The sequence below is a fragment of the Streptomyces sp. NPDC030798 genome, assembly GCF_055572275.1.
The window spans coordinates 696,766-754,140 of the sequence record NZ_JBVIDR010000002.1; the positions used below are offsets into that span (position 1 = coordinate 696,766).

At 69.5% G+C, this 57,375-nt stretch carries 49 protein-coding genes, 1 other RNA gene and 2 pseudogenes (2 of these 52 cut by a window edge); 27 read left to right on the forward strand and 25 right to left on the reverse strand.

What is annotated here, in order from left to right; genetic code table 11:
• Both ACZ404_RS07630 and ACZ404_RS07635 read left to right on the forward strand, forming a co-directional pair.
• A protein-coding gene (locus ACZ404_RS07630) for an aldehyde dehydrogenase (protein ID WP_468436908.1) crosses the window boundary here: on the forward strand, positions 1-1,163 show its 3' portion. 289 nt of this gene lie to the left of the window's left edge; the window shows 1,163 of its 1,452 coding nt (coding positions 290-1,452); the start codon falls outside the window, past its left edge; the stop codon is at positions 1,161-1,163.
• A 2-nt stretch (positions 1,164-1,165) separates the two neighbouring features.
• A complete protein-coding gene (locus tag ACZ404_RS07635) occupies positions 1,166-1,399 on the forward strand; it encodes a ferredoxin (RefSeq protein WP_468436909.1) in 234 nt (77 codons plus the stop codon).
• Between the two features lie 312 nt (positions 1,400-1,711).
• On the opposite strand, the gene ACZ404_RS07640 is transcribed toward ACZ404_RS07635, so the two are convergent.
• The 6 genes from ACZ404_RS07640 to ACZ404_RS07665 form a co-directional block, all read right to left on the reverse strand.
• Positions 1,712-2,158: a hypothetical protein gene (locus ACZ404_RS07640; RefSeq protein WP_468436911.1), complete on the reverse strand. Its 447-nt coding sequence runs from the start codon at positions 2,156-2,158 to the stop codon at positions 1,712-1,714.
• A gap of 10 nt (positions 2,159-2,168) precedes the next feature.
• Positions 2,169-2,582, reverse strand: coding sequence for a DUF4279 domain-containing protein (locus ACZ404_RS07645; protein ID WP_468436913.1), 414 nt, complete (start codon positions 2,580-2,582; stop codon positions 2,169-2,171).
• Positions 2,583-2,609: 27 nt separating this feature from the next.
• The gene (locus ACZ404_RS07650) at positions 2,610-4,286 is read right to left on the reverse strand and encodes a WXG100 family type VII secretion target (RefSeq protein ID WP_468436915.1); all 1,677 of its coding nucleotides are present in this window, start codon (positions 4,284-4,286) and stop codon (positions 2,610-2,612) included.
• The gene (locus ACZ404_RS07655) at positions 4,286-4,933 is read right to left on the reverse strand and encodes a hypothetical protein (protein ID WP_468436917.1); all 648 of its coding nucleotides are present in this window, start codon (positions 4,931-4,933) and stop codon (positions 4,286-4,288) included. Before ACZ404_RS07655 ends, ACZ404_RS07650 begins: the two co-directional genes overlap by 1 nt.
• Positions 4,930-5,508 carry a hypothetical protein gene (locus ACZ404_RS07660; RefSeq protein ID WP_468436919.1) on the reverse strand — a complete coding sequence of 193 codons (579 nt, stop codon included), beginning with the start codon at positions 5,506-5,508 and terminating at the stop codon, positions 4,930-4,932. Before ACZ404_RS07660 ends, ACZ404_RS07655 begins: the two co-directional genes overlap by 4 nt.
• A 70-nt stretch (positions 5,509-5,578) precedes the next feature.
• Positions 5,579-6,196, reverse strand: coding sequence for a TetR family transcriptional regulator (locus tag ACZ404_RS07665; RefSeq protein ID WP_468436921.1), 618 nt, complete (start codon positions 6,194-6,196; stop codon positions 5,579-5,581).
• A 219-nt stretch (positions 6,197-6,415) separates the two neighbouring features.
• Between ACZ404_RS07665 and ACZ404_RS07670 the strand changes: the two genes are divergently transcribed.
• Genes ACZ404_RS07670 through ACZ404_RS07680 form a run of 3 tightly spaced genes read left to right on the forward strand, consistent with a single transcriptional unit; the run spans position 6,416 to position 9,695 of the window.
• Positions 6,416-7,888 carry a glycosyltransferase family 4 protein gene (locus ACZ404_RS07670; RefSeq protein ID WP_468436923.1) on the forward strand — a complete coding sequence of 491 codons (1,473 nt, stop codon included), beginning with the start codon at positions 6,416-6,418 and terminating at the stop codon, positions 7,886-7,888.
• Positions 7,882-8,628, forward strand: coding sequence for a class I SAM-dependent methyltransferase (locus ACZ404_RS07675; RefSeq protein ID WP_468436925.1), 747 nt, complete (start codon positions 7,882-7,884; stop codon positions 8,626-8,628). Before ACZ404_RS07670 ends, ACZ404_RS07675 begins: the two co-directional genes overlap by 7 nt.
• Positions 8,625-9,695 (forward strand): prenyltransferase/squalene oxidase repeat-containing protein, encoded by a 1,071-nt coding sequence (locus tag ACZ404_RS07680; RefSeq protein WP_468436927.1) that lies wholly within the window; start codon positions 8,625-8,627, stop codon positions 9,693-9,695. Before ACZ404_RS07675 ends, ACZ404_RS07680 begins: the two co-directional genes overlap by 4 nt.
• 10 nt (positions 9,696-9,705) lie before the next feature.
• On the opposite strand, the gene ACZ404_RS07685 is transcribed toward ACZ404_RS07680, so the two are convergent.
• Positions 9,706-9,996, reverse strand: a complete 291-nt coding sequence (locus ACZ404_RS07685; RefSeq protein ID WP_468436929.1) for a hypothetical protein — start codon at positions 9,994-9,996, stop codon at positions 9,706-9,708.
• 164 nt (positions 9,997-10,160) lie between these two features.
• On the opposite strand from ACZ404_RS07685, the gene ACZ404_RS07690 reads away from it, so the two are divergent.
• On the forward strand, positions 10,161-10,730 hold the full coding sequence (locus ACZ404_RS07690; RefSeq protein ID WP_468436930.1) for a zinc-binding metallopeptidase family protein: 570 nt from the start codon (positions 10,161-10,163) through the stop codon (positions 10,728-10,730).
• A 7-nt stretch (positions 10,731-10,737) separates the two neighbouring features.
• On the opposite strand, the gene ACZ404_RS07695 is transcribed toward ACZ404_RS07690, so the two are convergent.
• The 5 genes from ACZ404_RS07695 to ACZ404_RS07715 all read right to left on the reverse strand — a co-directional run bounded on the left by ACZ404_RS07695 (position 10,738) and on the right by ACZ404_RS07715 (position 16,330).
• Positions 10,738-11,748: an LLM class F420-dependent oxidoreductase gene (locus ACZ404_RS07695; RefSeq protein WP_468436932.1), complete on the reverse strand. Its 1,011-nt coding sequence runs from the start codon at positions 11,746-11,748 to the stop codon at positions 10,738-10,740.
• 99 nt (positions 11,749-11,847) lie between these two features.
• Positions 11,848-12,678, reverse strand: a complete 831-nt coding sequence (locus tag ACZ404_RS07700) for a hypothetical protein (protein WP_468436934.1) — start codon at positions 12,676-12,678, stop codon at positions 11,848-11,850.
• Between the two features lie 82 nt (positions 12,679-12,760).
• Complete coding sequence (locus tag ACZ404_RS07705) at positions 12,761-13,738, reverse strand: N-acetylmuramoyl-L-alanine amidase (protein ID WP_468436936.1); 978 nt, start codon at positions 13,736-13,738, stop codon at positions 12,761-12,763.
• A gap of 110 nt (positions 13,739-13,848) precedes the next feature.
• Positions 13,849-14,496 carry a class I SAM-dependent methyltransferase gene (locus tag ACZ404_RS07710; protein WP_468436938.1) on the reverse strand — a complete coding sequence of 216 codons (648 nt, stop codon included), beginning with the start codon at positions 14,494-14,496 and terminating at the stop codon, positions 13,849-13,851.
• A 100-nt stretch (positions 14,497-14,596) separates the two neighbouring features.
• A complete protein-coding gene (locus ACZ404_RS07715) occupies positions 14,597-16,330 on the reverse strand; it encodes an MFS transporter (protein ID WP_468436940.1) in 1,734 nt (577 codons plus the stop codon).
• A gap of 230 nt (positions 16,331-16,560) precedes the next feature.
• On the opposite strand from ACZ404_RS07715, the pseudogene ACZ404_RS07720 reads away from it, so the two are divergent.
• From ACZ404_RS07720 to ACZ404_RS07730, 3 genes and pseudogenes are all read left to right on the forward strand, one after another.
• Positions 16,561-16,890: pseudogene (locus ACZ404_RS07720) on the forward strand (MFS transporter); the annotation flags it as partial.
• A gap of 81 nt (positions 16,891-16,971) precedes the next feature.
• A complete protein-coding gene (locus ACZ404_RS07725; RefSeq protein WP_468436942.1) occupies positions 16,972-17,511 on the forward strand; it encodes a SigE family RNA polymerase sigma factor in 540 nt (179 codons plus the stop codon).
• Positions 17,511-18,323, forward strand: a complete 813-nt coding sequence (locus ACZ404_RS07730) for a hypothetical protein (RefSeq protein ID WP_468436944.1) — start codon at positions 17,511-17,513, stop codon at positions 18,321-18,323. Before ACZ404_RS07725 ends, ACZ404_RS07730 begins: the two co-directional genes overlap by 1 nt.
• A 21-nt stretch (positions 18,324-18,344) precedes the next feature.
• Here ACZ404_RS07730 and ACZ404_RS07735 read toward each other — a convergent pair whose 3' ends face one another.
• Positions 18,345-18,956 carry a response regulator gene (locus ACZ404_RS07735; RefSeq protein ID WP_468436946.1) on the reverse strand — a complete coding sequence of 204 codons (612 nt, stop codon included), beginning with the start codon at positions 18,954-18,956 and terminating at the stop codon, positions 18,345-18,347.
• A 249-nt stretch (positions 18,957-19,205) separates the two neighbouring features.
• On the opposite strand from ACZ404_RS07735, the gene ACZ404_RS07740 reads away from it, so the two are divergent.
• Positions 19,206-20,774, forward strand: coding sequence for an alpha-L-arabinofuranosidase B (locus tag ACZ404_RS07740; RefSeq protein ID WP_468436948.1), 1,569 nt, complete (start codon positions 19,206-19,208; stop codon positions 20,772-20,774).
• Here ACZ404_RS07740 and ACZ404_RS07745 read toward each other — a convergent pair.
• Positions 20,752-22,029 carry a sensor histidine kinase gene (locus ACZ404_RS07745; RefSeq protein WP_468436950.1) on the reverse strand — a complete coding sequence of 426 codons (1,278 nt, stop codon included), beginning with the start codon at positions 22,027-22,029 and terminating at the stop codon, positions 20,752-20,754. The genes ACZ404_RS07740 and ACZ404_RS07745 overlap by 23 nt on opposite strands.
• A 315-nt stretch (positions 22,030-22,344) precedes the next feature.
• Here ACZ404_RS07745 and ACZ404_RS07750 point away from each other — a divergent pair, with 315 nt between their 5' ends.
• From ACZ404_RS07750 to ACZ404_RS07760, 3 genes are all read left to right on the forward strand, one after another.
• Positions 22,345-23,202 (forward strand): MaoC/PaaZ C-terminal domain-containing protein, encoded by an 858-nt coding sequence (locus ACZ404_RS07750; protein WP_468436952.1) that lies wholly within the window; start codon positions 22,345-22,347, stop codon positions 23,200-23,202.
• Between the two features lie 93 nt (positions 23,203-23,295).
• Positions 23,296-24,372, forward strand: coding sequence for a Zn-dependent alcohol dehydrogenase (locus ACZ404_RS07755; RefSeq protein WP_468436954.1), 1,077 nt, complete (start codon positions 23,296-23,298; stop codon positions 24,370-24,372).
• 11 nt (positions 24,373-24,383) lie between these two features.
• The gene (locus ACZ404_RS07760; protein WP_468436956.1) at positions 24,384-25,322 is read left to right on the forward strand and encodes a 3-oxoacyl-ACP reductase; all 939 of its coding nucleotides are present in this window, start codon (positions 24,384-24,386) and stop codon (positions 25,320-25,322) included.
• 54 nt (positions 25,323-25,376) lie between these two features.
• Here ACZ404_RS07760 and ACZ404_RS07765 read toward each other — a convergent pair whose 3' ends face one another.
• Complete coding sequence (locus tag ACZ404_RS07765; protein ID WP_468436958.1) at positions 25,377-25,535, reverse strand: hypothetical protein; 159 nt, start codon at positions 25,533-25,535, stop codon at positions 25,377-25,379.
• A 96-nt stretch (positions 25,536-25,631) separates the two neighbouring features.
• Complete coding sequence (locus tag ACZ404_RS07770; RefSeq protein ID WP_468436960.1) at positions 25,632-26,891, reverse strand: hypothetical protein; 1,260 nt, start codon at positions 26,889-26,891, stop codon at positions 25,632-25,634.
• Between the two features lie 187 nt (positions 26,892-27,078).
• Between ACZ404_RS07770 and ACZ404_RS07775 the strand changes: the two genes are divergently transcribed.
• From ACZ404_RS07775 to ACZ404_RS07785, 3 genes are all read left to right on the forward strand, one after another.
• Positions 27,079-27,915, forward strand: a complete 837-nt coding sequence (locus ACZ404_RS07775) for a Nif3-like dinuclear metal center hexameric protein (protein WP_468436962.1) — start codon at positions 27,079-27,081, stop codon at positions 27,913-27,915.
• 78 nt (positions 27,916-27,993) lie between these two features.
• The gene (locus tag ACZ404_RS07780; protein WP_468437192.1) at positions 27,994-28,677 is read left to right on the forward strand and encodes a zinc ribbon domain-containing protein; all 684 of its coding nucleotides are present in this window, start codon (positions 27,994-27,996) and stop codon (positions 28,675-28,677) included.
• A 12-nt stretch (positions 28,678-28,689) separates the two neighbouring features.
• A complete protein-coding gene (locus tag ACZ404_RS07785) occupies positions 28,690-30,054 on the forward strand; it encodes a bifunctional RNase H/acid phosphatase (protein WP_468436964.1) in 1,365 nt (454 codons plus the stop codon).
• Here ACZ404_RS07785 and eda read toward each other — a convergent pair.
• Together eda and yaaA are read right to left on the reverse strand one after the other, a co-directional pair.
• Positions 30,026-30,691, reverse strand: coding sequence for a bifunctional 4-hydroxy-2-oxoglutarate aldolase/2-dehydro-3-deoxy-phosphogluconate aldolase (eda, locus tag ACZ404_RS07790; RefSeq protein ID WP_468436966.1), 666 nt, complete (start codon positions 30,689-30,691; stop codon positions 30,026-30,028). The genes ACZ404_RS07785 and eda overlap by 29 nt on opposite strands.
• Positions 30,692-30,763: 72 nt before the next feature.
• Positions 30,764-31,546: a peroxide stress protein YaaA gene (gene yaaA, locus ACZ404_RS07795; protein ID WP_468436968.1), complete on the reverse strand. Its 783-nt coding sequence runs from the start codon at positions 31,544-31,546 to the stop codon at positions 30,764-30,766.
• A 72-nt stretch (positions 31,547-31,618) separates the two neighbouring features.
• Here yaaA and ACZ404_RS07800 point away from each other — a divergent pair, with 72 nt between their 5' ends.
• The 5 genes and pseudogenes from ACZ404_RS07800 (at position 31,619) to rnpB (ending at position 35,960) form a co-directional block, all read left to right on the forward strand.
• Complete coding sequence (locus ACZ404_RS07800; protein ID WP_468436970.1) at positions 31,619-33,052, forward strand: RNB domain-containing ribonuclease; 1,434 nt, start codon at positions 31,619-31,621, stop codon at positions 33,050-33,052.
• Between the two features lie 122 nt (positions 33,053-33,174).
• Positions 33,175-33,753, forward strand: coding sequence for a Uma2 family endonuclease (locus ACZ404_RS07805; protein ID WP_468436971.1), 579 nt, complete (start codon positions 33,175-33,177; stop codon positions 33,751-33,753).
• Positions 33,754-33,797: 44 nt separating this feature from the next.
• On the forward strand, positions 33,798-34,622 hold the full coding sequence (locus tag ACZ404_RS07810; RefSeq protein ID WP_468436973.1) for an AraC family transcriptional regulator: 825 nt from the start codon (positions 33,798-33,800) through the stop codon (positions 34,620-34,622).
• A gap of 52 nt (positions 34,623-34,674) precedes the next feature.
• Positions 34,675-35,439, forward strand: a pseudogene (locus ACZ404_RS07815) (DMT family transporter); the annotation flags it as partial.
• 118 nt (positions 35,440-35,557) lie between these two features.
• Positions 35,558-35,960: RNase P RNA component class A (gene rnpB, locus ACZ404_RS07820), an RNA gene on the forward strand.
• Positions 35,961-36,149: 189 nt separating this feature from the next.
• Here the strand turns inward: rnpB and ACZ404_RS07825 are convergent.
• Positions 36,150-37,463 carry a tyrosine-type recombinase/integrase gene (locus ACZ404_RS07825; protein ID WP_468436975.1) on the reverse strand — a complete coding sequence of 438 codons (1,314 nt, stop codon included), beginning with the start codon at positions 37,461-37,463 and terminating at the stop codon, positions 36,150-36,152.
• Positions 37,464-38,309: 846 nt separating this feature from the next.
• Here ACZ404_RS07825 and ACZ404_RS07830 point away from each other — a divergent pair.
• From ACZ404_RS07830 to ACZ404_RS07855, 6 genes are all read left to right on the forward strand, one after another.
• Positions 38,310-39,299 carry an ATP-dependent DNA ligase gene (locus ACZ404_RS07830; RefSeq protein ID WP_468437194.1) on the forward strand — a complete coding sequence of 330 codons (990 nt, stop codon included), beginning with the start codon at positions 38,310-38,312 and terminating at the stop codon, positions 39,297-39,299.
• 636 nt (positions 39,300-39,935) lie between these two features.
• A complete protein-coding gene (locus ACZ404_RS07835) occupies positions 39,936-41,915 on the forward strand; it encodes a type I restriction-modification system subunit M (protein WP_468436977.1) in 1,980 nt (659 codons plus the stop codon).
• Positions 41,912-43,183, forward strand: coding sequence for a restriction endonuclease subunit S (locus ACZ404_RS07840; RefSeq protein WP_468436979.1), 1,272 nt, complete (start codon positions 41,912-41,914; stop codon positions 43,181-43,183). The genes ACZ404_RS07835 and ACZ404_RS07840 overlap by 4 nt, the downstream gene beginning before the upstream one ends.
• Before the next feature lie 3 nt (positions 43,184-43,186).
• Complete coding sequence (locus ACZ404_RS07845) at positions 43,187-46,288, forward strand: type I restriction endonuclease subunit R (RefSeq protein ID WP_468436981.1); 3,102 nt, start codon at positions 43,187-43,189, stop codon at positions 46,286-46,288.
• A 231-nt stretch (positions 46,289-46,519) separates the two neighbouring features.
• Complete coding sequence (locus ACZ404_RS07850; protein ID WP_468436983.1) at positions 46,520-48,580, forward strand: zinc-ribbon domain-containing protein; 2,061 nt, start codon at positions 46,520-46,522, stop codon at positions 48,578-48,580.
• A gap of 199 nt (positions 48,581-48,779) precedes the next feature.
• Entirely contained in the window at positions 48,780-49,298 is a 519-nt protein-coding gene (locus tag ACZ404_RS07855; RefSeq protein ID WP_468436985.1) for a DNA glycosylase family protein, read from the forward strand.
• A 274-nt stretch (positions 49,299-49,572) separates the two neighbouring features.
• Here the strand turns inward: ACZ404_RS07855 and ACZ404_RS07860 are convergent, their stop codons facing one another.
• The 6 genes from ACZ404_RS07860 to fxlM form a co-directional block, all read right to left on the reverse strand.
• Positions 49,573-51,540, reverse strand: coding sequence for a DUF3732 domain-containing protein (locus tag ACZ404_RS07860; protein WP_468436987.1), 1,968 nt, complete (start codon positions 51,538-51,540; stop codon positions 49,573-49,575).
• 4 nt (positions 51,541-51,544) lie between these two features.
• Complete coding sequence (locus ACZ404_RS07865; RefSeq protein ID WP_385999590.1) at positions 51,545-52,030, reverse strand: three component ABC system middle component; 486 nt, start codon at positions 52,028-52,030, stop codon at positions 51,545-51,547.
• Between the two features lie 33 nt (positions 52,031-52,063).
• A complete protein-coding gene (locus tag ACZ404_RS07870; protein ID WP_468436989.1) occupies positions 52,064-53,251 on the reverse strand; it encodes an ABC-three component system protein in 1,188 nt (395 codons plus the stop codon).
• A 233-nt stretch (positions 53,252-53,484) separates the two neighbouring features.
• Positions 53,485-53,820, reverse strand: a complete 336-nt coding sequence (locus tag ACZ404_RS07875) for a MazG-like family protein (protein ID WP_468436991.1) — start codon at positions 53,818-53,820, stop codon at positions 53,485-53,487.
• Between the two features lie 46 nt (positions 53,821-53,866).
• On the reverse strand, positions 53,867-55,762 hold the full coding sequence (locus ACZ404_RS07880; RefSeq protein WP_468436993.1) for an ATP-binding cassette domain-containing protein: 1,896 nt from the start codon (positions 55,760-55,762) through the stop codon (positions 53,867-53,869).
• Positions 55,763-56,243: 481 nt separating this feature from the next.
• Positions 56,244-57,375, reverse strand: partial view of a methyltransferase, FxLD system gene (gene fxlM / locus ACZ404_RS07885; RefSeq protein ID WP_468436995.1) — the 3' portion only. 89 nt of this gene lie beyond the right edge of the window; only the last 1,132 of its 1,221 coding nucleotides appear in the window; its start codon lies off the right edge, out of view; it ends in the stop codon at positions 56,244-56,246.

Below are 57,375 nucleotides of genomic sequence, written 5' to 3' on the forward strand. Positions count from 1 at the left end.
ACGGCTCCCCGTACTCCTGGAGCGTCCTCGCGCAGGCGCTCGGCGCGATGATGGTGTGGGACGCGGCGATCCGGGTCGCGCGGGACTTCGTCCACGAGGAGCGCCGGGACGGGATGCTCGGCCCGATCCTGGTCCGGCGTGAACCGGTCGGCGTGGTCGCGGCGGTCGTGCCGTGGAACGTGCCGCAGTTCGTCGCCGCCGCCAAGCTGGCTCCGGCGCTGCTGACCGGCTGCACGGTCGTTCTCAAGCCGTCCCCGGAGTCGCCGCTGGACGCGTACCTGCTCGGCGAGATCGCCCGCGAGGCCGGCCTGCCGGACGGCGTGCTGTCGATCCTGCCCGCCGACCGGGAGGTCAGCGAGTACCTGGTGGGGCACCCCGGCGTCGACAAGGTCTCCTTCACCGGCTCGGTCGCCGCCGGCAAACGGGTCATGGAGGTGGCCGCCCGCAGTCTGACCCGGGTCACGCTGGAGCTGGGCGGCAAGTCGGCGGCGGTCGTCCTGCCGGACGCGGACGTCACGGCGGCCGTGTCGGGCATCGTCCCGGCGGCCTGGATGAACAACGGCCAGGCGTGCGTGGCCCAGACCCGCATCCTGGTCCCGCGCTCGCGCTACGACGAGTTCGCCGACGCCTTCGCGCAGGCGGCGAGCGCCCTCAAGGTCGGCGATCCGCTGGACCCGGCCACCCAGGTCGGCCCCCTGGTCGCCGAGCGCCAGCAGCGGCGCAACCTCGACTACATCCGCATCGGCCAGGAGGAGGGCGCCAAGATCCTCACCGGTGGCGGCCGCCCGGCGGGCCTGGACCGCGGCTGGTACGTCGAGCCGACCCTCTTCGGCGACGTCGACAACGCGATGCGGATCGCCCGGGAGGAGATCTTCGGCCCGGTGATCTGCCTGCTGCCCTACGGGGACGAACAGGAGGCCGTGAAGATCGCCAACGACTCCGAGTACGGCCTCTCCGGCAGCGTGTGGACGGCCGACGTCGAGCACGGCATCGAGGTCGCCCGCCAGGTCCGCACCGGCACCTACTCCGTCAACACCTTCAGCCTGGACATGCTCGGCCCGTTCGGCGGCTACAAGAGCTCGGGGCTGGGGCGGGAGTTCGGCCCCGAGGGCTACGGCGAGTACCTCGAGCACAAGATGATCCATCTGCCGGCGGGGTCGTAGCCATGGGCGACCGCTGGCACGTCGAGGTCGACCGCTCCCTGTGCATCGGCTCGGCCCAGTGCCTCCACCACGCCCCGGACGCCTTCCGCCTGGACACCGCCCGCCAGTCCCACCCGCTCGCCCCGGACACGGACGCGAGCGAGCAGATCCTGGAGGCGGCGGAGAGCTGCCCGGTGGAGGCCATCATGATCACCCTGGCGGACGGCGAGGAGCCGGTGTTCCCACCGGAGGACTAGACCGCGCGACCTGGGCGAAATTGTCCCTATTTGCGGGGTTCTGTCGCGCCCGAGAGAGCTATCCTGGAGGCAGCCTACGAGGCGAGTGAGGGAGTCCGACCGGAGTAGCCGACTTGGGCGAGACGCGCGAGCATCCGCCGAGGCCGACAGCGACGGTAGGGCTGAGAGGTCGGAAGGCAGCAGTCGGGCCGTACGGCGACCCCCATGACCTGATCCGGACCATACCGGCGAAGGGAACCCGTCTCGTAGGTCTTCACGTGTCCGGAACTCCGAGCGGCCCCCGGATCCCGGCGGGCGAGGACGACGACGGGTTCAGCCGAGCCAGGCGAGCGGGTCTTCCTCGTCCTCCCCGGAGGCCCGCACCGCCGTGAAGGTGACAGGGACTCCCAGCTCTGCGAGACCGGCGAGAACGTCGGGCGAGAGGTGGAGCCCCAATCCTGATGATTCGGCAATGCCTGCCAGATCGACCTTCACCGAATTTCCCGCCTCCTTCAGCGCGTCGAGCGCCGGCTTGCGGGGGCTGAGGAATCCGATAAGTTCCGCAGCCTGTTCATCGGGGCTTTTCGAGTGCCGCTCGTCAACGGTAAGAGTGGCCCAGCCAGGGCCGGAATAGACGCCCACGCCCTCGGATGAAGAGAACTCTTTACTGTCGGCGAGTTGCAACTCCGCAAGCAGGGAATCGCAATTCACTTCCTGGCCTGATACGACCAGGGACGTGCTCAAGTTACCCCACGGCTTCAACTTCGCTCCATGTTCCATGACTGTTCTTTCAGCGTTCGTTCATATTGGCCGCGACCCAGAGGGGGAAGCCCAGACGTGCGATTCGCTTGAGTTCCTCCGGCTGGAGGGTGAGGGAGCAGTCGTTCCCGGCGAATCCGTAGATGTCGATGATCACTTTGTATCCCCGCTCGACCAATTGCGCGAGCTCGGTCCGCTTGCTTTCCGCAGCGGAAAGGATGTTGCCCAACTGCTCGTGGAAGTCCCGGCTGACGTTCGAGTCGCAGTTGATCCCCCACTCTCCGTCGATCTCGCCCGGGCGACCCCATTTGCTGGGTCCCGGGTTGCGCACACCGGTGGGCTCGATACCAAGGAAGGATGTGATCTCCTCGGGCTGGAGATCGCGTCCCTTGACGACGAGTGACACATCCGTCAACACCCAGTGGCGTTTTTTTGTTACAGGCATGTATGACTCCTCACAGGTTGGGACATTCTACTTGAGCTCACGGCACGCCGCCCAGTGAACATTTCCCATGCCGGGCTTCAGCAGCTCGCTCAGGGCGGTCTCCTTGCCGACGGTCGTCGAATTCTCGAACACACTGAAACCTCCGCCGCCCATGGGAGCGGGAGGCGCCAGCGTATAGTTCGGAATTGCGTCGCCCGGTCCGAATGTCTCCACGTAACCTCCCGGGTAGACACCTCGCTCGACGGTCAGGCCGTTGAGTCCCGGAAGTGGTTCTCCGTGTTGCACGTAGAAAGAGATGGTGGTTCCCTCGGGAACCACGGTTTCGCCGGCCCTGCTTTTGAGATAGCCATGCCCTGCGAAGACTTTCTCCCCGTCCGGACGGCCACCGGCGAGCACCCGGTCCGCATAGTAACGGCCATCAGTGTCCGGCCATTTCTTGTCCAGTATCTGCGGGTTGGAGTCGCGCAGCGCCTGCATGACGTCGGCACGCTCGGGCATGGGGTCCCCGGCACCTCTGACGGCCTGACGCTCGAGGCCCTCCCGCACTCCGCGTCGCGCCGCCGACTCCAGGCCCTCCTCCGTCGCCATGCGCAGTCCGCCGCGGGCGAGACCGGCGCCTTTGGTGCCGATGAGTTCCGGGATGAGGCGGCCGACGAACTCCGAGGGGTCCTTCTTGAAACCGTCCACGGCGGCCTGGACGACTCGCTCGGGATGGGCGGCCGTGGAGACCAGGCCGGACAGCGTCATGCTGACGTTCTGCAGGTAGGCGGCCGGGTGGGTGAGGTTGTAGGGGTCCGTCGGGTTCAGGCCGCGGGCGAAGTTCAGCAGGCCGGCCGTGCCCTTGAGGGCGCCGCCGACGACATGGGTCAGCTCGGTGTTGACCGCCTGGTAGCCGTCGGCCAGGTCGTTGCCGATACGGGACAGCGGCGGCGGCTCGGCGGGTGCGTGCGCGAGCGCGGCCCTGACCTTGCCCTGCGCATGGGAGGCGGCGGCGTTGCGCTGCTTGCGGGCCTCGGCGAGCTTGTGGACGGCGGCCTTGACGTCGGCCTTGCCCGCCTCCCGGTCCTGCTCGGGCTTGGGTCCGGGGTCCTCGTTCGCCTTGATCTTGGCGTTGTAGGCCTCGGCCTTCTTGTTGTACGCCTCCACCGCGTCCTTGGCCGCCCTGACGCCCTTCTTGTAGAGCTCCACGGCCTCCTTCGCCTGACCCTGCGCCCACTTGACGGTGTCCGCGTACGACTCCAGCGCGTCGGCTGCCGTGGTGCACGCCTCGGCCGCCTGTGCCCACTTGGTCGGGTGCACGCCGAACTTCTCCCGGAAGGCGTCACCGCCCTCACCCTGCCAACCCGAGGAGTCGACCTTGCGCAGCCCCTGGCTGACCTTGTCGAAGGCACCGTGGAAGTCCTTCAGGTGCTTCGCGCTCGCGCGGATCCTGTCCGGGCTGCCGTGGACCAGCTCGTCGGGCTCCTCGGTCTGGCCGAGCTGCTGCTCACCCGGGGTGGCACCCAGGTCCGAGGCGACCTCGTCACCCCAGTCCTCCACGCTGTCGGCCCAATCGTGCGCACCGACGTAGTCCAGGGCACCGCCCAGCTTGTCGGTGCCGTAGTCGACGGCCTCGCCGAGCTTCTTCTTGCCCTCGTCGTAGAGATGTTCGCCGTAGCCGAGGGCGCTGTTGAGGCCGTCGCCGATGTCGCCGAAGACACCCATCAGCCCTCACCGCGCTGCTGCTCGGCGGCCTTGGCGCGGGCCTCGGGGGAGGGGCCGAAGGTGTCGTCCAGGTACTGGTTGTACTCCTGGTCCGAGACCCCGAACGCGCTGTGCAGGTTCTCCGGGTTCAGGCCCATCGGGCCCACGGTGTGCGAGGTCATCACGTCCCGGCCGGCGTCCTTCCAGCCCTGCTCGCTGGTGGCCAGCGCCCGGTCGAAGGACTCCTTGCTGTAGTCGACACTCATACCGGACGTCGCGATGTCGCCCCAGCCCATCTTCTCCACCTCCTCCTCGGAGGCGTACGGGTTGCCGACGGCCGCGTTCGCGACGACCTTGAAGCTGCCCTCGACGTACTTCTCGGTCTCGTAGTACGTGCCCGCCGACAGACCCGTCTTCACGGCGAAGCCGTTGCCCTCGTCGATCAGCGAGCGCACGCCCCATTCCCAGCGCTCGCAGAACGACTTGAACTCCCCGGTCAGTCCTTCGTGCCCCAACTCCAACCCCGACAGCGCGATGTCACCGAACCCGCGCCCGGCCCCGGCCTCCCCGACCATCCCGAGTTCCTTCAGCTCGCCCAGCGCCTCGGTCAGCCCCTTGGCGATCAGGTCGAGACCGTCGGTCTTCAGGTCCTTGCCGCTCCCGGTCACTGCGCACCCCCCGTCCCGCTGCCGGTGTCCACCGCCACCTCGTCCGGCACGATCCCGCGCACCGGCGGGAGGACCATGCCGTCCTCCCCGTCCGCGCAGTCCAGCGCCACCCCGCACGGCACCCCGGCCGCCGGCACCGCCACGTCCAGCAGCCGCGCCCCGAGCACCGTCTGGTACGTCCACTCACGCGCCGCCTCACCCCGCGCGATCGCGTAACGGGCCAGCGCGTGCTCGTCGGAGAAGGCCAGGATGAAGCGGACGCCGCCGAGGTCGGCTGTCAGCAGGCCCCGTTCGTCCTCCGGCCCGGGGCCGTCGCCGAGTGGTACCAGAAGCGGCGTACGGCGGAACTCACCGAGGAGCGCGGCGAACTCACGTCTGCGCGCCTCTGCTTCGTCCGCCGGGGCGGAGGCGGCCCGAACGGATGCCGTCCGAGGAGAGGGCGCCGCCGCGGAGTTTGCCCGGGGAGAGTCCGTCTGCTCCTGCGAAGGAGTGGTCATCTCCGCGTAGTCGGTCAGACGTGACCTTGGAACGTTGTTGTGCGCCGACTCGTCCGAGCCGCCCCCGTGTTCAGACATGCCGACCATCATCGCGACCGCACCGACAGGGAACAACCTGCCCCCGTCACACCCTTGTCACAGCCGGGGGTCAGGGGGAATCCGGGCTCGTCAGGTCGATCAGGCGGCAGACCGTTTCTATGTCGATCTTGACCTGGGCGATGGAGGCGCGGCCGGAGAGCCAGGTGATCAGGGCCGAGTGCCAGGTGTGCTCGATGACGCGGACCGCGGAGAGCTGCTCGGGGGTCGGGTGCTCCAGGCCCATCGCGTCCAGGATGATCGCGGTGGTCTGCCGGGAGACCTGGTCGACCTCGGGGGAGACGCTGCGGTCGGCGAAGGTGAGGGCGCGGACCATGGCGTCGGCCAGGTGCGGCTCGCGCTGCAGGGCGCGGAAGGCCCGCATCAGGGTCTCCGCCACCCGCTCGGCGGCCGTCTCGCCCGCCGGCGGCTTCTTCCGCAGGGTGCCGTGCATGTGCTCCAGCTGGTCCTGCATGGTGGCCACCAACAGGTGGACCTTCGACGGGAAGTAGCGGTACAGGGTGCCGAGGGCGACCTGCGAGGACTCGGCGACCTCGCGCATCTGCACCGCGTCGAAACCGCCCCGGCTGGCCAGCTGCGCGCTCGCGTGCAGGATCCGGCGGCGGCGGGCCTCCTGCCGCTCGGTGAGCGGCGGTGAGACAGGCCGAGAGGTACTGGCTTCCGCAGGCATGGGTCCCGTCCGTGACAGTCGGTGAGGACATCATTGAGGCACGTGATCACCCGGCTGGGCAGGGGCCCGCGCCGTGGCGTGAATCACCTGATCCACTGGTCCCAGCGCTCCTACCTGCCGGTAGATTCAGAGCCTCCTGAACGATCAACTCTGAAACTTGTTCTAGATTAGCGTCCCGTCATAGTGTCGCGGGACAGTGCAGGGAGAAGGGGGCCCAGAGTGACCGCTGAGGCCAGTCAGGCGGGGTCCCGGCAGGACCTCGCCGCCGACGGCGAGCGACCGCTCCACATCGCGCTTCTCACCTATAAAGGGAACCCGTTCTGCGGGGGCCAGGGCGTCTACGTACGGCACCTCTCCCGCGAGCTGGCCCGCCTCGGCCACCGCGTCGAGGTCATCGGCTCCCAGCCGTACCCCGTCCTCGACGAGGGCTACGACGGCCTGCGCCTGACCGAGCTGCCCAGCCTCGACCTCTACCGCCAGCCCGACCCCTTCCGCACCCCGAAGCGGGACGAGTACCGGGACTGGATCGACGCCCTCGAGGTCGCCACCATGTGGACCGGCGGCTTCCCCGAGCCGCTCACCTTCTCCCTGCGCGCCCGCCGCCATCTGCGCGCCCGGCGCGGCGAGTTCGACGTCGTCCACGACAACCAGACCCTCGGGTACGGGCTGCTCGGCGATGTCGGCGCGCCCCTGGTCACCACCATCCACCACCCCATCACCGTGGACCGGCAGCTCGAACTGGACGCCGCCGAGGCCTGGCAGCGCCGCCTGTCCGTGCGCCGCTGGTACGCGTTCACCCGGATGCAGAAGCGCGTCGCGCGCCGGCTGCCGTCCGTGCTCACCGTCTCCGGCAGCTCCCGGCAGGAGATCGTCGACCACCTGGGCGTACGCCCCGACCGCGTCCATGTCGTGCACATCGGCGCCGACACCGGCCTGTTCGCGCCGGACGCCGCCGTGCCCGAGGTGCCCGGCCGGATCGTCACCACCTCCAGCGCCGACGTGCCCCTCAAGGGCCTGGTCTTCCTCGTGGAGGCCCTCGCCAAGGTGCGCACCGAGCACCCGGCCGCCCACCTCGTCGTCGTCGGCAAGCGCCCCGCCGAGGGCCCGGTCGCCCAGGCGATCGAGCGCTACGGCCTCGAAGGCGCCGTCGAGTTCGTCAAGGGCATCTCCGACGCCGAACTGGTCGACCTGATCCGCTCGGCCCAGGTCGCCTGCGTGCCGTCCCTCTACGAGGGCTTCTCACTGCCCGCCGCCGAGGCCATGGCCACCGGCACCCCGCTGCTCGCCACCACCGGCGGCGCCATCCCCGAGGTCGCCGGACGCGACGGCGAGACCTGCCTGGCCGTACCGCCGGGCGACGCGGGCGCGCTGGCCGCCGGGCTGAACCGGCTGCTCGGCGACCGCGAGCTGCGGGTCCGGCTCGGCCGGGCGGGCCGTGAGCGGGTCCTGCGTCACTTCACCTGGGCCCGCGCCGCCGAGGGCACCGTCGCCCGCTACCGGGAGGCCGTCGCCCGCTCCGCGACGCCCGCCACCGCCCGCTCCGCGACGCCCGTCACCGGCCGCCGCACGTCGGACGATGCCGGCGGCTCCGCACCCCAGAACCCCGGCCGCTCCGCGGCCTCAGCGAGTGTTGCCTCCGCGACCTCGACGAGTGACACCGGCGTCTACCCCGAAAGCAGGGCCACGTGCTGACCGTCGACTTCTCCCGGTTCCCGCTCGCCCCCGGCGACCGTGTCCTGGATCTCGGCTGCGGGGCCGGCCGGCACGCCTTCGAGTGCTATCGGCGCGGTGCGCAGGTCGTGGCCCTCGACCAGAACGCCGAGGAGATCCGCGAGGTCGCCAAGTGGTTCGCGGCGATGCAGGAGGCCGGCGAGGCACCCGAGGGCGCGACCGCCACCGCCATGGAGGGCGACGCGCTGGCCCTCCCCTTCCCGGACGAGTCCTTCGACGTCGTCATCATCTCCGAGGTGATGGAGCACATCCCCGACGACAAGGGCGTCCTCGCCGAGATGGTCCGCGTGCTCAGGCCGGGCGGCCGCATCGCCATCACCGTGCCCCGCTACGGCCCCGAGAAGGTCTGCTGGGCCCTGTCCGACGCCTACCACGAGGTCGAGGGCGGCCACATCCGCATCTACAAGGCCGACGAGCTGGTGGCCAAGGTCCGCGAGGCCGGCCTGAAGCCCTACGGCACCCACCACGCGCACGCGCTGCACTCGCCGTACTGGTGGCTCAAGTGCGCGTTCGGCGTCGACAACGACAAGGCGCTGCCCGTGCGGGCGTACCACAAGCTGCTCGTCTGGGACATCATGAAGAAGCCCCTCGCCACCCGGCTCGCCGAGCAGGCGCTGAACCCGGTCATCGGCAAGAGCTTCGTCGTCTACGCGACCAAGCCGCACCTGCCGCGTCTCGCCGACGAGGCGGCCGCCCGGTGACCACTCCCCGGACAGAACACCTCGTCCTGCCCGGGGTCCTCACCGCCGAGCAGGCCGCCGCGACCGTGCGCGGCATCCTCGCCGTACAGCGGGAGGACGGCGCGATCCCGTGGTTCCGCGGGCACCACCTCGACCCGTGGGACCACACCGAGGCCGCGATGGCGCTGGACGCCGCCGGCGAGCACGAGGCCGCCGAGCGGGCCTACGGCTGGCTCGCCCGGCACCAGAACGAGGACGGCTCCTGGTACGCCGCCTACGCCGACGGCGCCCACGACGACGTCACCGACCGCGCCCGCGAGTCCAATTTCGTCGCCTACATAGCGGTCGGCGTCTGGCACCACTACCTGTCCACCGGGGACGACACGTTCCTGGACCGCATGTGGCCGGTCGTCCGCGCCGCCGTCGAGTGGGTGCTGCGGCTGCAGCAGCCCGGCGGGCAGATCGGCTGGCGCCGCGAGGACGACGGCACGCCCACCGCGGACGCGCTGCTCACCGGCTCCTCCTCGATCCACCACGCGCTGCGCTGCGCGCTCGCCGTCGCCGAGCAGCTGGAAGAGCCGCAGCCCGACTGGGAGTTGGCGGTCGGCGCCCTCAGGCACGCGATCCGGCTGCACCCCGAGCGCTTCCTCGACAAGCACCGCTACTCGATGGACTGGTACTACCCGGTCCTCGGCGGCGCCCTGACCGGGGCGGAGGCCAAGGCGCGCATCGAGGCCGACTGGGACCGCTTCGTCGTCCCCGGCCTCGGCGTGCGCTGCGTGGTGCCCAACCCGTGGGTGACCGGCGGCGAGTCCAGCGAACTCGCCCTCGCGCTGTGGGCGATGGGCGAGTCCGACCGGGCCCTGGAGATCCTGCAGTCCATCCAGCACCTGCGGGACGCGGACAGCGGCCTGTACTGGACGGGCTACGTCTTCGAGGACGGCGCCGTCTGGCCCCAGGAGCTGACCACCTGGACGGCGGGCTCGCTGCTGCTCGCCGTCGCCGCCCTCGGCGGCCACGACGCCACCTGCGCCGTCTTCGGCGGCGACCACCTGCCGACGGGCCTGGACCCCGACTGCTGCGGGTAGCGGCGCAGGGTCAGTGCCGGTGCATGCGGTTGGCGATGGCGTGGCCCACGAAGAGGTACACCACGGCGGCCAGGCCGTAGCCGGCGACCACCCGGGCCCAGGCCGCGTCGAAGGTGAACAGGTCGTGGGACCAGCCGGCCAGCCACGCGGCGGCGTCGTGGACGAACTGCACCAGGCTGTTGGCCCGGTTGGCGTCCAGCAGATACATCAGAATCCACAGACCGAGGATGAAAGCCATGATGTCGGCGACGACCGCGACGACCGTCCCGGCCTGATTCGCACCGTTGCGATATCGAGACATGCCCTTCGGATTGCCGCTCAGCGGAGGGTGAAACCGGGCCCGGCATTCCCGGAGGTGAGCCGCCCGCCGGACCCGGACGGAGTCGCCCAGGTGGCGCACACCCCCCGGCCGGGTGAGGCTTCCGGAGGAAGCACCCGCTCGGGGAGACATGTCCGGAGGACCTCGTGGCCGTACCGATACGTCGCCTCTTCGTCGCGCTCACCCTGTGCTGTGCCCTGATCGCCGGTACCACCGCCTGCGGAAGCAGTGCGAAGACCACCAGGACGAAGCAGGCCGGGGACGTCGCCACCGCCCAGGCCGCCGCGCCCAGCCCCACCACCTCCGCCGAGAAGCAGAAGTTCGCCAAGACCCGGTTCGTGCTCAACGCGGGCCTCGCCGCCGGCGCGACCTACCAGTGGATCGTCAAGCCCTGGAAGGCCGGCAAGTTCAAGAAGGGCGCCCACGGGCGCAAGACGGCCCTGGTCAAGGCCGGTCTCGCCGGCGTGTTCGCCTACAACCGGCTCAAGGCGGCCCAGAAGAACGCCAAGGGCGACCCCACCCTCTCCAAGGCCCTCGCCCCCCTCTCCGCCGGCATCGCGGCCCTCAAAAACCTGCCCGCGAAGCTCCGCAAGGGCGACGGGGACGCGGCGAAGTCCTTCGACGACGTCATCAACAAGGTGAAGGACGCGGGGAAGAAGGCCGGCGCCCCGGTCAAGGACCAGGTCCCCTCGACCTCCCAGCTCTCCAAGGGCTAGCGCCTCGCTAGGAGTTGAGTTCCGCCAGCACTTTGAGCGTGTGCGGGTCCGGTGACAGGGCCAGCAGGTCCGTCACCGGGCCCTTGCGCCACAACTCCAGCCGCTCCGCGATGCGTTCTGGCGGTCCGACCAGCGAGATCTCGTCGGCGAAGGCGTCCGGCACGGCCAGCACCGCCTCCGCGCGCCGCCCGGCCAGGAACAGCTCCTGGATCCGCCGGGCCTCGGCCTCGTACCCCATGCGGGCCATGAGGTCGGCGTGGAAGTTGCGGGCCGCGTGGCCCATGCCGCCGATGTAGAAGCCGAGCATGGCCTTCACCGGCAGCAGCCCTTCGGCCACGTCGTCGCACACCTGCACCTGGGCCATCGGCGCCACCAGGAACCCCTCCGGCAGCTGCCGCACCACGTCCCCGTACACCTCCGGCCGGCTCGGCGCCCAGTACAGCGGCAGCCACCCGTCGGCGATACGCACCGTCTGCGCCACATTCTTCGGGCCCTCCGCACCCAGCAACACGGGCAGGTCGCCGCGCAGCGGATGCGTGATGGACTTCAGCGGCTTGCCGAGGCCGGTGCCGTCCGGCCCCCGGTACGGCAGCGGGTGGAACCGCCCATCCGACCGCACCGGCGCCTCCCGCCGCAGCACCTGCCGTACGACGTCCACGTACTCCCGGGTCGCGGTCAGCGGCGACTTCGGGAACGGGCGGCCGTACCAGCCCTCCACCACCTGCGGCCCCGAAAGCCCCAGCCCGAGCAGCATCCGCCCGCCGGAGAGGTGGTCGAGGGTCAGCGCATGCATGGCGGTCGTGGCCGGCGACCGGGCGGCCATCTGCGCAACTGCCGTCCCCAGCCTGATGTTCGACGTCTGCGCCGCGATCCACGTCAGTGGAGTGAAGGCGTCGGACCCCCATGACTCCGCGGTCCACACGGAGTCGTACCCGAGCCGCTCCGCCTCCTGCGCGAGCGCCACATGGTCCGCGCCCGGACCGCGTCCCCAGTACCCGAGTGCCAGACCGAGCCGCATGCCTCTGCCTCCTGACGACTCGTCAGATATTCAGGAGGACTGTACGGCAACGGCCCCCCGCCCGGAAGGGCGAGGGGCCGTGACCGGCGACGGGCGGACTCAGCCGCGCTGGATGCCGGAGGTGTCCTGCAGCACGCCACGGCGGCCGTCCTGCGTCTGCGCCACCAGCGCGGCCCCGCGCTGCTCGACGGCCAGGTACCAGGTGCCCGGCGCCAGTTCGGCGATCGGGGTCGGCGAGCCGTCCTCCGAGAACAGCGGCCGGGCCACCGGCACGGCGAACCAGAACGGCGAGAAGTCGGCACCGGCGGCCTGCTGGGGCGCCGGGGCGGCGGCCTGCGCAGGCGGCTGCTGCCCGAACGGCTGGCCCGGCTGGGGCTGCGCACCGTACGGCTGCGGCTGGGCCCCCGGGTAGCCGTAGCCACCGGCCGGCTGGGCACCGTAGGGCTGCGGGGCGGCGGCCGGCTTGGGCGCCGGGATCAGGGCGGCCTGGAGGGCCGGGACGAGGGGGGTGGCGACGGCGGCGGCGGCCATCAGCAGGGTGGCGACGAGGGCGATGATCAGGCCCGTGCCGGCGGTGGGCGCGTCGCGGTTGTCGCCGCCGAAGTTGTTGAGACCGCCCACCGGGTCGATGATGTTGCCGAGCGCGCTCCAGGCGGCGAACACGGCGAACGCGACACCGAAGGCGCTCAGTTCAAGGCCTGCGACCTTGAGGGGCTGCGGCAGGGCGCGGGCCACGACGATCAGCGCGGCGCCGATGATCCCGGCCAGTACGACGCTGAGCAGGACCGGTCCGTTCGCCCACAGGCTCGGGAGGTCGAGGCCGTCAGGAGCCCCGTCGTACGAGTAGTTGTCGAGGAACGACGCGATGAACAGCAACACCGCTGCTCCGATCACCACGCCGTCGCCTCTAGTGAGGGAGCGGATATTCACTTCAGGTCCTTCGTAGTCGTCTCGTCGTCGGTAGACACTATCGTCCGGAAGATCGGACTGTCCGGCCGGTTCCGCCCGTCGGTCACGACTCGCGCAGGAAACTCACGATTCCCTCAGAGATCCCTTGCGCCGCCTTCTGCCGCCAGGCGCCGCTGGTCAGCAGTGCCGCGTCCTTGCTATCGCGCATGTTGCCGCACTCGATGAACACCTTGGGAACCGTTGACAGATTGAGACCGCCCAGGTCCGAACGCGTGACAAGTCCGGTGCCGCCGCCGAGGTAGTTGGAGGGCGGCTCGCCGGTGACGCGCAGGAACGTGCCCGCGATGCGCGTGCCGAGGTCGCGGGAAGGCTCCACGATCGGGCGGGTGTCGGCGGCGCCGGCGTGCACGGACCCCGGAAGGATGACGTGGAAGCCGCGGTTGCCGGGCGCCGAGCCGTCGGCGTGGATGGAGATGGCGGCGTCCGCGTGCGCCGCGTTGCCGATCCGGGCCCGCTCGTCCACGCAGGGACCCCAGGCCGGGCCGTTCTCGTCGTGCGTCAGCTTCACCGTGGCGCCCTGCCGCTCGAGGAGGGTGCGCAGCCGGTGGGCCACGTCGAGCGTGAACCGGGCTTCGGTGTAACCGGCGTTGGTGGACGTGCCGGTGGTGTCGCACTCCTTGCGGTTCGTCCCGATGTCCACCTGACGGCCGATCTCCGCCGTGTGCCGGAAGTTGCCCGGGTTGTGCCCGGCGTCGATGACGACGACCTTGCCCTCCAGCGGGCCGGAGGCGGCGGGGGCCGAGCGGGCGGGCGCCGGGCTCGGCGCCTTGGCGTCGGCGGTGGGGGAGCCCGACGCGGACGGCGTGTCCGGCGGCGCGGCGCTGCGCACGGAGGAGTCGGAGGTCACCGAGGGCGACGCGGAGCCCACGGCGCCGGAGGACCCGCCGGACCCGCCCACCGCCGCGTACACCAGCCAGCCGAGCAGCGCACCGGGCACCAGCGCGGCGAGTGCGACGGTCAGCGGTCCGCGCCGGGGCCGGCGCGGCTGCGGCGGATCGAATTCCGGTCCTAGGTACGACACGCTGCCACCCTAGCGGCCACCCACCGCGCACACGTGGCGGAGCGGGGCCAACGGGGGCGGCGAGGCGGAGAACCGCGTCCGTGCCGTCGCCCCGCGCCCGGCGGCCGGAATCAGAGCCCGGGGCCGGTCCGGCGCAGCACGCGCAGCGAACCGGTCACGGAGACCTCCGTGAACGCGCCCGACTCCAGGGCCCTCAGGTACACCCGGTACGGAGCCTGGCCGGTGAACTCGTCCTCGGGGTGCGGGAAGACGTCGTGGATGACCAGGAGGCCGCCCTCGGCGACATGCGGTGCCCAGCCCTCGTAGTCGGCACTCGCGTGCTCGTCGGTGTGGCCGCCGTCGACGAAGACGAGGCCGAGCGGGGAGTTCCAGATCGCGGCGATCTGCGGCGAGCGGCCGATCAGGGCGACGACGTGGTCCTCCAGTCCCGCCCGGTGCAGGGTGCGGCGGAAGGTGGGCAGCGTGTCCATCAGGCCGATCTCGGGATCGACGGTCTCCGGGTCGTGGTACTCCCAGCCCGGCTGCTGCTCCTCGCTGCCCCGGTGGTGGTCGACGGTGAGCGCGGTGACCCCGGCTTCCCGGGCCGCGTCGGCCAGCAGGACGGTGGACCGCCCGCAGTAGGTGCCGACCTCCAGCAGCGGCAGCCCGAGCCGCCCGGCCTCCACCGCGGCCGCGTACAGGGCCAGGCCCTCGTCCACGGGCATGAACCCCTTCGCCGCCTCGAACGCGGCCAGGATCTCGGGCTTGGGTGCGGACATGGGGGCCTTTCCGGTCGTACGACACTCCGATCGCCCATGCTGCCGTACCCCCTGCCGGCCGGAGACAGGGGGTACACCCGCAAGGGGCGCCGCGTGGGCGCTAGGCGCTCACCGTCTCCCCCGGCAGGGAAAGATCCAGCGTGACCGTCTCCCCCTGGTGCCTGGCGGACGACGCCAGCGGTCCATGCCCGGTGGCCCGTGCGGCCAGCACGTACGCCCCCTCCGCCGGGACGGCGACCGCGTAGGAGCCGTCCTCCGCGGAGACCGTGGCCCCCGCCTGCCGCCCCCGCCGGTCGATCAGGGTGACCTTCGCGCGGGCGACCGGCGTGCCGTCGGCGCCCAGCACCCGGCCACGGAAGCCGCGCAGCACCTCCTCGGCCCGCTCCAGCACCGCGTCCTCCTCGCTGCTCGCCCGCAACTGGGTGTGCTGAGCCGGGCGGGGCGCCCGGGGGAGGAACAGCGCGAACAGCAGACCCACCGCGACCGCGGCCGTGGCGATCAGGAAGGAGACGCGGAAGCCGTGCATGGTCGGGATCGCGACGCCGCCCACGGTGTGCGCGGTGTTGGCCAGCACCATGCCGATGACGGCGCTGGAGACGGACGTGCCGATGGAACGCATCAGGGTGTTGAGGCCGTTGGCCGCGCCGGTCTCCGAGGCCGGGACCGCGCCGACGATCAGCGCGGGCAGGGAGGAGTAGGCGAGACCGATGCCGGCGCCGAGGATCACCGCGATGACCAGGCTCTGCCAGGCCGCGCTCATCAGGCCGAGCCCGGCACCGTAGCCGATCGCGATGATCAGCATGCCGAGGATCAGCGTGACCTTGGGGCCGTAGCGGGCGGAGAGCCGGGCGTAGACCGGTGCGGTGAACATCATCGTCAGGCCCAGGGGGGCGACGAGCAGACCGGCGGCGACCATCGACTGGCCGAGCCCGTACCCGGTGGCCCTGGGGAGCTGGAGGAGCTGGGGCAGGACGAGCGAGACGACGTAGAAGGAGACGCCGACCATGATGGAGGCGAGGTTGGTGAAGAGCACGGCCGGGCGGGCGGTGGTGCGCAGGTCCACCAGCGGGGCCGGCAGGCGCAGCTCCAGCACGCCCCACAGCACCAGGACGACCGCCGAGGCGGCGAACAAACCGAGCGTGGTGCCCGAGGTCCAGCCCCAGTCGCTGCCCTTGGTGATCGGCAGCAGGAACAGCACCAGGCCGGTCGACAGGCCGAGCGAGCCCAGCAGGTCGAAGGAGCCCTCGGCGCGCATCGGGGACTCGGGCACGGTGAGCAGGGTGAGGGCGATGGAGAGCGCGCCGAGGCCGGCGGCGCCGTAGAACAGGGCGTGCCAGTCGGTGTGCTCGGCGACGAGAGCCGCGGCGGGCAGCGCGAGGCCGCCGCCGACGCCGATGGAGGAGCTCATCAGGGCCATGGCCGAGCCCAGCTTCTCGCGCGGCAGCATGTCCCGCATCAGGCCGATGCCTAGGGGTATCGCGCCCATGGCGAAGCCCTGCAGGGTACGGCCCGCGATCATGGTCAGCAGGTCACTGGTGAGGGCGCTGACCAGAGCGCCCACGACCATCACGGCGAGGCTGAGGACCAGCATGCGCCGCTTGCCGTAGAGGTCGCCGAGGCGGCCCATGATCGGGGTGGCCACGGCGCCGGACAGGAGGGTGGAGGTGAGGACCCAGGTGGCGTTGCTGGGCGTGGTGTCCAGCAGCTGGGGCAGGTCCTTGATGACCGGCACGAGCAGGGTCTGCATCACCGCGACCACGATGCCCGCGAAGGCGAGCACCGGGACGACGGCGCCGCCGGCCCTCCGGCTGGGTTGATCGGTCGTGTGGGTCATTGAGTGAGGCCTCCCGCGTGACATGAGTGCCGGGTAAACCTCGTATGCACAGGCAACTATTCCGTTGCTTCGGGCCTCTAATGAATTCTTGACCCGCTCATGGGTTTCTGAGCCGCCATCAGGTGTCCGCCCGGGGGCTGCCGGTCCGGTGGTGTAGGCCCGGGGACCTACGTCCCGCTGGGCCGAAATCCCGATGCAAGGACCGCAACCGGGTTGAGAGCATGACACCCATGCTCGAAGCCGCCGGCACCCCCTCCCTGATGTCCCGCCGTGTGACACCCCCCACCCGGCTGGTGGTGGCGCTGGCCTGCGCGGGCCAGTTCCTGGTCGTGCTCGACGTGTCCGTCGTGAACGTCGCCCTGCCGTCGATGCGGACGGACCTCGGCCTGAGCGCGGCCGGTCTGCAGTGGGTGGTGAACGCGTACGCGATCGCCTTCGCCGGGTTCATGCTGCTCGGCGGCCGGGCCGGCGACCTGTACGGGCGCAAGCGGATGTTTCTCGTCGGGCTCGGCCTGTTCACGCTGGCCTCGCTCGGCGGCGGACTGGCCCAGGACAGCTGGCATTTCTCTTCTTCGGTTTCTCGCGGATGAGGCAACGGTCCGGGCGGCTCGTGGACTCCTCTTGATGTCTAGGAGGTGCCCATGGGGGATCGGAAGCAGGCTCGGGACGAGGAGTTCCAGAGCTTCATGATCGGCCGCTGGCCGCGGCTGATGCGTACGGCATTTCTCCTCACGGGGGAGCAGCACGCCGCGGAGGACCTGGTCCAGTCGACGCTCGAGAGGGCCTTCGTGGCCTGGCGCAGGGTCGGCTCGGCCGACGATCCGGAGGCGTATGTACGGCGCGTGATGATCAACCTGCACGCGCGCAAGCACAGAAGAAGGCTGAAGGAGTTCCTGGCGCCCAGGGACGACTCGGGGCCGGCGCGCGAGGTGGCCGAGACCGGGGACCGGATCGCCCAGGCCGACGACCGCCGCGCCCTGCTCACGGCGCTCGCCCAACTGCCCGTGCGGCAGCGGGAGGCGGTGGTGCTGCGGTACTGGGAGGACCTCAGCGAGAGCCAGGCGGCGGAGGCGATGGGCTGTTCGGTCGGCACGGTCAAGAGCAACGCGGCCAAGGGGATCGCGAAACTCCGCGCCATACCGGGACTGGCCGAGACGGTGACGCACGGAGGGCGGAAGTGATGAGCGCGGACCGGGAGAAGCACGAGATGACACAGTCGGACATCGCCTTCCTCCTCGCGGACGCCGCGGACGAGGTCGAGATCGGTACAGCCCCCGTCCAGGCGGTCATGCGGGCGGGCCGGCGCCGCAGAGCCCGCCGCTGGGCGGTGGCGGCGGCCACGGCGGTCGTGGTGGCGGGCTCGACGGGAGCCGCGCTGGCGTTCGCCGGGCTGCCCGGGACCCACGGGGACCGGCAGGCGAACGTGGCCACCACACCGTCCTCGCCCGAGGCCCGGCACGTGTACGAGCCGCAGGAGACGAATTTGATCGACGGAACCTACCGGGGCAAGGCCTGGTCCGTCTCCGTGCAGGTCTGGGGAGCACCGAGGAACGAGCACGAGGCGGACCGGCAGTTCGACGCCATGACGGAGCGGGGCCTCGACCTCCTCGTGCGGACGCCTGCCGGACTGGTCGGCAAGACCTCGTACTTCGCGATGCGGCGGTACGAGGACGGCCGCACACAGCAGGTCCTGTTCGACACCAAGAAGGAGCTGGACCACATGGCGGGCACGGACCTGGAGTCCGCGGCCTTCCCCCTGGGGGTGACCGGAGCCGACCGTGTGGTGATCGGAAAGGTCGGCAAGACCGCCCGGGAGGTCACCTGCACCTGGAAGGACGGTCGAACGACCATCGTCAGGAAGGGGCCCGTGACCCACCACGACAACGTGCCGGACCCGGCCATCGTGCCGGTGGCCGGATACCCGACGGCGAACTGGTTCGCCTGCGTGGCCCCGCAGGGCACCAGCTACCGGACGGCGGAAGTGACGAAGTGACCCCGGCAGGACGAGGCCCGGTTACAGCCACCCCTGCTGCCGGGCCTCCCGTACCGCCTCCGCGCGGTTCCTGGTGCCGGTCTTGCCGATCGCCGCGGAGAGGTAGTTGCGCACGGTGGACTCGGACAGGTGGAGTTTCGCGGCGACGTCGGCGACCGTCGCCCCGTCCGCCGACGCCTTCAGCACCTCGCACTCGCGGGGCGTCAGCGGGTTCGGTCCGGCGCTGAGCGCGGCCGCGGCCAGCGCCGGGTCGACCACCGTCTCTCCGCCGAGCACGCGCCGGATCGCCGCGGCCAGCTCCTCCACCGGACCGTCCTTGACCAGGAAGCCGGCCGCCCCGGCCTCCATGGCCCGGCGCAGGTAGCCGGGCCGGCCGAAGGTGGTCAGGATCAGTACCCGGCAGTCGGGCACCTGCTCGCGCAGTTCGGCCGCCGCGTCCAGGCCGCTTCTGCCCGGCAGTTCGATGTCGAGCAGCGCCACGTCCGGCCGGTGCAGCAGCGCGGCCTCCACGATCGCGTCGCCGGCCGCGACCTGGGCGACCACCTCGATGTCGTCCTCCATGCCGAGCAGCAGGGCGAGGGCGCCGCGCATCATGCCCTGATCCTCGGCGAGCAGCACCCGGATGTCCGTCACAGGCCAAGCCTAGCTTCCGGCACGCACATTAAAGACTCGGTCATGGTTCCGCTCCGCAGGGGTTGACGGTCCTCTGTCACCCGAAAACAATCGCCTCTGCAATTCCGGGATTTGTTCGGTATTTCGTCGATGGAAAAGTTCGGTATTTCGATCGAACGGCGTTCGGTATATCGACCGCAGCCCGTGCGCCACCGCTCACCCGTAAGGAACAAGCTCCGCACCACCCCCACAACCCACCGAGGTGCCCCCGTGCTCCCACCGCTCACGCACGCCCTTCCCCGGCGACCGAGAAGCGCCGCCCTGTCCGTCCTCGCGGTCTGCGCCACCCTCGCCGCGCTGCTGCTCGGCACCGGCGCTCCCCAGGCCGTCGCCGCCGGTTCCCTGCCCTGCGACCTCTACGGCGCCGCGGGCACCCCCTGCGTCGCCGCCCACAGCCTCGTGAGGGCCCTGTACTCCTCGTACAACGGGCCGCTGTACCAGGTGCAGCGGGCCAAGGACGGCGCCACCGCCGACATCGGCCTGCTGGCCGCCGGCGGATACGCCAACGCGGCCGCCCAGGACTCCTTCTGCTCCGCCACGACCTGCATCATCACCAAGATCTACGACCAGTCGCCGCGCCACAACGACCTCACCGTCGAGGGTGCGGGCGGCGCCGGCGCGGCCGACGTCGGGGCACCCGCGGACGCCCTGCCGGTAACCGTCGGCGGGCACCAGGTCTACGGCCTGGAGATCTCCGCCGGCATGGGCTACCGGGACAACTCCACCTCGGGCGTGGCCGTGAACGGGCAGGCCGAGGGGATGTACATGGTGACCTCCGGCACCCATGTCAACAACCGCTGCTGCTTCGACTACGGCAACGCCGAGACCAACAACAAGGACACCGGCAACGGCCACATGGACGCCATCAACTTCGGCACCGAGTGCTGGTTCTCGCCCTGCTACGGACAGGGCCCATGGGTGCAGGCGGACCTGGAGAACGGGCTGTTCCAGTCCGACTCCGGGTACAGCAAGAACACCTCCAACACCGGCACCGGACCGCTTCCGTTCGTCACCGCGCTGCTGAAGAACAACGGACAGAACCATTTCGCGCTGAAATACGGAAACGCGCAATCGGGCGGGCTGACGACCACCTATTCCGGCGGTGAGCCGACCACGAGCGGCTACTCGCCGATGCACCAGGAGGGCGCCATCGTCCTCGGCACCGGCGGCGACAACAGCAACGGCTCCATCGGGTCCTTCTTCGAGGGCGTCATGACCTCCGGCATCCCGACGGACGCCGCCGACAACGCCGTCCAGGCCGACATCGTGTCCGTGGGCTACGGCGGCCCGACCGGCAGCACCGGCACCCTGAACCCCGGATCGGAGATCTCGCTGCGCGCGACGACCTCCTGCTGCACCGGCGACTACATCCGCCACCAGGACGACGCGGCCGTCATCTCCCCGGTGACGTCGAGCAGTTCGTCCCTCGACAAGAACGACGCCACCTGGATCGTGCGCCGGGGCCTCGCCGACAGCTCCTGCGTCTCCTTCGAGTCCCGCAACTACCCCGGTGACTTCCTGCGCCACTACAACTACCGGCTCCACCGGCAGCCGATGGACGGCTCCGCCCAGTTCCGCTCCGACGCCACCTTCTGCCCGCAGACCGGCAAGAGCGGCACGGGCACCTCGTTCGCCTCGTACAACTACCCGACGAGATACCTGCGCCACTACAACTACAACGTGTACATAGCGAGCAACGGAGGCTCCAACGACTTCGACAGCACCACCTCCTGGAGCAGCGACGTGACCTGGGCGGTCAGCTCGCCCTGGGCGCCGTAGCCGCTCCCGCGGCAGCCAGTTCCGCCGGCTCCGCCGGGAGTTCGGCGGCGACCGTGAAGCCGCCGCGCGGCGCCGGGCCGGCCGTGAGGGAGCCGCCCGCTGCCGCGAGGCGCTCGGTCAGGCCCGTCAGGCCGGTTCCGCCGATGCCCTCGGCGGGACGGCTGACGGCCTGGCCGGTGCCGTTGTCGGTGATCGTGAGCCGGGCCCGCTCGGCGGCGGACTCGACGGTGATCTCGCAGCGGGTGGCGTCGCTGTGCCGGACGACGTTGGTGACCGCCTCGCGCACCACCCAGCCGAGCAGCGCCTCGGTCTGCGGCGCGAGCGGCGTCCCGGACCGGCGGATCACCGGCTCCACGCTCGCCGCGGACAGCGCCGAGCGGGCCCGGGTCAGCTCGGTGGCCAGGCTGCCCTCCCGGTAGCCGGTCACCGCCTCCCGGATCTCCGTCAGCGCCTGCCGGCCCACCGACTCGATGTCGGTGATCTGCGCGAGGGCCGCGTCCATGTCGCGCGGGGCGAGGCGCCGGGCCGCCTCCGACTTCACGACGATCACCGACAGGGTGTGCCCGAGCAGGTCGTGCAGATCGCGGGAGAAGCGCAGCCGCTCCTTCTCCACCGCCCGCCGGGCCAGTTCCTCCCGGGCGGCGCGCAGCTCCCGCACGGCCTCGGACAGGCCGAGGATGGCGGCGGTCACCATGCTGGACAGGAAGGTCGCGTAGCCGATGTTCACGGCGTCCCCCCAGCCGTCGCGCACGCTCGTGAGGAGGGCCGCGAATCCGGAGAGCAGCAGGCCGGTGCGGCCCAGCCACGGGCCGCGCAGCGTGGCCCCGGTCGCGAGGCCGAGCAGCGGGAAGAACATCAGCCAGTTGCCGCCGTACCCGACGGCGAGCCCCGTGGTCACCAGGCCCATCAGCGCCAGCGCCACCCGGGTGGACACCGAGGCGCGCTTCTCCCGGTCGAAGGAGCGGAAGGTGACGTAGATGTACAGCGAGTTGAAGGCGAGCAGCCCCAGACCGCCGATCCACGGGTTCGGGGTGCGGCCCTGGAGCAGGTTGGAGAAGGACCCCATGCCCATCAGCAGCCAGGGCAGCAGGACGAAGCCGGTCGGCGGGGGCCCGGGGTGGTCGACGGCCGGCGGCCCGCCGTTCCTGCGGGCCGCCCGCTGCGCGGCCCGGAAGCGCTCCATGTCCGCCCGCCAGCGGGCCCGCGCCGCGCGCAGATCCCGGATGCGGCAGCGTGTCCGCCCCCACCACGACATCTCTGTTCCCCCGATCAGATGGCCGGTCCCATGGTCAGGACGATGATCGCACCGCGATGCGCCGGCGTCCCGTCCCCTCGACGGTAGGGGGCCGGGCCCCCTGTGCGGCAGATGCGCGTGTACGGATCCGGGCAGTACAAATGTCACGGGTCCCGCGTGAGCTGACACATCGTCAGGAGCCTTCACAACTGGGCAGCGCTGGGCTATACAAGGGGCGCCGGACTGGAACGCGTTCTAGATCCGCCCGTGGACGACCTCGGTGCGGCCGACGGTGCGGACGTCCGCACCGAGGTCTTGAGACCCGTCAGGAGCCCCATGCCCATCGACGCAGCCTTGGCCCTCGCCGCCGAACCCCGCTCCGGCGAGATCACCTGGACCCCCAAGGACGTCCAGCTCTACCACCTCGGCATCGGCGCGGGCATCCCCGCCACCGACCCGGACGAGCTGCGCTACACCCTGGAGTCGCGGCTGCACGTGCTGCCCAGCTTCGCCACCGTCGCGGGCAGCGGCTCGCCCGGGGTGATCAGCGGACTGTCCATGCCGGGCATCGACGTCGACCTGGCCAGGGTGCTGCACGGCGGCCAGTCGCTGACGCTCCACCGGCCCATCCCGGTGTGCGGCTCCGCCACCGCCACCTCCCGGGTCGCCGCCGTGTGGGACAAGGGAAAGGCGGCCGTCCTGGTGCTGCGCACCGACGTCGCCGACGCCGACGGCCCGCTGTGGACCAACGACGCCCAGATCTTCGTACGCGGCGAGGGCGGCTGGGGCGGCGACCGCGGCCCCTCCGCCCGGCTCGAGCCGCCCGCCGGCGACCCCGACCGGACCGTCGAGCGGCCGATCCGCGAGGACCAGGCCCTCCTCTACCGCCTCTCCGGCGACTACAACCCGCTGCACGCCGATCCGGAGTTCGCCAAGCTCGCCGGCTTCGACCGGCCCATCCTGCACGGGCTGTGCACCTACGGCATCACGCTCAAGGCGGTCGTGGACACGCTGCTCGGCGGGGACGTGAGCAGGGTGCGCGCCTACACCACCCGGTTCGCGGGGGTCGTCCATCCGGGGGAGACCCTGCGCATCCGGATGTGGCGGGAGGAAGGAAGCGTACGGGTGGCCGTGAGCGCCGCCGAGAGGGACGACGCGCCGGTGCTCGCCGACACCGTCGTTCAGCACTCCTGAGCAGACCCGCCGTCGAGACTCCGGTCGAGACTCCTGAGCAGACCCACAGTCGGGACTTCCGAGCAGGCCCACCGTCGAGGGGAGAGCCGCACCATGCGCGCAGCCGTACTGCACGAGATCGGCCAGGACAAGCTGGAGGTCCTCGACGACGTCGAGGCGACGGGCTTCGGCCCCGGCAGGGTGAGAGTGCGGGTGCGGGCCACCGGGCTGTGCCACTCGGACCTGTCCGCGATGAGCGGGGTGCTGCCCCAGCCGGCGCCGTTCGTCCCCGGCCACGAGGGCGCGGGCGAGATCCTCGACGTGGGGGAGGGCGTCCGGCACCTCAAGCCCGGCGACCGGGTCGTCCTGTGCTGGCTGCCCGCCTGCGGCGCCTGTCCCGCCTGCAAGCGCGGCCAGACCGAGCTGTGCCTGGCCGGGTTCATGAACGCCGGCACCCCCAACTTCCGGCGCCCCGGCGGTGACGTCTTCGGCTTCGCGGGCACCGGCACCTTCGCGGAGGAGGTCGTGGTCGACGCGGGCTGCGCCGTGCCGATCCCGGACGACGTGCCCTTCGACATCGCCGCACTGATCGGCTGCGGCGTCACCACCGGTCTCGGGGCCGCCCTCAACACCGCGGACGTGCAAGCCGGTTCGTCGGTCGCGGTCATCGGCTGCGGAGGCGTCGGCATCTCGGCCGTGCAGGGAGCGCGGCTCAAGGGCGCCGCCGAGATCGTCGCCGTCGACCCGGTCACCGCCCGGCGCGAGGCGGCCCTGAGGTTCGGCGCCACCCGGGCCGTGGCACCCGAGGAGTTGGCCGACGCCAAGCAGCAGGTCACCGGCGGCGAGGGCTTCGACTACGTCTTCGAGGTCGTGGGCCGGTCGGCCACCGCCCGCACCGCCTACGACAACACCCGGCGCGGCGGCACCCTCGTCGTGGTCGGCGCGGGCGCCATGGACGACTTCCTGCAGCTCAACATGTTCGAGCTGTTCTTCGACGAGAAGCGCATCCTGCCGTCGCTGTACGGCGGCGGGGACGTGCTGCGCTCCTACGAGCGCACGATCGCCCTGTGGCGGGCCGGCCGCGTGGACCTCGCGGGCCTGATCACCCACCGGGTCCCGCTGGCGGAGATCAACGAGGCACTGGACCAGATGCGCACCGGCACCGCCCTGCGCACCTGCATCGAGATCTGAGGGGCCGTCCGATGTCACTGCCACTGCGGGGGCTGGCCGCGATCGTCACCGGTGCCGGACGCGGGCTCGGCCGGGCCGAGGCCCTGGAACTGGCCCGGCTCGGCGCCGCCGTCGTCGTCAACGACTACGGCCGGCCCGGCCGCGACGGCTCCGGCGAGGCCTCGGCGGGACCGGCCGAGGAGGTCGCCGCGGAGATCCGCGCGGCCGGCGGCACGGCCCTCGCGCACACCGGGGACGTCGCCGACTTCGGCCAGGCGCGGGACCTCGTCGGCCTGGCGGTCGCCGAGTTCGGCAAACTGGACGTCCTCGTCAACAACGCCGGCATCCTGCGCGACCGCATGGTCTTCTCCATGACCGAGGACGAGTGGGACTCGGTGGTCCGCGTCCACCTCAAGGGCCATTTCAACACCACCCGCTTCGCCGCCGCGCACTGGCGGGAGCGGTCCAAGGCGGCCGGGGGGCCGGTGTACGGCAGGATCGTCAACACCTCCTCGGAGGCGTTCCTCGCCGGCTCCGCCGGACAGCCCAACTACGCGGCGGCCAAGGGCGGAATCGTCGGCCTGACCACCTCCACCGCCCTCGCTCTCGCCAAGTACGGCGTCACCGCCAACGCCATCTGCCCGCGCGCCCGCACCCGCATGACCGAGGACGTCTTCGCCGGTCTCCGGCAGCCCGAAGAGGGACTCGACCCGCTCGCCCCCGAGCACGTCTCCCCGCTCGTCGGCTACCTCGCCTCACCGGCCGCCGCGCGGGTCAACGGCCAACTCCTCGTCGTCCACGGCGGCATGATCGCCGTCATCGAACGACCGCGGGTGCAGGCCAGGTTCGACAGCAAGCAGGAGACGTTCAGCTACGACGAACTCGACGCGCTGCTCACCGCGCACTTCGCGGACCGGCCGCCGGGGGAGACCTTCGCGGCGGCCGAGGTGCTGGGCCTGAAGCGGGGATGACACGACAGAGGGGGTGCCCGCCGTCCGACGGGCACCCCCTCTGCTCACGAACCGTCAGGCAGCCGCCTCGGCCGTCTCCTGGACCGGCTTGCGGTGCCGGCCGTGCGGAGCCGACTCGCTCTCCTGGGCCGCCACCGGGCCCCGGTGCCGGCCGTGGCCCGCCACCTCGGAGGAGTTGGCGGACAGCTGCTCCATCGTGCTGGTGTCGCTCATCGGAAGAATTCACCCCGTCAACATGATCTTTCGTACAGCCGGGCGAGTGTAACCGGCACACCGCGGGCCGAATCCAGGCGCACACGCCAACCGGCACTACTTCGTTACAAGACGTCCCAGGGGCGCCTGCTGCAACGGCACCGGACGCGCCATCACAGGCTCCGGAGGATCCGGTTCGGCCGCCTGCCCGGGCGCGTCGCACGCCCCGGAAGCGGTGCCGTCCCGGACCGGATCCTCCAGGCCCACGCCCCCCGGTCCCCCCGTCCCCCCGGGCCCCGTGACGGTCGTACCGCCCGGGACCCCGACGTCCCCCGTCGCCCCCCAGGGCGCCGCCAACTCGGCCACCCCGCACGGGACCTCGCCCGTGGCGAACGGCAGCCGCAGCACGCCGTCCGGCGTCCACAGCCCGGCACCGGCCAACCACCCCTCGGGCGCCGCCAGATGACACAACTGGCGCGCGGCCGGCCGCCACAGGGCGACCCAGCTCCCGAAGGGCCCGTCGACGCGCAGCGCCACCGCGCAGTACTCCGGTGTCAGCGCCTGCCCCGGCTGGATCGCGAACGGCGTCACCGGGCAGTCCGCCACCCGCAGGCACTCCGGGAAGCGCACCGGCAGCGTGCTGCCGAGGATCCCCCAGCCCAATCGTTCCTGCCCCGGGCAGGGCGCGTCCGAGGAGATCAGCAGCAGCCCGCTGTCCGGATCGGCCAGCAGCAACCGGTCGTCGCTGTCCGCCGCGATCTGCAGCAGCGGGGAGATCTCGCCGCCGCGCTCCAGGTCCACCACGACCGTCTTGGTCCGCCCGCCGAGCTCCCGGTCCAGCGCGAGCAGCCGCCCCGACCGGTCCAGCCACACCCCGCCCGAGCAGCGCCCGGGCACCTCGGCCACGTGCTCGGGCCCGAACACGCCGCCCGTCACCAGCCACACCGCCGTGGAGCGCGCGCCGACGGCCAGGGCGTACGCCCGCGTCCCGCCCGGCGCCGGGGGCAGCAGCCCGAGCCGGCTGCCGGGCTCCGGGCACTCCACGGCGCCGAGCGGCAGCTCACCGGTGCCGGGCCCGGTCGGGTAGAGCAGCGAGAAGGTGTGCCGCCGCTCCACCAGCCGGTGGATCAGCACCCGCCCGTCGGCCAGCGGCTGCACCTGGGTGCCGGGCTCCTCGGGCTGGTTGCCGGGCAGGGGCACCGCGTACGGCTCCGGGCCGTCCAGCGTCCAGCGCTCCGGGAACCAGCAGTTCCCGGCCCGCGCGAGCCGGGCGGCGTACGCGCCGTCCGCCGTGATGGCGCACCCCGTCCCCGGCACACCGTCATCGTCCTCCTCGGGCCCGCCGGTGGAAGGCGGTTCGATCGCACAGGCCGTCATGGTTCGGTCACCTCCAGCGACGAAGCTAGTTTTCGTACGCACGGGCGGGGCACCGTCGGGCTGTGGCTTCACACATACGGGTGGCGCAGAAGCGATTCGCCTGAGGGGACCGGGGCCGCTGTGCTGATCCGGGACGCAGGAGGCGGACGCGGTTCAGCCGGGCAGAACGGCCAGGTAGCCTTTTCCCGTGCCCCGTCTGTCTGAAGTCATCGCCGCGCTGGAGAACCTGTGGCCCGCCGAGCGGGCCGAGTCCTGGGACGCGGTCGGCACGGTCGTGGGCGACCCCGACCAGGAGGTCGGCCGGGTCCTGTTCGCCGTCGACCCCGTGCAGGAGATCGTCGACGAGGCGGTGAAGCTCGGCGCCGGCCTGCTGGTCACCCATCACCCGCTCTACCTGCGCGGGACGACGACCGTGGCGGCCTCGCACTTCAAGGGCCGGGTCGTGCACACGCTGATCAAGAACGACATCGCGCTGCACGTCGCCCACACCAATGCCGACACCGCCGACCCGGGCGTCAGCGACGCCCTCGCCGGCGCGCTCGACCTGCGGGTCGTACGCCCCCTCGTGCCCGACCCGACCGACCCGGAGGGCCGCCGGGGCCTCGGCCGGGTCTGCGAGCTGGACCACCCGCTCACCGTCCGGGAACTGGCCGCCCGCGCCGCCGAGCGGCTGCCCGCCACCGCCCAGGGCATCCGGGTGGCCGGCGACCCCGACGCCGTCGTGCGCACGGTCGCCGTCAGCGGCGGCAGCGGCGACAGCCTCTTCGACCACGTCCGAGCGGCCGGCGCCGACGCCTTCCTCACCGCCGATCTGCGCCACCACCCCGCCTCCGAGGCGGTGGCCCACAGTCCCCTCGCGCTGCTCGACGCGGCGCACTGGGCCACCGAGTGGCCCTGGTGCGAGCTGGCCGCAGCCCAGCTCGACGAGATCTCCGACCGCCACGGCTGGGACCTCAGGGTCCACGTCTCCCGGACGGTCACCGACCCGTGGACCGCCCACGCGGCATCCACCCTCATCCACTAGTCAACCGGGAGCCCCCAACTGAACGCCGCGCCCGCCGACCAGATCCGACTCCTCGACGTCCAGGCCCTCGACGTCCGCCTGCAGCAGCTGGCGCACAAGCGGAAGTCGCTGCCCGAGCACGCCGAGATCGAGTCGCTGACCAAGGACCTGACGCAGCTGCGCGACCTGCTCGTGGCCGCGCAGACCGAGGAGAGCGACTGCGCCCGCGAGCAGACCAAGGCCGAGCAGGACGTGGACCAGGTGCGCCAGCGCGCCACCCGTGACCAGCAGCGCCTGGACTCCGGCGCCGTCACCTCGCCCAAGGACCTGTCCAACCTCCAGCACGAGATCGTCTCGCTCGCCAAGCGGCAGGGCGACCTCGAGGACGTCGTCCTGGAGGTCATGGAGCGCCGCGAGGCCGCGCAGGAGCGGGTCGGCGAGCTGACCGAGCGGGTCGCGTCGGTGCAGTCGAAGATCGACGACGCCACCGCGCGCCGGGACGCGGCCTTCGAGGAGATCGACGGCGAGGCCGCCGCGGTGACCAAGGAGCGCGAGGTCATCGCCGGCTCCGTGCCCGCGGACCTGCTCAAGCTGTACGACAAGCTGCGCGAGCAGCAGGGCGGCATCGGCGCCGCCAAGCTGTACGCCCGCACCTGCCAGGGCTGCCGCCAGGAGCTGGCGATCACCGAGCTGAACGAGATCCGCGCGGCCGCGCCGGACGCGGTGGTGCGGTGCGAGAACTGCCGCCGCATCCTGGTGCGGACGGCCGAGTCGGGTCTGTAAGGGGCTTGAGGGGTGCGGGAGTTCTTCGTCGAGGCCGACGGCGGGTCGCGGGGCAACCCGGGGCCGGCCGGATACGGGGCGGTGGTCGGTGACGCGGCCACGGGGGAGACGCTGGCGGAGACGGCCGAGTACATCGGCGTCGCCACCAACAACGTCGCCGAGTACCGCGGCCTCGTCGCGGGGCTGCGCGCGGCGCACGCGCTGGACCCGACGGCCACGGTGCACGTCCGCATGGACTCCAAGCTGGTCGTCGAGCAGATGTCCGGCCGTTGGAAGATCAAGCACCCCGACATGAAACCCCTGGCGGCCGAGGCGAGGACCGTCTTCCCGCCGGACCGCGTCACCTTCGAGTGGATCCCCCGGGAGCGCAACAAACACGCCGACCGCCTGGCCAACGAGGCGATGGACGCGGGCGCGAGGGGCGGACAGTGGTCGGCGTCCACCTCCAGGGCCGCCCTGGACACTCAGCGGGCCGAGCCCGGGCCGTCGGCGCCGCCCGGAGACGCGACTGCGGGTGCCGCGAAGGCCCGGGCGGCTCTGGCGGCAGGCCGCGATGCCGACGTGACCGCGGGCAGCCGTGCCGCCGGGGCGGCACGAGTGGGCGGTGGGGATGCCCCCGCGCGAGCGCATGCGAGCGTGGGGGAGGCACCTCGCGGCGAGCAGCGCACCGTCACCCCGGCCCCCACCGAGTCGCACCCGCCGTCCACCGCCGGCGAGCAGCGCCCCGGCTGGAGCACCGCCCCCGATCTCGGCGCCCCCGCCACCCTCGTGCTGCTCCGGCACGGCGAAACCCCTCTCACCCCCCAGAAGCGCTTCTCCGGCAGCGGCGGCACCGACCCGTCCCTCTCCGACGCCGGCCGTGAACAGGCGCACCGCGTCGCCGAAGCCCTTGCCAGGCGCGGCACGATCCAGGCCGTCGTCGCCTCCCCCCTCGCCCGCACCCGCGAGACCGCCGGCATCGTCGCCGCCCGTCTCGGCCTCGAGGTGGCGATCGAGGAGGGCCTCAGGGAGACCGACTTCGGCGCCTGGGAGGGCCTCACCTTCGGCGAGGTCCGCGAGCGCCACCCCGAGGACCTGAACGCCTGGCTCGCCGACCCGGAGGCCCACCCCACGGGCGGCGGCGAGAGCTTCGCCCAGACCGCCACCCGCGTCGAGGCCACCCGGCAGAAGCTGGTCGCGGCCTACGCGGGCCGCACGGTCCTGCTGGTCACCCACGTCACCCCCATCAAGACGTTCGTCCGCCTCGCCCTCGGCGCCCCGCCCGAGGCCCTGTTCCGCATGGAACTCTCCGCCGCCTCTCTCTCGGCGGTGGCGTACTACGCCGACGGCAACGCGAGTGTGCGGCTCTTCAACGACACGTCCCACCTGCGTCCCTGAGTCCGGCGGCACCCCGCGCCAGCTCCTCGACCCGCGCCCAGTCCCGGCCGGCCACGGCCTCCGCCGGGACCATCCAACTGCCCCCCACACAGCCGACGTTGGGCAGGGCCAGATACTCGGGCGCGGTCTCGGGACCGATCCCGCCCGTCGGGCAGAACCGGGCCTGCGGCAACGGGCCCGCCAGTGAGCGCAGATAGGCGGTGCCGCCCGCGGCCTGCGCCGGGAAGAACTTCATCTCCCGCACCCCCCGCTCCAGCAGCGCCACGACCTCCGAGGCCGTCGACACCCCTGGCAGGAACGGCACCCCCGAGCCGCGCATCGCCGCCAGCAGGGACTCCGTCCACCCGGGGCTGACCAGGAACCGCGCCCCGGCCGCCACGCACTCCCGCACCTGCCCCGGGGTGAGCACCGTGCCCGCGCCGACCACCGCGTCCGGCACCTCGCGCGCGATCGCCCGGATCGCCGCCGGCGCGGCCGGGGTCCGCAGCGTCACCTCGATCACGGGCAGCCCGCCCGCCACCAGCGCCCGCGCCAGCGGTACGGCGTCACCGGCGTCGGCCACCACCACGACGGGCACGACAGGCGCCAGATCCAGCACGGAGGAAGCCGAGGCGGCGGAGGGCACCGGGGAGGTCATGCGCTCATCGTGCCCACCGGGTTCACCACCCGCAACGACCGTTGCACAGGCTGCAATGAACCGAGGTCGTGCTCAGTGAATCTCCTCCACCAGCACGTCCAGCGCCCAGGGCCGCCCGGCCTTCCCGGGCGCCTCCGCCTCCACCGTGTATCCCAGGTCGCGCAACGCCTCCACCAGCTCGGCGGGGCCCTTCGGCGCGACCCCGGCCGACAGCAGACTGCGTACGATCCGCCCCTTGGTCGCCTTGTTGAAGTGGCTGACGACCTTCCGGGTCGGCGCGTGCAGCACCCGTACGGCCGCCGTGCGCCCGGCCACTTCACCCCTCGGCTTCCAGGCGGCCGCGTAGGCGGCGGAGCGCAGGTCCAGCACCAGGCCGTCCCCGGCCGCCTCGGGCAGCACCTCGGCCATCGGCGCCCGCCAGTGCCCGGCCAGGGCGCCCAGCCCGGGCAGCTTCACGCCCATGGAGCAGCGGTAGGACGGGATGCGGTCCGTGACGCGCACCGCGCCCCACAGCCCGGAGAACACCAGCAGCGAGCGCGCCGCGCGCCGCTTGGCGGCCGGGTCGAGGGAGGCCAGGCCGAGGGCGTCGTACAGGACACCGGTGTAGATCTCCCCGGCGGGGCGGGCGCCGGCCGTGCGCAGCCCGGCGTTCTTCGCGACCTCGCCGCGCAGTCCCTCGCTCAGCCCGAGCACCTCGCGCGCCTTCTCCTCGTCGCTCGCGCACAGCTCGACCAGCTCCTCGAGCACCGCCTCCCGCGCGCCGGTCAGCCCCGGCAGGGACAGCGACTGAAGCGCCGGCGGGGCGCCCCTGCCCGAGGCGGCCTTTCCTTCCGAGGGCGGCAGCAGGACCAGCACAGGTACTCCTTCGATCGGCTCTGCGCCAGGGTACGGGGTGCCGCGCGGGCCCCCTCGCCCTACGCTCGACTCATGCCCCGCCGCAAGATCCGCGTGACCGGCGCCCTGGAGGCACCCCTGCGCGCCGCCTTCGCCGCGCTCCGCGCCGACCTCGGCATACCGGAGGCCTTCCCGCCCGAGGTCCAGCAGGAGGCCGAGCGCGCGGCGGCCGCGCCCGACCTGCCGTTGTACGACGCCACGGACTTCCCCTTCTTCACCCTCGATCCACCGGCCTCCACCGACCTGGACCAGGCCATGCACCTGTCCCGGCTGGGCACCGGCTACCGGGTCCGCTACGCCATCGCCGACGTCGCCGCCTTCGTCGCACCCGGCGGCGCGCTGGACGCCGAGACGCACCGGCGGGTGAACACCCTCTACTTCCCCGACAAGAAGGTCCCCCTGCACCCGGCCGTGCTCAGCGAAGGCGCCGCCAGCCTGCTGCCGGGGCAGGTGCGGCCGGCCGTGCTGTGGACGGTCGACGTGGACGCGGAGGGCCGTACGGTCGCCGTCGAGGTGCACCGGGCCCGGATCCGCAGCCGGGCCAAGCTGGACTACGCGACCGTGCAACGGCAGCTCGACGGCGGCACGGCCGAGGAGCCGCTCACGCTGCTCAGAGAGATAGGCCGGGCCCTGGAGCGCCTGGAGGTGGAGCGCGGCGGCATCTCGCTCAGCGTCCCCGAGCAGGAGATAACCGAGCGCGACCACACCTACGAACTGTCCTACCGGGCCCCGCTGCCCGCCGAGGACTGGAACGCCCAGCTCTCCCTGCTCACCGGCATGGCCGCCGCCGAGCTGATGCTGGCCACCGGCACCGGCGTCCTGCGCACCCTCCCGGCCGCCCCCGACGGAGCCGTGGCCCGGCTGCGCCGTACGGCGGCCGCCCTGCACATCGACTGGCCGCACCACATGTCGTACGCGGCGCTGATCCGCACCCTCGACCCGTACGAGCCGCGCGACGCGGCCTTCCTGCAGGAGTGCACCACGCTGCTGCGCGGCGCGGGCTACACCGTCTTCCGGGACGGCCACCTGCCCGCGATCACCACCCACGCCGCGGTCGCCGCCCCCTACGCCCACTGCACGGCCCCGCTGCGCCGCCTCGCCGACCGCTACGCCGCCGAGCTCTGCCTCGCGGCCGTCGCGGGCGTGTCCCCGCCCGACTGGGTCCTCGAAACCCTCGACGCCCTGCCCCGGGAGATGACCGAGGGCGGCCACCGCGAGGGCACCGTGGAGCGCGAGTGCGTCGACATCGTCGAGGCGGCCCTGCTCAAGGACCGGGTCGGGGACGTCTTCGAGGGCCTGGTGATCGACCTCGCCGACCACCGGCCGACCGTCGGCACCGTCCAGGTGGAGTCCCCGGCGGTCATCGGCCGCATCGAGGGCCCCCACCTGCCCCTCGGCGAACGCCTCCGCGTCCGCCTCGTCCAGGCGGACCCGGGCACGGCGAAGCTCCTGTTCGCCCCCGCGTGAGCGGTCCGGCGCCTGACGCGGCTCCTGCCGCTGTGCCACGATCGAGGGAACGGTTCCCGATCTCATGGACAGGTGATCTTGGGATGTCCCAGTCTGGCGACCGACCGAAGGAGGGGCGTGACATGACTGCCGTGGCGCATGAGCCCACCACGCCGGCCGAGGGACTGCTGGACATCTTCCTGTCCCTCGACACCCCGGAGGGCTTCCGGGCCGAACTGATCGAGGGGGAGATCGTCGTGACGCCGCCGCCGGACGGGGACCATGAGGACCACATCGGCCTGATCGTGAGCCAAGTGATCAGGCGGTCCCGTACCGACATGCAGTTCTCAGGGAACAAGGGCCTGAAGCTGAGGAGCGGAGGTGGTTGCCCGAAGAACCACGTGATCCCGGACGGGACCTTCGCCCCCGCGGCCCTGCGCCTCTACCGGGGTGCCGACTCCTGGATGCCCTGCGACGGCGTCGCCATGGTCCTCGAGGTGACGTCCACCAAGCCCCTGACCGACCGGGAGGCCAAGCGCCGTTGCTACGCCCGCGCGGGCATCCCCCTCTACCTGCTCGTCGACCGTGACGAATCCTCGGTCACCCTGTTCGGCGATCCGGAGAACGACGACTACCGCGGGCACTGCACCGTCCCCTTCGGCAAGCCGCTCACGCTCCCCGAACCGTTCGCCTTCGAGCTGGAGACCGCGGACTTTCTCTGAGCCCGGCCGCGTTGCACCCTGAGGGCGGCGGAAAGGGGTGGGTCGTGGAACAGGCGCTGTGGACACGGGCTCGGCTGGGCAACGGCGGGCCCGCGCTCGATCTTCTGACGGCGAGCTTCCGCCGGCACACCTACGCCCCGCACGCCCACGACGAGTACACGATCGGCGTCTGTGTCGGCGGCTGCGAGATCATCGACTACCGCGGCGGCCACATCCGCACCGGCCCCGGCACGATCGTCGTCCTCGACCCCGGTGAGATGCACACCGGCGGCCCCGGCAACGCCACCGACGGCTACGCCTACCGTGCCCTGTACGCCGAGCCGTCCCTCCTGGCCGACGGCATCCTCGGCGGCCTCCCGCACTTCCGTGAGCCCCTGCTGGAGGACCCCGAGCTGGCCGGGGCCCTCCGCCTCGCCCACGCCGAACTCAGCGCCTGCCCCGACCCCCTGGAGGCCGAGTCCCGCCTGCCCTGGCTGCTGACGGCCCTGGCCCGCCGCCACTCCACCGCCGCCCGACCGGTCCCGGACCTGATCCCGGGCGCCGCCACGATCGCCCGCACCGTCCGCGACCGCCTGGCCGACGGACTGACCGCCCCGCCCTCGCTCACCCTCCTCGCCACCGACCTCGGCCTGTCCCGCTACCAGCTCCTGCGAGCCTTCCGTACGACGATGGGCATACCCCCCTACGCCTGGCTCGCCCAGTACCGGGTGAACCGGGCCCGCGGACTGCTGGAGGCGGGCCTGCGCCCGGCGGAGGTGGCGGGGCTGGTGGGCTTCGCCGACCAGGCGCACCTGACCCGGTGGTTCCGCCGGGTGCTGGGGGTGACGCCGGCGGCGTACCGCAACAGCGTTCAAGACACCCGCCGCTGACCGGTCCGACACTCACGGCATGACTGCACGTGGCTGGTTTCTCTTCTCCCTGATGGGAGTGGTCTGGGGCGTCCCCTATCTGCTGATCAAGGTGGCGGTGGCCGAGGTGTCCCCACCGACGCTGGTGTTCACGCGGTGTGCGCTCGGCGCGGCGCTCCTGCTTCCGTTCGCCGTGCGCCAGGGCGGTCTCACCGCCGCCGTACGCGCCCACTGGCGCCCCCTGCTGGCCTTCGCCGGCCTGGAGATCATGATCCCCTGGTTCACCCTCACCGACGCCGAACGCCATCTGTCCAGTTCGACGGCGGGCCTGCTGATCGCGGGTGTACCGATCGCGGGAGTGGTCCTGTCCCGCTGCTTCGGCCTCTTGGGCCCGTCCGGCGGGACGGAGCGGCTGGGAGCCCGCCGCGTCACCGGTCTGGCCCTGGGCCTCGCCGGCGTCACGGTCCTCACCCTGCCCCACCTCACCGGCGGCGACGCCCGCTCGCTGGCCGAGGTCCTGCTGACGGTCATCGGCTACGCCACCGCGCCGCTGATAGCCGCGCGCAGCCTGCGCAACGTCCCGTCCCTGCACCTCACGGCGGCCTGTCTGACCCTGGCCACCCTGGTGTACGCCCCGGCGGCGGTGCTCACCCGGCCGGCCTCGGTGCCGTCCCCCTCCGTCCTGGCGGCCCTGGCCGGCCTGGGCGTGATCTGCACCGCGCTGGCCTTCGTGGCCTTCCTGGAGCTGATCAAGGAGGCCGGTCCGACCCGGGCGACGGTCATCACGTACGTCAACCCGGCGGTGGCGGTGGCGGCCGGCGCCGTGTTCCTGGACGAGCCGCTGACCCTCACCGTGCTGGCCGCCTTCGCCCTGATCCTGACGGGCTCGGTGCTCGCGACGGCCGCCGCCGGTCCGCGCCGGCCCCGGCGCCCGGTACCATGGTCGACACGGCAGACGAGCCGGGCGGACGGCCGCGTGGAGTCCCCCTAGGGGGCTTCCCGAGGAACGTCCGGGCTCCACAGGGCAGGGTGGTGGCTAACGGCCACCCGGGGTGACCCGCGGGACAGTGCCACAGAAAGCAGACCGCCGGGGGCCTCGGCCCCCGGTAAGGGTGAAACGGTGGTGTAAGAGACCACCAGTGCCCAGGGTGACCTGGGCAGCTAGGTAAACCCCACCCGGAGCAAGGTCAAGAGGAAGCACCCCGGTGCTTCTGCGCGGACGATCGAGGGCTGCCCGCCCGAGTCCGCGGGTAGACCGCACGAGGCCGACGGCAACGTCGGTCCTAGATGGATGGCCGTCGCCCCGGCGTCCGCGAGGACCCCGGGGAACAGAACCCGGCGTACAGCCCGGCTCGTCCTGTCGCACCCCTCCGGCCCAGGTCAGAGGGGGTGTCCACTCTGCCGTTCGGCTCCGGGGTCGAATCGGGGTCGAATTGGGTGGGGAGACCGTTCCACGGGTCAACTCACCCTCGCGCCACGATGGTTCGCCTCGTTGCGTCGAAGAGTCTTGCACTTGCGGTGCGGTCGGTGTCAAGTCCCGCATCGACGTCATGCGGCCGCGCGGTCGACGCCGTTGGCCCGCTGCCGGGTGCCGAGCTGCGCTTGCGCGATGCCGGGTCCGCCGGCGCCGAAGAGACCGCTGAAGGTGTCCACCTTCACGCCCTGCACAGCCACAGGCGGGTGTGCGTAGGTGTCCCACGTCTCGGAGAACTCGGCGTGCCGGGAGAGCGCCTGGACCGTCTTCGGGTCGTACTTGCCATCTGCCCCCAAGCGGCTCGTGTAGAAGTGCTTGAGGTCGTGGAACCGAGTGCCTTCCGGCAACCCGGCCAGCTCGACGGCCGCGCGCCACTTGTCGTTGAAGTGGCTGCGCGACAGCGGCCGGCCGGTCCGGGTCGTGACGATCAGCCCTTCGTCAGGCGGCGGTACATAGCCGCGCTGTTTCCGCTTCTGCAGCGCCGCCTTGGAAACCGGAGCGGGACCTCTGAACTGAGACAAGTGCTCCGAAAGGCGCTCGATAAGGAAGTGGTCGACGGGCAGCGTGGCGTAACTCGCCTTGGTCTTCAGCTTCGCCTTCCTGCCCCGCTGCCGCTGCTCCTCGACGTAGAGCAGGTCATGCTCCCACACGACTGAGGTCTCCTTGAGACCAAAAGCCTCCCCCTCGCGGAGTCCAGCGCAAGCTGCGATCCATACGAGGATTTCGTAACGAGGCTCGACCTGCCGCATGGCGAGAGCCAGTCTCGCGACCTGCTCAGGGGACAGCGCAACCTTTTCCCGCTCTTCGATCTCCGGAAGCTCGATACGGGAAACGATATTCGCCGGCAGGGGCACATCCTCGTCGATCATATAGTTCACGAGGATGCGCCACGTCTTGTAAATCTGGTGGACGTAGTACGCGGACTCGATGCCGGGCTTGCCGATGAGGTGATCGACGAGCGACATGGTGTCCCGACGCTTCAGCGTCTTGGCGACGCGCGAGCCCAGGAATGGAACGATGTGGACCCGGAGATGTGTCTCGTAGGTGCCGGTCGTGTTCTCGTTCTTGTTCTTCTTTTTCTTGCGCGCGATGAACTCCTCTGCGAACGCTTTGACCTTCTGGCTTCCGATGTCCGGGTCCACCCACGTGCCGCCGCGGATGCTTACCCGCACCTCGTCCAGGTGGTCACGAGCTTCCTGCCACGTGTCGAACATCGGCCGTCGAGGCTTGCCGTTCGGGTCGGTGTAACGAGCCTGCCACTGCTGTCCCCGGCCGTGGTCGGCCGATGGGTACAGTGGATTCTTCTTTGTGCCGCACTTGCACGGTTTGTCTCCTGGCTTCGGGTACTTCTTGTGCCATCGGTCGAATGGCGCGTCGGACTCGGCCATGTGCCCCTTCCGTGTGGTGAGTACAGCTTTCCTCGGCCCGCGGTCCTACAGTTCAGCCGGCTTCGGGGGGCGTGCTAGCTCTCCCCTCTTGATGCGCTCGAAAAGGTCGTTCACCTGCCTCTCGCTGTAGCGCACCCTGCTGCCATTCCTGTTTCCTCTCCGGTTGGCACCTGGTCCGGGTTGGTAATACGGGCCAAGAGGGTAGGCGCGCAGTAGACCCCGATTAGTCCACCTGCGCCGAGTTGAAGGTGAAATACCCAGGCGGTGTTCCACCTCGCGGGGCATCATATAGCGGTCATCGAAAGCAGAAGAACCGGTTTCCAGCGCCTTTTCTTTTCTGGTCATCGAGGCACCGGAACCTGTATGTCGCGCCGAATCGGAGTCGAATATTCCGCATGCGCGTGCCCTGTCTCCAGCAAGGCCGAGCCTCCCCCAATGTGCGTGCAGCCGACCCGTGGATGACGGCGGGCGGAGCTTCGCGCGCGAGCGAAGAGCGCACCAGAGCCAGTCATCTACAGGTGTTTATGACCTACCGCCAGGTTAGCCCACGCGTCCCCTGGATGGCAGCGCGGTAAGGGGGTTATAGGCGTATTTGAGATGCTCTGTCGTAAACACTTGTTGCTAGGAGTTCCGTGGCCTGGTCCTGTTGCGGGAACGTCAGCGGTCGCACGGAGAGGCTCTGTGTGCCTCGCCGCTGGGTGCGCTCTGTTGCGGATCTCGGTGGTGACCCGTTCGCGAGTCGAGGTTTTGGAAGTGGCTGCGCGGCAGGTCGTCGGTGCACAACGTGCGGTCAATGCGCCGGAGCTGTAGACAGGGCTTATGGTGCTCCGACCGCCGGTGGAACCGATGCTGGCGCAGGCTCGCGACCAGCTTCCCCCGCCCGGAGCGTTGCCTGGAGGGCTGATCTTCCAACCGAAACTGGACGGCTATCGTGCCCTCCTGTTCACCCCGAAGCCTCGACCGGGTCCAGTCCTGCTCCAGTCGCGTAGAGGCGCCCTGGTGCAGAGCCGGTTCCCTGACCTGGTCCTTGCGGCTACGCGCCTCCCCGACGGCCTGGTTCTCGATGGGGAGCTTCTGGTGTGGGAGGGGCGACAGCTCTCATTTGAGGCATTGCAACGTCGCGCGGCGTCCGGCGGACGGACGGCTGCGCGGTTGGCTGAGGTGCTGTCCGCCCACTTCGTCGCTTTCGACATTCTTCAGGTCGAGGGACAAGAGTTGCTCCAGGAACCGTACGAACGTCGACGCGCGAAGTTGGAGGAGTTGTTCACCGAGTACGCGCTCGCGCCGCCTTGGACGCTTTGCCCTGAAACCGACGACGTCCGGGCGGCGCAGGACTGGCTGACCTCCTGGACGGAGGTTCCTGGCGTCGAAGGGCTGGTGATCCGCGGGCGGGAGCAGCGGTACATCCCCGGCGCCCGAGGCTGGTACAAGATCCGCCGACGGGACACGACGGAGGGCATCGTGGGGGCGATCACCGGCACGCTCCGCCGACCGCAGAGTCTTCTGCTGGGCCGCTACGACCGCGATGGGGTGCTGAGGCCGGTCGCGCGTAGTACCCAGCTGCATCCCGACCGTGCCCGGCGCTTCGCCGGCCTGCTAACTCAAGCGGGGACGAGCCATCCCTGGGCAGGCGTACGGTTCACCACGTCGTGGGGATCCCGGACCCCGCTGGAGGTCGTACTCGTGGCGCCAGAGCTGGTCGCCGAGATCGATGTGGACCGTGCACAGGACCGAGGAGTTTGGCGTCACCCGGCCCGGTTCGTCCGCCTTCGCGAGGACATGGCGCCCGAAGACGTCGCGGCGTTCGGTGAGGGCGTGGTGCCGGCCGCTGGTTGATTTCGGCCAATCAGCCGGATGTGTTCTTGGTGGTTTCAGCCGCCCGGCAGGCCCGGCAGATGACTTGAGAGTCGCGGCCGTATCTGCGAGTCAACCCTTGGCACCTCGGGCAGTATCCGACCTCGTCAGGCGAGCAGCCCAGCATGGCTGCAGCGGTTGCCCGGTCTGTGTTGGGGTCGATGCGTTTTGGCATCCCAGTCACATGTCGAATGTACGTCCGGGCCTTCGGCTGTTCACGCCAGGATTCCTCAGCCCGGGACCCGAGGGCCTGGCCGCCGGGCCGTGTCATGGGCGCTACTGAGTGCGGCCAAGGCCCTCGGAGCGGCCGGAGAGGCTGGCGTACTTGGGCGAGGGAGGCCAGGCATCGCGAGTGCCAGCGACAGCTCGGCGCTCTCACAGTGCGCTTCTCTTGGCTGTCGGTCGTGCGGTGGTTAGAGAACGCCGTCGCTGTCGCTCGTATCCGTGCGGCCAGCATGCACACGATAATTGGACTTTTTATCCCAAAGCGGGTCTTGCTGTCTCAAGGGTGTCGGCCCTGTCAGTGGCACCCTCTACATTTTCGTGAGTGGACCAGCACCGTCACTGGTCAGCATCTCAGCGGGTGCCCGCTCATCCGTGCCAGGAAGGACAACTCAAGTGGTCGACCTAAAGAAGGACGTCTGGGCCATCGCCGACACCCTGCGCGGCGTCTACGCCCGCAACAAGGCGGGTGACGTCATCCTGCCCATGACGATCCTGCGTCGCCTGGAGTGCGTCATGGCACCCCACCGCGCCCAGGTGGCCGCGATCATCGCCCAGCAGCCGAACGAGACGTTGCGCGTGAAGATGATCAAGTCCTTCACCGGCGGTGTGAAGTTCTACAACACGACGAAGCACACCCTGGCCTCGGTGTACGACTCCGGCGACGACATGGCCGACAACCTGCTGGAGTACGTACACGGCTTCAGCAAGGACATCGACGTCTTCACGTACTTCCACCTGCCCGAGCACATCGAGCGGATGAGGAAGGGCGGCATCCTCGCCACGATCGTCCGCCAGTTCCGCGACCTCGACCTGTCCCCCGAGGCCGTGCCGAACTCCAAGATGGGCGAGCTGTTCGAGCACCTCATCTATATGGACTTCGAGTCGTCCAACGCTGAGTCCGGTGACCACTACACCCCCCGCGACGCGATCAACTTGCTGGTCGACTTGCTGTTCGCAGAGGACGACAAGGGCCTGTCTGGCGAAGCCATCCGCAGCATCTACGACCCCACTGTTGGCACCGGCGGCATGCTCAGCGTGGCAGAGGAGCACCTGCACCGCATGAATCCGGATGCCGAGCTCCTCCTGTACGGGCAGGAGCTGCGTCCGGAGTCCTATGCCATGTGCCGCTCCGACATGCTCGCCAAGGGTCAGAGCACGCAGAACATCGTGCTGGGCAATACCCTGACCAAGGACCTGTTCCCGGACGATACGTTCAATTACATCCTCTCCAACCCGCCCTACGGCGTGGACTGGAAGAACATCGCCGAGCACGTGGAGAGGGAGCACAAGAAGGGCTTCAGCGGTCGCTTCGGGGCGGGCTTGCCCCCGACCTCCGACGGCGCGCTGCTGTTCGTCCAGCACGCCATCGCCAAGATGAACCCCGCTGACAGCCAGGACGGCGGCGCCCGCGCCGGCATCGTCCTGAACGGCTCCCCGCTGTTCTCCGGCGGCGCCGGGAGCGGCTCCAGCAACATCCGAGGGTGGCTGTTGGAGAACGACTTGATCGAAGCCATCGTCGCGCTGCCGAGCGACATGTTCTACAACACTGGCATTCCCACGTACCTGTGGATCTTCGACAACAACAAGCGCCCCGAGCGCAAGGGCAAGGTGCAGCTCATCGACGCCACCGCCCTGGGCGCCAAGATGGACAAGTCCGTGGGCTCCAAGCGCGTTAAGATCAACGACGCCGCCCGTGAGCGCGTGCTCCAGCAGTACGCGGACATGGAGTCCTCCGACACGTCCAAGATCTTCGACAACCTCGACTTCGCCTTCTGGCAGATCACCGTCGAGCGGCCTATGCGGCGGAACTTCGAGACCACACCTGAACGGGTCGCCCTCGTCGCTGAGCACAAGACCCTAGGCAACGTCGACGGCCTCATCGACGCCCTGAACTGCTTCAACGGGGGCCAGTACCTCAACCGCGAAGAGTTCCTCAACGACCTGGGCAAGCACCTCGGTTCCCGCGGCATCAGCTTGACCTCCGCGCAGCGCAAGGCCCTGTGGCAGACCCTCGGCGAGCGCGACGAGAACGGCGACATCTGCCGTTTCCAGTCTGGCAAGAACAAGGGGGAGCCGGAGCCCGACGTTCCACTCCGCGATACCGAGATCGTCCCCTTCGGCTGGAATGGGCACCCCAAGAGGCACGACGCCAAGGACGCCACCATCAAGGCGTACTTCGACGCGGAGGTCAAGCCGCACATCGAGGACGCCTGGATCGACCACACCAAGACCAAGGTGGGCTACGAGATCCCCTTCACCCTCCACTTCTACAAGTACGTGCCCCCGCGCACCCTCGCTGAGATCGACGCCGCCCTCGACGAGTCCCTGCAGGAGATCCTCGGCCTGCTGCACAAGGTGGAGGCAAGCAAGTGAGCACCCCTCTTCCCTGGGGAGATACCCAGCTGCCGTGGACGATCGGTAAGGTCAAGCACCTGGGGAGCGTCACTCTGGGCAAGATGCTCCAGGCAAAAGACACAGGCCAAGATGTCCTTGCTCCGTACATGAGGGCGGCCAACGTCCAGCCTGACGGCGTCCTTGCTCTGGACGACGTGAAGGAAATGTGGTTCTCACCTTCTGAGTTGGACGACCTCACCCTTCGGCAGGGTGACGTGGTCGTGGTCGAGGGCGGGCAGGGGGGCTTCGGGCGTGCCGCGTACGTCGGTGAAGACCTCGACGGCTGGGGGTTCCAGAACTCGATCAACCGTGTCCGGTCGAAAACTGGTAATGATGGGCGATTCCTTGCGTACTATCTGATCGCCCTGCGCGCCACCGGGTACCTGCGGAGGTACTGCAACGTCGTTTCCATGCCGCACCTGACGGCCGAGAAGCTGGCGGCCATTCCCCTCCCGCTTCCCTCCAGTCTTGAGCAACGGGCCATTGCTGATCACTTGGATCGCGAGATCGCAGAGATCGACAGGCTCATTGCCGCGCTGGAGCGGTTCATTGGACGGCTACAGGAACGACGTCAAGCTGTCGTGGAGCATGAGCTTGCGGAGGTCGTGCCGGCGGCGCCCGGTACACGGCTGAAGCACCTGGTGCGGTCCGTTCGACAGGGGTGGAGCCCGCAGTGCTTTCCTTGGCCTGCAGATGGAGTCGAGACCTGGGCAGTCCTGAAAGCCGGGGCGGCCAACCGCGGGGTCTTCCGCCCGGAAGAGAACAAAGAACTTCCCGAAGACCTGGAGCCGCGTCCATCGACCGTGGTGCGGCGCGGCGATCTCTTGGTCTCCCGAGCCAACACCCGTGACCTTGTCGGTAGCGCGGCAGTGGTGTCCGGAGATTACCCACGGCTCATGCTGAGCGACAAGCTCTACGCTCTCGCGCTCGACGAGTCCAAGGCCGTGCCCCGGTATGTCGCCCACCTGATGGCCAGCCGCCGAGTCAGGGATTTGATCGAGATGGCCGCGTCTGGCGCGAGCTCTTCGATGCTGAACATCAGCAGGGACGACATCGTGAACCTTCCGATGAACGTTCCTGACCTCGCTGAACAGCATCTCATCCTCAAGCACCTCGATGAGGAAACAGCGGAGATCGACAATCTGATCACGAAGACGCAGCGGCATATCGAGCTCGTCAGGGAGCGCCGTAGGGCGCTCATCACTGCGGCCGTGACCGGCCAGATCGACATCTCCGAGGAGGCCTGAGCCGTGGTGGACCTGACGTACGAGTCGGAGTTCGAGCAGCGCATCTGCGAATACCTGGCCGCCCATGGATGGGAGTACTCCGCGAACGGGGAGGGGTACGACGCCGAACGTGCCCTGTACCCAGAGGACGTATTCGATTGGTTCAAGGACCTGGACCCACAGGCATGGAAGCGCAGCATCGGTTCCGGCCCGCGGGCAGACTCAGCGAAGGAGGCTCTGCTCGACCTGATCGTGCAGCTACGCTCCACCCCGCTGGACAACAGGGGCGGTGGCCCAGGCGGGACCCTGCAGTTGCTGCGCTCGAACGTCCCCGTGGGGCTGCGCGACGAGATGAAGATGGTCCAGTGGCGCCCGGCGGACCCGACGAATGCCACCCGCATGGCCGCCTACGACAAGGTGCGCCTGCGGATCATGCGGCAGGTGTACTACTCGCGGCAAAAGCCTCACGACAGCATCGATCTGGTCGCCTTCATCAACGGCATCCCGGTGGCCACATTCGAACTGAAGACGAACTTCAAGCAGTCCATCGACGCTGCGGTGAAGCAGTACGCCCAGGACCGCAAGCCCAAGGGAGAGCCGCTGCTGGCATTCGGTACCGGGGCGCTGGTGCACTTCGTGGTCACCGAGTCCGAGGTCCGCATGACCACTCATCTCGACGGTGAGAACACCTACTTCCTGCCGTTCAACCAGGGCAACAACGGCGGCGCGGGCAACCCGGTCAACGAGCATGGGCCGGCCACCGCGTACCTGTGGGAGCAGGTCATGGCCCGCGACACGTGGCTGGATATCTTCGGGTCCATGCTGTTCGTGGACGTCAAGACCAGCACGAACGCGATTACGCGTGAGCGCAAGACCTCCACCAACGTCATATTCCCGCGCTTCCACCAGTGGCAGGCCGTCTCGCGGATGGTCGAGCAGGTCAAAGCGGAGAGCGTGGGGGGACGGTTCCTGATCCAGCACTCAGCGGGGTCTGGCAAGACGAACACGATCGGATGGACTGCACATCGCCTGTCGAACCTGCACGACCACACCGGGCGCAAGGTCTTCGACACGGTCGTGGTGATCACCGACCGCACGGTGCTGGACGATCAGATGCAGCGCGCGGTTCTTCAGATCGAGGGCAAGCCGGACTATGTCTATAACGTCGACAAGCGGGCCCGCACCGACCAGGGCTCCAAGTCACGTGCGCTGCTCAAGGCCTTGCAGGACCGTCGCCGCATCGTGGTGGTGACCATCCAGACCTTCCCGGCCGTGTTGAAGCTCCTATCGCAGGACGACTCGCTGGCCGGGCACCGGTTCGCGGTCATCGCGGACGAGGCGCACTCCTCGCAGGCCGGCGCCACGGCGAAGAAGGTGCGTCAGGTACTGCGCGCCGGCGGTCAGGAAGTCGACGAGGGCACGGAGGTCGACGCCGAGGACACGATCAACGCGTTTGCCGACGCCCCGACCCCGAACGTGTCGTTCTTCGCGTTCACCGCGACCCCGAAGCCCAAGACGATCGAACTGTTCGGGCGCCGCGAGACGCCCGACGCGAAGCCTTCCGCGTTCGACGTGTACTCGATGAAGCAGGCCATCCAGGAGGGGTTCATCCTGGACGTCCTGCCGCGCTACCAGAACTATGGGACTATCTATCAGATCGCTGAGGCGATCAAGAAGAATGGTGTCAACGTCTCGGCTGACGACGAAGACAACCTGGTCGAGAAGGCCGCGGCAGCAAAGGCCCTTAAGAGGTTCGTACGCCTGCACCCGACGAACATCGCCCAGAAGGTTGAGATCATCGTCGAGCACTTCCGTGCCAACGTGGCCAACCTGCTCGGCGGCCACGCCAAGGCCATGATCGTGACCTCGGAACGCAAGCACGCGCTCCGGTACAAGCTGGCGATCGACAAGTACATCAAGTCCAAGGGATACGACATCGGTACCTTGGTCGCGTTCTCCGGCACCCTGGACGACCCGGAGTCCGGCATCCACGACGAGGTCTCCGAAGCCAAGATGAACCCGGGAGCCGGCCCAGACCTGGCCGAGGCGTTCGCCGAGCCGAACTACCGCGTCATGATAGCCGCGGACAAATTCCAGACCGGGTTCGATCAGCCTCTGCTGTGCGCGATGTACGTCGACAAGCGCCTGGACAACATCCAGGCGGTGCAGACCCTCTCGCGCCTCAACCGCACCTTCCGATCAGGCAACCTGGTCAAGGACCGCGTCTTCATCCTGGACTTCGTCAATGATCCCAAGGACATCCAGGCGGAGTTCGCGAAGTATTACGAAGAAGCCGAGATCGAGACCGAGACCAACCCGAACCAGCTGCACGTGCTGGCGATGGGGCTGCGAACCTTCGGCATCTTCGACACCCAGGACGTGGCCCAGTTTGTCCAAGGTGCCCAGGACGGTGACCGCAATGCGATCACCGCAGCGATGAGCCGGGCCCAGGACCGGTTCGCCCAGGCGTGGGACCAGGCCCAGCACAACGAGGACACTCAGGCCGTGGAGCGGCTGGTGCAGTTCCGGAAGAACGTCTCCTCGTTCGTGCGACTGTACGACTTCCTGTCCCAGGTATACGACTACTCCGGCTCCCCGTTGGAAGACCTGTGCGCGTTCTGTCGTGAACTTGCTCAGTGGATCAAGGCTGAGCACACGCATGACGAGGTCGACATCTCCAGCGCTCGGTTGGTCGCGATCGAGCAGAAGGACAAGGGCATCACGAATGCCTCGGTTACCGAGAAGGGCGACAAGCTAAGCGGGCCGAGCGCGGTGGGCACGGCCAAGGTGAAGGATCCCAAGCTGGTCCCGCTCTTGGAGGTCATCGACACCCTCAACAGCCTGTTCGACGACCTCTCGGAGTCCGCCGTCGCCGGGCTGATGGCGCTTGTCATCGAAGCGGCCAAGTCGGATGAGGTGCTGAGGTCGCGGGCACTGGAAAACAGCCTGGAGAACTTCCTCAAGTCGGAGAAGGTCCGTGACCGCATCCTCGACACTCTGCTCGCTGCCCCCGGGGAGCTGGGGAAGGTAGTGGCCGAGGTCGTCGGCGACGGCAAGGGTCTGGACAGCATCATTGCTGGCGCCTTCCACGGAGTGCGTCTGGACGCCGAGCAGGAAGCCAGGTGATGGAAGGTTGGGGGTGGTGCACTCCTGGACCAAAACGATCAGCGGGACGTGTTCTTGGAGTTCGACGTGCTGACGAAAGCCCAGTCGCGTCTCTCGTAGCGCCTCACTGTGCAGCTCGGTGGCCGCTGGCTGGCAGCGCACCGTCTGCGCGTTGCCAGCTCGAACCGATCGTCCACGGGAGTGTAGGTGCGCAGACCCGGTTCTCCGAAGGCCTCGGAGGAGCCAGAACTGATGAACGCCTGGCTGGCTGAGCTCAACGAAGGACTGGATCCAACCCGCCTGACCATCGGCAGCGCGAAGTACGCATACCTGCGTTGCCGGGGTTGCGGATTGCCGTACCGAGTCCAGATTCGGCACTTCATGGCTGGGCACACCTGCCAGACGTGCGGCATCGCCCGGCAAGTCCTTTCCTCGCGTCGTCCTGCCGCGGGACGGTCGATTGCCGAGCTGAGGCCGGACCTGGCTGCGGAATGGGACAGTGAGCGCAACGAGGTTTCAGCAGCCCAGGTCGCCGCCCGGTCCAATACGCCGGCTCGCTGGTGGCGCTGCCCTACGGATGACCGGCATCGCTATGACATGCCGCCGAGCGAACGCTGGCGCGGCAGCGGATGCCCGTACTGTTCGGGACGCAGGATCGGGTATGGCAATGACCTGAGCACTGTTTACCCGGAGTTGGCAGCAGAATGGGTCGCTGCCCCTGGTCGGCCAGGTCTCACACCCTCAGATGTCACCCCCTTCTCCGCGACGCTGGTTTCCTGGCGCTGCTTCCATGACAATCGTCATCATTGGACGGAAAAGGTCTCGCAGCGGACACTCCGCCCGTCTTGTCCATTCTGTAGTGGCTCGCGAATTGATGGCACGAACAACCTCGCGGTGCGGCACCCAGATCTAGCGGCGGAGTGGCACGCAGAACTCAACGGCTCGCTGCGCCCGGAAGATATCGGCCCTGGCTCCCGCCGCAAGGCGCATTGGAAGTGCGGCACGTGCGGTCACGTGTGGGCGGCCGTCATAGGGGAGCGCACCGGAAGCGGCCGTCGCGCAGGGACGGGATGTCCCCTGTGCTCCCTGGGCCAGCGCGGTCAAACCCGCCGTCGACCGACTGCGGGACAGTCACTCGCCGACCTCGCTCCCCATATTGCACGGGAATGGCACCCCACCCGCAATGCGCCTCTCACACCCGCGGATGTCCGGCCCGGTACTCCGCGGCCGAAGCGCTGGTGGCGGTGTGATGCCGGACACGAATGGCTTGCCACGGTCGCCTCCCGAGTGGCCAATGGGCGTGGCTGTGGGTTCTGTTCGGGCCAACGAGCAACGCCAGAGCACAATCTCGCCATTGTCGATCCTGACATAGCGGCCACCTGGCACCCTGTACTCAATGATGGACTGCGCCCTACCGACATCCTGCCTGCGTCTAGGCGCACAGTGCACTGGCTGTGCCGCAACGGCCATACGTGGAAGCAGCAGGTCATCAATCGAGTGAAGTCCAGGCAATGCGGTGAGTGCGCCGGTCGGCGGGTAACACCTACCAACAACCTCGCCGCCAAGCACCCCGATCTCGCGGTTGAATGGGACAGGGCAGCCAACTGGCCCCTACTGCCTCACCAGGTGCTGCCGGGCAGCAACTCGACCGTGACCTGGCGCTGTTCGCGCGGTCATACCTGGCAGGCCATGGTCGTCAACCGCACCCGACTGGGGTCGGGATGCCGCCGCTGCCAGATGTCGGCCACATCAGTGCTCGAAATCGGTCTCTATGCAGAACTTGCATACGTGCTATCACGTTGTGGCTTCGCCACACAGCACGACGTCCGCTTGACCGACCCGCGCATCCCCAGCCGCTACCGATCAGTCGACATGCTGTTCGTGGATGACAGCGGAGGCATAGCCGTCGAATTCGACGGGGCCTACTGGCATGTTGCCGAACGCAACCGCACTGACAGGGGCAAGACTGAGGCGCTGCTGAACGCCGATTACGGGGTGCTGCGTGTCCGGGAAGCACCGTTGGAGTGTGTTGGACACGAGGAACTCTCTGTCCCCAAGAACCAGCATCCTCACCTGACTGCCGCCGCGGTACTGAAGCGGATGCTGGCGTTCGATTGGCTACGCTCGATCGATGTCAAGATCGTCGAGGGCTACGTCAGCGCCAAGCAGGCCATGGCCGAGCACCACGCCAGACAAATGATCCATGAGCGGGGTGGCTACGACCTCGCGGCATCAGCCGCCACACTCCGCGCCAAAGACAGGCAGTGTCAGGCCGTGACACCGCAGACGAGTGGCGGCACCTCCGTGCGCTGATGCCGCCCACGTTGCGGAGAAGGTTGGTGTCTTGGCGGCCTTCGGCTTTGTGAGACCTTCTCGTATCGATATTCCGCGCTCCCGGCCAAAGCATCATCATTGGTCCATGCGCGCTCATAGCCCCGTTCAGTTGCTCACTGTCCACGTTCGGTCTGTTCTTGGCGATGGCCCGTTCCATCTGCCACGAGGTTGGACGCACATGGGGGCGGTCATCTGCGACGCCAGTTTCCACGCTCGACGGAAGTACGAATCAACCATCCGACCGCGACTTGTCCAGTTGCAATCGGCATGGCCTGACGCCGCCACAGTCCGCGGCTTCCAGGCACGGCTCGCCGCGGAAGACCTTGCCGCCGCCATGAACTTCAATGCGCCTGGCAGGGTGGCTACGGCCCACGCCATCACCGAGTTGCTGGTCGCAAGAGGTGTCGATACCCGAGACGACCTCCATTCGTGGCTCAACCACCAGCAGAATCGTGCCGCCCTGCGCGCTGTGAGAGGGATCGGGCCGAAGAGCGTCGACTACATCGGCAACCTAGTCGGGCGATCGCAGGTCGCAGTGGACGTACACCTGCGTGCCTTTGCTGTGGATGCCGGTATCACGGACCTACGCTACGAGGCACTGCGAGCCACGTATGAAGAGACAGCCGCGATCCTCGGGCACGAGGCTGGCGGACTGGAGCACGCGGTATGGCGGTTCAAGTCACAGGCCGGCAAGTAGGGCCTGGGGAAACACGCCTGGCGTCACGGATTTCGGCGTCACTGGGCTCCCGAGTACTCAGCTGGCCGACTTCCACCCCCGGCGTGATCACATCAGTCACAGCGAGATCATCCCGTCCGTGACCAGCAGCTACGGGATACCGGTCAGCTCCCACCTCCTGAGCGGTGGGGCGTGCGGGCGTAGGGCAGGGCGAAAACGCGACAGAGGACGTCGTCCACCTTGCAACGAACCGGACGAGAAGCCCGGCAGAGCCCTGCTCTGCCGGGCAACAGGCTCACGACGGGGGACCCTGGGTGGCCTGGTCGATCCATTCCTGGGGAATGAGCTTCTCGCCGTGGCGCCAGTTGTGGACCACGGAGTCCTGGAACCAGTCCTCGGCAAGGTTGGCGTGGTCGCAGATGATCACCTGCAGGTCGGGAGCGAGCTCGTGCACCACGTCGTAGATGAGGCGGAACAGCCGGCTTACGGCCTCGCGGTCGGTATCGCTGCGAGGTTCCCCGGAGCGTTGGTCGACCTCGGAGCGGTACCAGGCCTGTGTGGGTTGGTCGAGCATCAGGATCCGGGGAACAGGCCTGTGCTGGCGGACGAAGTAGCGGTGCAGCGCCAGGTGGGCGACGAGGTGGTACCCGACCCAGTTCTCGCCGCTTCCGATACGGAAGAGCGGAGCCGGCCCTTGTTCGGTGTCAGCAACGACGGTCAGGCGGCTTAGGTCCAGGCGCACGCTGCTTCCGCCATGTTCGAGCTGGAGCCGGTTCGCCCACGCAGTCATGTCCTGGCTGACTGCCATCAGCCGGGAGGTGACCTGCTCGCGCTCCTCCGCAGGATCGAGTTCGTCCTCCAAAGCGCTGACTCGCCCCTGCGTGAACTCCAGCAGCTCCCGCAGCCGCTGGAGCTCCGCGTCCGAGGCCGCAGGCAGGGACGCAAGGGTGGCGTGGATGCGCCCTCTCATGAAATTCCGTGCTGCGTCTTGTGGCAGCTGGTCGGCGGTGGAAGTCGCTGCGGTGAGCTGGCGCAGGGCGGCCTCGACGGTGCGTAGCTGGCCGCGAAGGTCATCGGCTCGCTCGTCCAGAGCCGTCAGCGCGGTGCGGCGGGCCGGGCGGGCCGCCTCGATGCCGTTCAGCTGGTCGCTCAGTCGGCGCAGGTGCTGGTCCAGGTCGGCGACCGATGGGTCGGGATCAGCCATGGTGCTGCCGCACAACGCGCAGGTTGTGAGAGGGCTGCTGCTGTCAGGGGTGAGGCCCAGCAGGTGCAGACTGGCCAGCCTGGCAGTCTGGGTGCGCACAGCGCCCTCGAAGCCGACCTCAGTCGATTCCTGCTGTAGCAGGATCTCCCGCTCGGCTGCGACACCGCGCAACTGGTTGCGCAGATCGTCGCGCGTCTGCAGCAACTGCTCTCTGCGTGTGGCGCTTTCCCCGTCGCCCGTGGGGGCAGGCCCGGAATCCGCGTGAGTGATTGCCGCTTGCAGTTCGGCGACGGCAGCGGCACGCTCCGGTTCTTCGAGAGTTGCCACCATGCCGAGTGCGTACGCCTCCTGCCACAGTGCTGACAGGGTGGCTCCGGCAAGCTGGGCGGCCTCCTGAGCTCTGCGGTAGGCAGCCTCAGCAGTTTTCAGGTCACGTTTGGCTGCGGAGAGTTGAGCGCGTCGCAGGGCCTGGTCGCGGGGAACAGCGCCAAGGAAGTAGGGGATCGTGTCCTTCAGGGTCTGGGCCATGCCCTGCTCACCCTGCCGGTGGAAAAGGAAGTTCGGGTCGGCGATCTCGCTCTGCCGTTGCAGGCAGAGCAACGTGGCATGACCGAGATGAGCTTCGACACTCTGGCGGGCGGACCCGGGTGGAGGTTCGTGGAGGTTCTCCTCGATACCGATCCTGCGCCCAAGCTGCTCGCGGACCGCGTTGGAGTCCACGTCGGCTTCCAGCTCCTCGAACCCGAGCGCCTCCAGGTCAGTGCCGAACCGCAGCATGGCACGCTGCGTCGAACTCCTACCCGGTAGCGGGGCCGGGCGGGCGACGAATGCCCGGCCACCGCCCAGGTCGAGCAGCGCTGCGTACCAGGCGACGGTCTGGGTGATCGGCCCGATGGGCATCTGGAGACTGTCGCGTCCGAGGCAGTACTCCAGGATGTCCAGCAGGGCGCTCTTGCCGGTCTTGGACTCGCCGGTGACGACGTTCATCGCCCCTGGCTCGAACTCCAGGATCCGCCGGTCACCGGTGTTGCTGTAGAGGATGATCGCGAGCAGCTGCACCGGATCAGGGTGCCACGCCCAGCAGCGCAAGCACAGTTGCGGGACTGTCGGTCTTCGCCAGCCACCGGCCCACGAGGTTGGCCTTACGCAGGATCTCGTTGAGCTGAGGCGCAGGGCGCACTCCGCGCGGCCGCTTGCGGGGGACGGCGGACAGGCGGTCCCGGTCAAGGGTGAGCACGTCGTGTGCCAGACCGAAGCGAATGCCTGCCCGGACCGGTTCCACGAGACTGACCGCACGCTGTGGGAGCCCTGCGCGCAGCACCGGGTTTCGTGACACCCAGGTGGCCAGGTGCGTGGCTGTCGATGCTGGGAGGGCTTCGCGGGTGCCTCGGTGCAGCACGAGCGGGGCGGCGACGAATGACAGCACCACAGGAACGCCTTGACTGGTCTCCTTGGCGTGTCCCTCGGCGGTAGTCGCCAGCAGCCCGGCGATCAATGCCGGATTGAGCATCGCCGCGACGACGGAGGGTTGCTCACTCCACCCGGTCATCCGCGCTTCCCTCTGATCGTTCGCATGCACCACTCAGGCGTGCACGTGCAGCAGCTGCTTGATGCGTTCCTCAAACTCAGGATGCCATCCGACCTTGCCGGCGTCAGCTAGTGCATGGCGGTGGCCGCGGGCGAAGAATGGGTCGTTGTAGCGGGAGCGGACGGTGATGCCCGTCTGCCCCAGCAAGGTGCGTAGCAGACTCCGGCCTGCTGCCTGCCTGGCCTTCTCGTCCGCGTCCTCAGCGAGTCCCTCCGTCATCCACTCGAACTCACGCTCCCACTCGTCGATCAACTCCGCCTCGAAGCGTTCGAGTTCTGCGATGCCGATGAGGTCCTCGTCCACCCACTGGGCTGCCTGGGTGTATGCCCGGTAGTAGTCGACGATCGCCTTCTGCAGGTTGCGAGGCGGGTAAGCGACCCACTCCATTTGCTGCACAAATGGACGGGTACGGTGCTGCTCCTTGATCTCGTCCTCGTTCACGTCCAGCAGGTGCACGAGAGTGGGCAGATTTTCGCTGGTGAACTGATCCCGGATCTCCGCGATAGCGGCCTGGGCCGATCCCACGTCCAGGCTAGTCAGGCGGCCCTGCAGCAGAGCCAGTGCTTGGCCATCCCACCACTTCCACACCATGGCCATGAACAGTTCCTCGTGACCGGTGGGCAGCGTCCACTGCAGGGCAGTCCGGGCCGCGGCATGCACTTCTTCGGCGTGCGGAGAGCCGTCGGCCACGCGAATGCGGTGCACGAATGTGCGCCGCACCGAAGGAGCAAGCGCGAGGAACTGGCGACGCGTCTCACGCGTTTCGCCCGATCCCTCCTCGGCGGCGACTGCCTCCAGAATTTTCAGAGCGGCCGGCTCGTCCCGGTCTTGGGTGCGAAGGAGGGCCATTGCACTTCCCGGTGCCGCAGTCTGCGTGGTCACCAGAACCAGAGACGGGCCGCTGGCATCACCTGGCGAAGACTCATCCATCCACACCTGGATGGTCTTCCATACGTCCATTGCCCGGTCAGTCAGTCGCCGGGTCCTCCCCTTGTGGTGTTTGACCTGCAGCAACTCGGTGGGTGTCCCAGACACGTCCCAGGCGATGTCGTCGTACATCTCCAGCGTGAGGGAGGAGTCCGGACGCTCGGGTCCAGAGCGCAACAGTTCCACCAGCGCCCACCAGGTCTGATGCTGGTAACCAACCGCGCTATGGGCGGCGTCGTGTGATCCCTGGGACATGTCCCCGAGTGTCCACCAGCGTAAAGCACCAAGTCCAGACGACAAACTGGACATCAGTGGAATGTTCGATCTATTCGAAAATAGAGGTGCTCGACGTGCCACTCGGCTCCAAGGGACAGGCGGCCCCACCGAGAGGTCCAGCCGATCCCTCGTCTCACAGACGCCACCGGAAGCATCTGCGTCGTGAGCGAGCGTGTGCCGACCCACCGAGGGTGCAGCGAACTCCACCTTGACTACTGGGTCGCGATTTGTGCGGCGTCGTCCACATCCCGCTGTCGAATGTGTTCCAGGTGCTTGGCGAACACGTCGGGAGCGTGCGGGTTCATGCGCATTAAGGCCACCATGCCAGTCACGATGACGTCGCAGACCTCCGCCTCAACTTCATCCCAGGTGTGGGAGAAACCCTTGCGAGGATTCTGCCCCATCGCTCCGATCACTGCCTCGGCGACCTCGCCGGCCTCCTCCTGGATCTTGAGCAACTGCAGGAGGACCCGCTGTTCGCGGGGGAGCGTGGAATGCTCCTCCAGTTGGGTGGCAAGGCGGGCGATCGTGGTCCAGGCGTCATTCATGTGCAGCTCCATTGTGCGTCGGTCATCGGTGCGGTGAAGGGACGGGTCAGCGGTCCTGGGCGAGAGCCACGAGTTCCGCGAAGAGGCCGCCCGCGTTGACGAGGTCGTCGTAGTGGCCCTGTTCGGTGATCCGGCCGTGCTGCATGACCACGATCCGGTCGGCGAGGCGGGTGTTCTCCAGCTGGTGGGTGACGACGATGGTCATCCGCTCGGCGGCGATCCGCTTGATCTCCAGGAAGATCTGGTGTTCGCCGCGGGGGTCCATCTGGGAGGTCGGCTCGTCCAGGATGAGCAGGGGAGTGCGCCGGTAGAGGGCGCGGGCGCAGGCCAGGCGCTGCCACTGGCCGCCGGACAGCTCGGCGCCGCCGAACAGCTCGCGTGCGAGGAGGGTGTCGAGCTGGTGGGGCAGTTTCTCGATGGCCTCGCGCATGCCGACGGCGTCGACGGCGGCCCACACCGGGGCGTCGTCGAAGGTCCGGGGCTGGCCGAGGGTGATGTTCTCCCGGGCGCGCAGGGGCCAGCAGGCGAAGTTCTGCGGGACGAGCGCGGTGCGCTTCCAAACTGCCTCGGGGTCGGCGTCGGCGAGGTCGGTGCCGTCCCACAGGACGCGGCCCTTGTCGGCGAGCAGGATGCCGGTGATGAGTTTGGTGAGGGTGGACTTGCCGGAGCCGTTCTCGCCGACGATGGCCAGGATCTCGCCGCGGCGCAGGGTGAGGGAGACGCCGGCCACGGCGGGTTCGTCCTTGCCGGAGTACTGGTAGGCGATCTCGTCGAGGCGGATCTCGTCCACCTGCGCCGGGATGGTCAGGTGGCCGCGCTGGGGGGCTTGTTCGGCCGCGGTGTCGAGGAAGGACCGCATGTCGGCGAGGTAGAGAGAGGTGTGGAAGAGAGCGGCGCCGTGGATGACGACCTGGGACAGGGAGGCGAGCGCGGTCTGGACACCCACCACGGCGATGGCGGCGACCGGCAGGCCGACCCGGCTGGTGGAGGCGAGCCAGGCGAGGGCCGCCCAGGTGAGCAGGAGGAACAGGCCGCCGACGGCGGAGGTCGCCAGGGTGATGCGGAGCATGCGCGGTGCCGCGGTCAGGGTGCGCTGGTCGATGCGTTCGGACAAGGCGCGGTACCAGTAGGTGAGGTAGCCGGTCATGCCGTTGGCGCGGACCTCGTCGCCGTACCGGGGATAGGTGGCCCACCAGCGCATCATGCCGCGGACGTTGCGGTCGCCGACGTTGGCGTAGTGGGTCTCATAGTCGATGCGGGCGGACAGCACGGCTCCGGCACCGGCGGGGAGCACGGCCAGGAGCAGCAGCGGGAGCAGCATCCAGTGCAGTGCAGTGATCACGCCGGCCGCGGCGATCATGCGGATGAGCGCGGACATGAACCTCTGGGCGTCCTTGACCATCATGGTGGTGCGGGTGACGCCGACCTCGGCGGCTTCCTGTCGGTCGGCGAAGCCGTCCGTGCCGTAGGCGGCGGCTTCGACGCGGCAGACCGCGGAGACCAGGGCGACATCGGCCTCGGTGACCAAGCGGGGCGTGATCCGACCGTCGGCGTAAGAAGCGAGGGCGCTGCTGATCCGGCCGATGGCCGCCGCAGCTGCGACCACCGTGAGGGCAGGGAGGGCACCGTGCAGGCGTTCCGTCACCGTGCCGACGCCGAGCAGGTGGGTCATGGCCTTCGCGGTGAAGCCCAGGACAACGGCGGCCGCAGTTCCCGTGAGGATCTGACAGGCGAGGAGAAGGACAACTCCGCGCCGGTCGACGGCCCACGCCATCCGTGTGGTGTCGCCGAGGACTGAGGGAAGCCGGGCGCACATCCTGCGGAAGTCGGCTTCTTCCAGCGGGTTCTTCCCGAACTTCCCCTCGTAGACGATGGTGGCCGGAGGCGGGGGAGGAGGCGTTGGGGAGCTTTCGGCAGAGGCGGCGGTCGGGGGCACCTGCATCTCTCCTTGGGGTTGGCGCCGTGCCTGGATGGTCCGGCGGTGCCTGGCTCAACGAGGTGGAGAGCGAATCGAACACGCTCGATTCCGGTCGCTGGCGCGGCCCAGAAACAGGGGGCGCCGCACGTACGGTGGCGGTGCTGTAAGGCTTGCCGCGGGACTGAGACTGGCCGAAACGCCGACGCTTGCTGCAGGAGTGGCTGGTGGGTTTTGCAGAGGCGGGAGGTGGCTGTCCGAGTGTTTGGTCAGCCCCATTCCGCCGCGGTGACGTAGAGGGGCAGCCACGTACCTGCCGCCCCTGCACTGCAGTGGTGACGATGTGGCCGAACCGGAAGCCGCTCCCCGACGGTCTGGACCAGGAGTGGCCGTCGGCGCCTCGGTTCAGCGTCGCAGGTAGCGACCAGGCGAGAGTGAAGGTCGCAGCCATGACGCGGCAGCGGACGCATCCGTTGCGCCAACTGCCGCGCCCGGTGGAGAGGGAGAATCAGTACGCGATGACCAAGCGGCCGGATGGCTTGTGGATGACGTGTCCGCTGGCCATCTTCTCGTCGGGAGTCCCCGCCGGGTAGGCGATGATCGACGGGGGCAGGGTGCGGTCGTCGTCCCAGGCGCGCAGCTGCACACCCAGTCGCTCGGCCAGTTCCCGGCCGGCCGGCCCGTACCCGGCGGCGCCCAGCCGATACCGCTTGCTGCCCTGAACGTCCACCGGTTCGAGAACCAGGTACGCCAGGGAGTCGCCTTCGACCAGGGCAGGGCTCAGAGCGGGGATGGCCGGGCGATGGAGGCCAGCGGCGCTGGCGAAAACCTCGGGGCGGACGGTGATGCGGCAGGTCGCCGGATCCACTGCGCTGAGGCGGAGCCAGATCCCGTCGAGGGGTTCGTCCGGTGCGACGGCTACGTTGGTCCACAGGAGGTGTTCCTTCGCCTCGGCCAGGCTTTTGCGCAGGCTGAGCGCGTGGATGGGCTGGTCGGCATCCCAGTACAGCTTGACCAGGTGGTCCTCGTCGACGTAGCCCTCACGTTCGCCGTCCTGGCCGATCATCGGCAGGAAGCCGCAGGTGGCCAGAGACTCCGAGCGCAGGCAGTCGGCTTCGCGGACGAAGGCGATGCTGCGGGTCAGGCCGCGCCAGCGCAGCGGAAGCACCAGGCGGCCACCGACGGCCAACTGATCCCACCAAGATGCGGGCAGGTCCCATACACCGACGGTGGCGATCAGCCGGTCGAACGGCGCATATTCGGGGGCCCCCAGGGCGCCGTCGCGCGTGAGGACCCGCACGTCGCTGAAGCCGGTCGCGTCGAGCCGCTGCCGCGCGTGGGCAGCGACGTCCTCGTGGTAGTCCAGCGTGGTGACGGTCCCGGTCGGGCCGGTGAGGTGTCGCATGAGCGCGGCGTTGTACCCGGTACCCGCGCCGGCCTCCAGGATGTTGTTGCCCGGCTGGATGCCCAGCTGGGCGAGCATGAAGAACACCACGTCGGGCTGTGAGGCGCAGCTGAGGGGCAGGGCGTCGGGGTCCGGGTTGTCCTTGATCGTTACGGCCTGGTTGGCGTAGGCCAGTTCCAGAGATGCCTGGGGAATGAAGTCGTGCCGGGGGACCGTGCGCATCGCGTCCTCGACC

Bases quoted from the DNA above. Each gene is read 5' to 3' on its own strand.
- ACZ404_RS07635 (WP_468436909.1), top strand. From the start codon at position 1,166: ATGGGCGACCGCTGGCACGTCGAGGTCGACCGCTCCCTGTGCATCGGC.
- ACZ404_RS07640 (WP_468436911.1), bottom strand. From the start codon at position 2,158: ATGGAACATGGAGCGAAGTTGAAGCCGTGGGGTAACTTGAGCACGTCC.
- ACZ404_RS07645 (WP_468436913.1), bottom strand. From the start codon at position 2,582: ATGCCTGTAACAAAAAAACGCCACTGGGTGTTGACGGATGTGTCACTC.
- ACZ404_RS07650 (WP_468436915.1), bottom strand. From the start codon at position 4,286: ATGGGTGTCTTCGGCGACATCGGCGACGGCCTCAACAGCGCCCTCGGC.
- ACZ404_RS07660 (WP_468436919.1), bottom strand. From the start codon at position 5,508: ATGTCTGAACACGGGGGCGGCTCGGACGAGTCGGCGCACAACAACGTT.
- ACZ404_RS07665 (WP_468436921.1), bottom strand. From the start codon at position 6,196: ATGCCTGCGGAAGCCAGTACCTCTCGGCCTGTCTCACCGCCGCTCACC.
- ACZ404_RS07685 (WP_468436929.1), bottom strand. From the start codon at position 9,996: ATGTCTCGATATCGCAACGGTGCGAATCAGGCCGGGACGGTCGTCGCG.
- ACZ404_RS07695 (WP_468436932.1), bottom strand. From the start codon at position 11,748: ATGCGGCTCGGTCTGGCACTCGGGTACTGGGGACGCGGTCCGGGCGCG.
- ACZ404_RS07710 (WP_468436938.1), bottom strand. From the start codon at position 14,496: ATGTCCGCACCCAAGCCCGAGATCCTGGCCGCGTTCGAGGCGGCGAAG.
- ACZ404_RS07715 (WP_468436940.1), bottom strand. From the start codon at position 16,330: ATGACCCACACGACCGATCAACCCAGCCGGAGGGCCGGCGGCGCCGTC.
- ACZ404_RS07725 (WP_468436942.1), top strand. From the start codon at position 16,972: ATGGGGGATCGGAAGCAGGCTCGGGACGAGGAGTTCCAGAGCTTCATG.
- ACZ404_RS07730 (WP_468436944.1), top strand. From the start codon at position 17,511: ATGAGCGCGGACCGGGAGAAGCACGAGATGACACAGTCGGACATCGCC.
- ACZ404_RS07745 (WP_468436950.1), bottom strand. From the start codon at position 22,029: ATGTCGTGGTGGGGGCGGACACGCTGCCGCATCCGGGATCTGCGCGCG.
- ACZ404_RS07750 (WP_468436952.1), top strand. From the start codon at position 22,345: ATGCCCATCGACGCAGCCTTGGCCCTCGCCGCCGAACCCCGCTCCGGC.
- ACZ404_RS07755 (WP_468436954.1), top strand. From the start codon at position 23,296: ATGCGCGCAGCCGTACTGCACGAGATCGGCCAGGACAAGCTGGAGGTC.
- ACZ404_RS07760 (WP_468436956.1), top strand. From the start codon at position 24,384: ATGTCACTGCCACTGCGGGGGCTGGCCGCGATCGTCACCGGTGCCGGA.
- ACZ404_RS07765 (WP_468436958.1), bottom strand. From the start codon at position 25,535: ATGAGCGACACCAGCACGATGGAGCAGCTGTCCGCCAACTCCTCCGAG.
- ACZ404_RS07770 (WP_468436960.1), bottom strand. From the start codon at position 26,891: ATGACGGCCTGTGCGATCGAACCGCCTTCCACCGGCGGGCCCGAGGAG.
- eda (WP_468436966.1), bottom strand. From the start codon at position 30,691: ATGACCTCCCCGGTGCCCTCCGCCGCCTCGGCTTCCTCCGTGCTGGAT.
- ACZ404_RS07800 (WP_468436970.1), top strand. From the start codon at position 31,619: ATGCCCCGCCGCAAGATCCGCGTGACCGGCGCCCTGGAGGCACCCCTG.
- ACZ404_RS07805 (WP_468436971.1), top strand. From the start codon at position 33,175: ATGACTGCCGTGGCGCATGAGCCCACCACGCCGGCCGAGGGACTGCTG.
- ACZ404_RS07825 (WP_468436975.1), bottom strand. From the start codon at position 37,463: ATGGCCGAGTCCGACGCGCCATTCGACCGATGGCACAAGAAGTACCCG.
- ACZ404_RS07830 (WP_468437194.1), top strand. From the start codon at position 38,310: ATGCTGGCGCAGGCTCGCGACCAGCTTCCCCCGCCCGGAGCGTTGCCT.
- ACZ404_RS07850 (WP_468436983.1), top strand. From the start codon at position 46,520: ATGAACGCCTGGCTGGCTGAGCTCAACGAAGGACTGGATCCAACCCGC.
- ACZ404_RS07855 (WP_468436985.1), top strand. From the start codon at position 48,780: ATGGGGGCGGTCATCTGCGACGCCAGTTTCCACGCTCGACGGAAGTAC.
- ACZ404_RS07865 (WP_385999590.1), bottom strand. From the start codon at position 52,030: ATGACCGGGTGGAGTGAGCAACCCTCCGTCGTCGCGGCGATGCTCAAT.
- ACZ404_RS07870 (WP_468436989.1), bottom strand. From the start codon at position 53,251: ATGTCCCAGGGATCACACGACGCCGCCCATAGCGCGGTTGGTTACCAG.
- ACZ404_RS07875 (WP_468436991.1), bottom strand. From the start codon at position 53,820: ATGAATGACGCCTGGACCACGATCGCCCGCCTTGCCACCCAACTGGAG.
- ACZ404_RS07880 (WP_468436993.1), bottom strand. From the start codon at position 55,762: ATGCAGGTGCCCCCGACCGCCGCCTCTGCCGAAAGCTCCCCAACGCCT.